The 51,291-nt window shown below is 73.2% G+C and carries 41 protein-coding genes, 1 tRNA gene and 1 pseudogene (1 of these 43 running past the window's edge); 16 read left to right on the forward strand and 27 right to left on the reverse strand.

Annotated elements, in window-relative coordinates; all coding sequences use genetic code 11:
• A protein-coding gene (locus tag IE313_RS16835) for a flavin-containing monooxygenase (protein WP_189932929.1) crosses the window boundary here: on the reverse strand, positions 1-897 show its 5' portion. The gene continues 624 nt to the left of window position 1, outside the view; only the first 897 of its 1,521 coding nucleotides appear in the window; its start codon is at positions 895-897; its stop codon lies beyond the left edge, outside the window.
• A 179-nt stretch (positions 898-1,076) separates the two neighbouring features.
• Between IE313_RS16835 and IE313_RS16840 the strand changes: the two genes are divergently transcribed.
• Positions 1,077-1,763 carry a MerR family transcriptional regulator gene (locus IE313_RS16840; RefSeq protein ID WP_189932931.1) on the forward strand — a complete coding sequence of 229 codons (687 nt, stop codon included), beginning with the start codon at positions 1,077-1,079 and terminating at the stop codon, positions 1,761-1,763.
• Here the strand turns inward: IE313_RS16840 and IE313_RS16845 are convergent.
• Both IE313_RS16845 and IE313_RS16850 read right to left on the reverse strand, forming a co-directional pair.
• Positions 1,760-2,341, reverse strand: a complete 582-nt coding sequence (locus IE313_RS16845; protein WP_189932933.1) for a GNAT family N-acetyltransferase — start codon at positions 2,339-2,341, stop codon at positions 1,760-1,762. The two genes, IE313_RS16840 and IE313_RS16845, sit on opposite strands and share 4 nt — an antisense overlap.
• A gap of 167 nt (positions 2,342-2,508) precedes the next feature.
• Positions 2,509-3,279: an ArsR/SmtB family transcription factor gene (locus IE313_RS16850; RefSeq protein ID WP_189932935.1), complete on the reverse strand. Its 771-nt coding sequence runs from the start codon at positions 3,277-3,279 to the stop codon at positions 2,509-2,511.
• A 523-nt stretch (positions 3,280-3,802) separates the two neighbouring features.
• On the opposite strand from IE313_RS16850, the gene IE313_RS16855 reads away from it, so the two are divergent.
• Positions 3,803-4,024, forward strand: coding sequence for an isocitrate lyase/phosphoenolpyruvate mutase family protein (locus tag IE313_RS16855; RefSeq protein ID WP_189932937.1), 222 nt, complete (start codon positions 3,803-3,805; stop codon positions 4,022-4,024).
• Positions 4,025-4,567: 543 nt separating this feature from the next.
• Here the strand turns inward: IE313_RS16855 and IE313_RS16860 are convergent.
• The 7 genes from IE313_RS16860 to galU form a co-directional block, all read right to left on the reverse strand.
• A tRNA-Ala gene (locus IE313_RS16860) sits at positions 4,568-4,641 on the reverse strand.
• Between the two features lie 200 nt (positions 4,642-4,841).
• The gene (gene sepX / locus IE313_RS16865) at positions 4,842-6,599 is read right to left on the reverse strand and encodes a divisome protein SepX/GlpR (protein WP_229924691.1); all 1,758 of its coding nucleotides are present in this window, start codon (positions 6,597-6,599) and stop codon (positions 4,842-4,844) included.
• Between the two features lie 387 nt (positions 6,600-6,986).
• Positions 6,987-7,622: a GNAT family N-acetyltransferase gene (locus IE313_RS16870; RefSeq protein ID WP_189933133.1), complete on the reverse strand. Its 636-nt coding sequence runs from the start codon at positions 7,620-7,622 to the stop codon at positions 6,987-6,989.
• Positions 7,619-8,254: a MogA/MoaB family molybdenum cofactor biosynthesis protein gene (locus tag IE313_RS16875; RefSeq protein ID WP_189932939.1), complete on the reverse strand. Its 636-nt coding sequence runs from the start codon at positions 8,252-8,254 to the stop codon at positions 7,619-7,621. Before IE313_RS16875 ends, IE313_RS16870 begins: the two co-directional genes overlap by 4 nt.
• Positions 8,251-8,691 (reverse strand): cyclic pyranopterin monophosphate synthase MoaC, encoded by a 441-nt coding sequence (gene moaC / locus IE313_RS16880; RefSeq protein WP_229924715.1) that lies wholly within the window; start codon positions 8,689-8,691, stop codon positions 8,251-8,253. Before moaC ends, IE313_RS16875 begins: the two co-directional genes overlap by 4 nt.
• 239 nt (positions 8,692-8,930) lie before the next feature.
• On the reverse strand, positions 8,931-10,277 hold the full coding sequence (gene glp, locus IE313_RS16885) for a molybdotransferase-like divisome protein Glp (protein WP_229924692.1): 1,347 nt from the start codon (positions 10,275-10,277) through the stop codon (positions 8,931-8,933).
• A gap of 5 nt (positions 10,278-10,282) precedes the next feature.
• A complete protein-coding gene (gene galU, locus IE313_RS16890) occupies positions 10,283-11,188 on the reverse strand; it encodes a UTP--glucose-1-phosphate uridylyltransferase GalU (RefSeq protein WP_189932943.1) in 906 nt (301 codons plus the stop codon).
• A 93-nt stretch (positions 11,189-11,281) separates the two neighbouring features.
• Between galU and IE313_RS16895 the strand changes: the two genes are divergently transcribed.
• Complete coding sequence (locus IE313_RS16895; RefSeq protein WP_189932944.1) at positions 11,282-11,905, forward strand: 5-formyltetrahydrofolate cyclo-ligase; 624 nt, start codon at positions 11,282-11,284, stop codon at positions 11,903-11,905.
• A gap of 163 nt (positions 11,906-12,068) precedes the next feature.
• On the opposite strand, the gene IE313_RS16900 is transcribed toward IE313_RS16895, so the two are convergent.
• On the reverse strand, positions 12,069-14,897 hold the full coding sequence (locus IE313_RS16900) for a penicillin acylase family protein (protein ID WP_189932946.1): 2,829 nt from the start codon (positions 14,895-14,897) through the stop codon (positions 12,069-12,071).
• A 372-nt stretch (positions 14,898-15,269) separates the two neighbouring features.
• Here IE313_RS16900 and IE313_RS16905 point away from each other — a divergent pair, with 372 nt between their 5' ends.
• The 5 genes from IE313_RS16905 to IE313_RS16925 all read left to right on the forward strand — a co-directional run bounded on the left by IE313_RS16905 (position 15,270) and on the right by IE313_RS16925 (position 20,482).
• Positions 15,270-16,793, forward strand: coding sequence for a potassium/proton antiporter (locus IE313_RS16905; protein ID WP_189933137.1), 1,524 nt, complete (start codon positions 15,270-15,272; stop codon positions 16,791-16,793).
• 248 nt (positions 16,794-17,041) lie between these two features.
• The gene (locus tag IE313_RS16910; protein WP_189932948.1) at positions 17,042-17,410 is read left to right on the forward strand and encodes an FmdB family zinc ribbon protein; all 369 of its coding nucleotides are present in this window, start codon (positions 17,042-17,044) and stop codon (positions 17,408-17,410) included.
• Between the two features lie 458 nt (positions 17,411-17,868).
• Positions 17,869-18,720 (forward strand): S-methyl-5'-thioadenosine phosphorylase, encoded by an 852-nt coding sequence (locus IE313_RS16915; protein ID WP_189932950.1) that lies wholly within the window; start codon positions 17,869-17,871, stop codon positions 18,718-18,720.
• 439 nt (positions 18,721-19,159) lie between these two features.
• Entirely contained in the window at positions 19,160-19,864 is a 705-nt protein-coding gene (locus tag IE313_RS16920) for a hypothetical protein (RefSeq protein ID WP_444546251.1), read from the forward strand.
• A 189-nt stretch (positions 19,865-20,053) separates the two neighbouring features.
• Positions 20,054-20,482, forward strand: coding sequence for a large conductance mechanosensitive channel protein MscL (locus IE313_RS16925; RefSeq protein ID WP_373317009.1), 429 nt, complete (start codon positions 20,054-20,056; stop codon positions 20,480-20,482).
• 226 nt (positions 20,483-20,708) lie between these two features.
• Here the strand turns inward: IE313_RS16925 and IE313_RS16930 are convergent, their stop codons facing one another.
• Positions 20,709-20,909, reverse strand: coding sequence for a hypothetical protein (locus tag IE313_RS16930; RefSeq protein ID WP_189932955.1), 201 nt, complete (start codon positions 20,907-20,909; stop codon positions 20,709-20,711).
• Positions 20,910-21,100: 191 nt separating this feature from the next.
• On the opposite strand from IE313_RS16930, the gene IE313_RS16935 reads away from it, so the two are divergent.
• The 3 genes from IE313_RS16935 to IE313_RS16945 all read left to right on the forward strand — a co-directional run bounded on the left by IE313_RS16935 (position 21,101) and on the right by IE313_RS16945 (position 24,997).
• Positions 21,101-22,324 (forward strand): low temperature requirement protein A, encoded by a 1,224-nt coding sequence (locus IE313_RS16935; RefSeq protein WP_189932957.1) that lies wholly within the window; start codon positions 21,101-21,103, stop codon positions 22,322-22,324.
• Positions 22,325-22,657: 333 nt separating this feature from the next.
• Positions 22,658-23,983, forward strand: a complete 1,326-nt coding sequence (locus IE313_RS16940) for a L,D-transpeptidase (protein ID WP_189932959.1) — start codon at positions 22,658-22,660, stop codon at positions 23,981-23,983.
• 222 nt (positions 23,984-24,205) lie between these two features.
• Positions 24,206-24,997: a DUF6227 family protein gene (locus tag IE313_RS16945; RefSeq protein ID WP_189932961.1), complete on the forward strand. Its 792-nt coding sequence runs from the start codon at positions 24,206-24,208 to the stop codon at positions 24,995-24,997.
• A 165-nt stretch (positions 24,998-25,162) separates the two neighbouring features.
• Here the strand turns inward: IE313_RS16945 and IE313_RS16950 are convergent, their stop codons facing one another.
• The 5 genes from IE313_RS16950 to IE313_RS16970 all read right to left on the reverse strand — a co-directional run bounded on the left by IE313_RS16950 (position 25,163) and on the right by IE313_RS16970 (position 31,437).
• A complete protein-coding gene (locus IE313_RS16950) occupies positions 25,163-25,540 on the reverse strand; it encodes a hypothetical protein (RefSeq protein WP_189933159.1) in 378 nt (125 codons plus the stop codon).
• A gap of 227 nt (positions 25,541-25,767) precedes the next feature.
• A complete protein-coding gene (locus tag IE313_RS16955; RefSeq protein ID WP_189932963.1) occupies positions 25,768-28,110 on the reverse strand; it encodes a PTS fructose transporter subunit IIABC in 2,343 nt (780 codons plus the stop codon).
• Between the two features lie 31 nt (positions 28,111-28,141).
• Positions 28,142-29,089 carry a 1-phosphofructokinase gene (gene pfkB / locus IE313_RS16960; protein WP_189932965.1) on the reverse strand — a complete coding sequence of 316 codons (948 nt, stop codon included), beginning with the start codon at positions 29,087-29,089 and terminating at the stop codon, positions 28,142-28,144.
• On the reverse strand, positions 29,086-29,886 hold the full coding sequence (locus tag IE313_RS16965) for a DeoR/GlpR family DNA-binding transcription regulator (RefSeq protein WP_189932967.1): 801 nt from the start codon (positions 29,884-29,886) through the stop codon (positions 29,086-29,088). Before IE313_RS16965 ends, pfkB begins: the two co-directional genes overlap by 4 nt.
• A gap of 543 nt (positions 29,887-30,429) precedes the next feature.
• Positions 30,430-31,437, reverse strand: a complete 1,008-nt coding sequence (locus IE313_RS16970; protein WP_189932969.1) for a sigma-70 family RNA polymerase sigma factor — start codon at positions 31,435-31,437, stop codon at positions 30,430-30,432.
• A gap of 211 nt (positions 31,438-31,648) precedes the next feature.
• Here IE313_RS16970 and IE313_RS16975 point away from each other — a divergent pair, with 211 nt between their 5' ends.
• A complete protein-coding gene (locus tag IE313_RS16975) occupies positions 31,649-32,170 on the forward strand; it encodes a GNAT family N-acetyltransferase (RefSeq protein WP_189932971.1) in 522 nt (173 codons plus the stop codon).
• 277 nt (positions 32,171-32,447) lie between these two features.
• Positions 32,448-33,047, forward strand: a complete 600-nt coding sequence (locus IE313_RS16980) for a MarR family winged helix-turn-helix transcriptional regulator (RefSeq protein ID WP_189932972.1) — start codon at positions 32,448-32,450, stop codon at positions 33,045-33,047.
• A gap of 156 nt (positions 33,048-33,203) precedes the next feature.
• Here IE313_RS16980 and IE313_RS16985 read toward each other — a convergent pair whose 3' ends face one another.
• Positions 33,204-34,784 (reverse strand): MFS transporter, encoded by a 1,581-nt coding sequence (locus tag IE313_RS16985; RefSeq protein ID WP_189932974.1) that lies wholly within the window; start codon positions 34,782-34,784, stop codon positions 33,204-33,206.
• A 394-nt stretch (positions 34,785-35,178) separates the two neighbouring features.
• Positions 35,179-35,838: a TetR/AcrR family transcriptional regulator gene (locus tag IE313_RS16990; RefSeq protein ID WP_373317006.1), complete on the reverse strand. Its 660-nt coding sequence runs from the start codon at positions 35,836-35,838 to the stop codon at positions 35,179-35,181.
• 282 nt (positions 35,839-36,120) lie between these two features.
• On the opposite strand from IE313_RS16990, the gene IE313_RS16995 reads away from it, so the two are divergent.
• Positions 36,121-37,401, forward strand: coding sequence for a M6 family metalloprotease domain-containing protein (locus IE313_RS16995; RefSeq protein WP_189932976.1), 1,281 nt, complete (start codon positions 36,121-36,123; stop codon positions 37,399-37,401).
• Between the two features lie 150 nt (positions 37,402-37,551).
• On the opposite strand, the gene IE313_RS17000 is transcribed toward IE313_RS16995, so the two are convergent.
• Positions 37,552-38,073, reverse strand: a complete 522-nt coding sequence (locus IE313_RS17000; RefSeq protein ID WP_189932978.1) for a DUF2267 domain-containing protein — start codon at positions 38,071-38,073, stop codon at positions 37,552-37,554.
• A gap of 386 nt (positions 38,074-38,459) precedes the next feature.
• Entirely contained in the window at positions 38,460-38,894 is a 435-nt protein-coding gene (locus IE313_RS17005) for an Hsp20/alpha crystallin family protein (RefSeq protein WP_189932980.1), read from the reverse strand.
• A 249-nt stretch (positions 38,895-39,143) separates the two neighbouring features.
• Between IE313_RS17005 and IE313_RS17010 the strand changes: the two genes are divergently transcribed.
• The gene (locus IE313_RS17010; RefSeq protein ID WP_229924695.1) at positions 39,144-39,992 is read left to right on the forward strand and encodes a type III effector protein; all 849 of its coding nucleotides are present in this window, start codon (positions 39,144-39,146) and stop codon (positions 39,990-39,992) included.
• A gap of 415 nt (positions 39,993-40,407) precedes the next feature.
• Positions 40,408-41,340 (forward strand): ketopantoate reductase family protein, encoded by a 933-nt coding sequence (locus tag IE313_RS17015; protein WP_189932982.1) that lies wholly within the window; start codon positions 40,408-40,410, stop codon positions 41,338-41,340.
• Between the two features lie 189 nt (positions 41,341-41,529).
• Here IE313_RS17015 and IE313_RS17020 read toward each other — a convergent pair.
• The 6 genes and pseudogenes from IE313_RS17020 to IE313_RS17045 form a co-directional block, all read right to left on the reverse strand.
• Positions 41,530-42,285: pseudogene (locus IE313_RS17020) on the reverse strand (enolase C-terminal domain-like protein); the annotation flags it as partial.
• A gap of 360 nt (positions 42,286-42,645) precedes the next feature.
• A complete protein-coding gene (locus IE313_RS17025; RefSeq protein ID WP_229924696.1) occupies positions 42,646-43,536 on the reverse strand; it encodes a trypsin-like serine protease in 891 nt (296 codons plus the stop codon).
• A gap of 107 nt (positions 43,537-43,643) precedes the next feature.
• Complete coding sequence (locus IE313_RS17030) at positions 43,644-44,747, reverse strand: LCP family protein (RefSeq protein ID WP_189932984.1); 1,104 nt, start codon at positions 44,745-44,747, stop codon at positions 43,644-43,646.
• 82 nt (positions 44,748-44,829) lie between these two features.
• Complete coding sequence (locus IE313_RS17035; protein WP_189932986.1) at positions 44,830-46,914, reverse strand: bifunctional polysaccharide deacetylase/glycosyltransferase family 2 protein; 2,085 nt, start codon at positions 46,912-46,914, stop codon at positions 44,830-44,832.
• Positions 46,915-47,469: 555 nt separating this feature from the next.
• Positions 47,470-48,186, reverse strand: a complete 717-nt coding sequence (locus IE313_RS17040) for a response regulator (RefSeq protein ID WP_189932988.1) — start codon at positions 48,184-48,186, stop codon at positions 47,470-47,472.
• Positions 48,183-51,291, reverse strand: a 3,109-nt coding sequence (locus IE313_RS17045; RefSeq protein WP_229924697.1) for an ATP-binding protein, incomplete at its 5' end; no start/stop codon positions are given. The genes IE313_RS17040 and IE313_RS17045, both read right to left, overlap by 4 nt.

Here is a 51,291-nt window from a genome sequence, read left to right on the forward strand (position 1 = left end):
GAGCGCCGGATAGTAGGTGCTGGAGAGCAGGATCCGCTTGCACCCGATGCGGTACGAGGGGGTGAGCCGCCTGCGCAACGCCGGGTCCTTGACGGCACGGGCCATGTTGCGCGCTGCGAGCCGCTCGACGAGGCCGAGCTCGTTCGGCCGCTTGGTGAACGCCTGCACCTGGAGCTCCCTGATGCCCCACAGCAGCCCGCGCCTGGCCTTCGCGGTCAGCGGCAGGTGCCGGTGCAGCCAGCGTTCGGCCGCGGTGATCGCCCGGTCGGTGCGCGGCAGGACCCAGGGCGGGGTGCGCTGGAAGAGCGTCAGCCGCGCCACGTCGGGCTGGACGGCCGGCACGATCTGGATCGCGGAGGCCCCGGTGCCGACCACGGCGACCCGCTTGCCGCGCAGGTCGTACCCGTGGTCCCAGCGCGCCGAGTGGAAGACGGCCCCGGGGAAGTCGTCCAGACCGGGCACCCGCGGGATCCTCGGTTCGGAGAGCGGCCCGGTGGCGGACACGACCACATCGGCGGTGAGGGCGGGGGCGCCGTTCACCTCCAGCTCCCAGCGCAGCCGCTCGCCGTCCCAGCGCATCCTGGTCACCTCGGAGCCGAGCCGCAGGTGCGGGCGTATCCGGAAGGCGTCGGCGACGTGCTCCAGATATCCGCGGATGTGCTCCTGCCCCGAGAAGGTGCGCGGCCAGTCGGGATGCGGGGCGAAGGAGAACGAGTAGAGGTGCGAGGGCACGTCGCAGGCGCATCCCGGATAGCTGTTGTCCCGCCAGGTGCCGCCGACCGCGTCGGCCCGCTCCAGCACCACGAAGTCGATGACGCCCTCGCGCCGCAGCCGCACGGCGGCCCCCAGCCCGCCGAAGCCCGACCCGATCACCGCCACCCGCACATGCCCGCCCATCCGGACCCTCCCACGACGCCGCCCAATCGCGCCAGTAACCACTGGCACAGTGGGAGCGTAGGGGAGGCCCGTACTGATGGGTAGGGGGTGCACACAGGAAAGTTACCGCCGGTACGGCACCTCGGGCCCCGGCCCCCGCGCCCCGTGCGGACGGCCCCGGACGCCGTAGGGTGACGACCGTGGCAGACGCGCACCCCGACCCGGCCCCGGCAGCAGGGAACCGCGAGTACCGGACCGAAGAGCTGGCCCGGGCCGCGGGCATCACGGTACGGACGCTCCGCTTCTACCGCGAACGCGGCCTGCTTCCCGCGCCGCGCCGCGAAGGCCGCCTCGCCTGGTACAACGACCACCACCTGGCCCGGCTGCGCACCGTCGCCGCCCTGCTGGACCGCGGCCACACGCTCACCGGCATAGCGGAACTGGCCGAGGCGTTCGACCACGGCCGCGGCGTCGGCGACCTGCTGGGCCTCGGCGCCCCCACCGAGGAGGATCCGGTCCGCCTGACCCCCGAGGAACTGGCCGACCGCTTCGCCGGGCAGGACACCGCGGAGAACCTGGCGACGGCCCTGGAGCTCGGCTACCTCGGCACCGACGGCGAGGAGGTCGTGCACGTCAGCCGGCGGCTGCTGGACGCGTCCTCGGCCCTGGTGCGCGAGGGCGTTCCGCTCGCCGCGGTGCTGGAGGCCGGCCGCCGGGTCCGCGCCCACACCGACGCGCTCGCGGAGCTGTTCACCGAGTTGATCGGGAAGCACGTCCCCGCCCAGGAGTTCCAGCGCCTGCGGCCGCTCGCGAGGACCGTCTTCGAGGCGGAGCTCTCCCTGGCCCTGGACCGCCGCTCGGCCGCACCGCCGCCCGAGTCCCGCTAGCCGTTCCCCAGGCCCTGCCCGCAGCGCCGCCCCTCAGCCCCGGCAGCCCCGGCGCGGCCCTCCGCGCTCCCGGTCCCGCTCCCCCGCACGGGCTCCGGCAGCAGGGCCTTGGCGTAGCAGCGGCTCAGCGGGTCGTGGCGGTAGTGGCCGAACTTGACGCACTCCTCGTAGCCGCTCGACACATACAGGCCGATGGCCTCGGGTTGCTTGATGCCGGTCTCCAGGACCATCCGCACCCGCCCCGCCGCACGGGCGTCGGCCTCCAGCGCGGCCAGCACCAGACGCGAGAGGCCCCTCCCCCGGGCCTCGGGCACGACGTACATCCGCTTGATCTCCGCGTCCCCGTCCACGTACCCCATCTCGTCCTCGTCCTGGGCGCGCCAGCCCCCGGTCGCCACCGGCACGCCCCGGTCGTCGTACCCGATCAGGTACAGCCCGCGCGGCGGCTCGAACATCGCCGTGTCCAACGGTGTGACGTCCCCGTCACCCTCTTCGTACCGCTCGGCGTACTCAAGCTGCACCCGGTCGTTGAGCTTGACGGCGTCGGGGTGAGCGAACGAGACACGGCAGATGTTCATGCACGGCAGACTAATTCAGACCGGCCGCGCCCCACCTCGGAATACCGGAGCGCCCCGGGTCCGTGAGGCCGCGGCCCGGGTGCCGCAATCCTCGGGGCCGCCCGCCTGCGACCCCCGGGGGCACGGCGCGCGTGCAACCCCCCGGGCCACGGCCCGCCTGCCGCCCCCTACAGCCGCACCCCGAACACCCGCGCGAACCCCCCGGCGCCCGCCTCGGTGACGTGTACGGCCCGGCTGTCCCCCGCCCGCCGTACCCACTCCAGCTCCAGCACCCGGTCGAGCAGCCCCCGCCCGACCGCCCCGGACAGGTGGTGGCGCTGCTCACTCCAGTCGACGCAGTACCGCATCACCCGCCGCCGCTCGGGGATCCGCACCCCGAACTCCGCCAGGAACGCCTTCCCGGAGGCGGTCAGGGCGTAGTCCACGTCCTTCCCGTAGCCCGTACGCGCGTCCGCCACGGCCGCCGCCGGATCATGGGTGCCGTCGCCACCGGCCACGTGCCCCCGCTCGATCATCGCCCTCATCAGCTCGACGCCGAGCCGCCCGGCGATGTGGTCGTAGCAGGTACGCGCCCGCCGCAGCGCCCGGGCCCGGCTGCTCTGCCGCAGCGACGTGACGGGCGCGGCCGGCGCCAGCCGCTGGAGCGCCTCGATCAGGTCGCCCACCGCGGGCCCGGCCAGCCGGTAGTACCGGTGCCGCCCGTGCGGCTCGACGGTCAGCAGCCCCGCGGTGGTCAGCTTGCCCAGGTGGCTGCTGGCCGTCGCCGCGCTGACCCCGGCCTCCGCCGCGAGCCTGCTCGCCGGAAGCGCCCGGCCGTCGTCCAGCGCCAACAGGATCCGGCACCGCCCGGGATCGGCCACCAGGGCACCGACGGCCGCGATGTCGCTGTCCCCACCGCCGGACACACCCTGCCCCGACACGTATGACGATCGCTCCATGCCCCTCACGCTAGTCCGGCCATGCTTCGACGCCGCTCGAAGCGAAGTCCGCCTCGCCGCCGGCCGGAGCGAGGACGGTCTCGCCTCGGGACGCGGCGAAGGCCGTTCGGCCGCGCGGCGAAGGCCGATTCACCGCCCGGACGCGGCGAAGGCCATCTCACCGCCGGAGGCGGAGGAGGCCATCCCGTCACCGGACCTGGCAAAGGCCGGTTCACCCGCCTGTCGGGGCGGGGCCGCTTCGACCGGGGTCGAACCGTCACGGCCCTAACGTGAGCCACGGCAGAACCCGTGCCCGACACGGGCGCACGTCACGAGGCATCCGCCCATGACGCAGGTTTAGGCACGGAGGCGCCCCACGACGGGCGCACCCCACGACAGGCGCACCCCACGACGAAAACGCCCAGCACGAGAGCACCCCGCCCACGGAACCGCCCAGAACAAAACGCCCACGCCGGCACCGCCCAGAACGAGAGCACCCGCGACGGAACCACCGCCGGCGGTCCCCACCGCAGAAAGCCGCCCCGTGACCGACTCCTTCAGTGACCTGCACCACAAGCCCACGCCGCTGGTCCTGCCCAACGCATGGGACGTCCCCTCCGCACTGGCCTTCCTGGCCGCCGGCTTCCCGGCCGTCGGCACCACCAGCTTCGGCATCGCCGCCGTTCTGGGCCGCCGCGACGCCGGACGCGCCACGGCGGAAGCCAACGAGGCTGCGGCAGGGCGAGGAGAAGTGAGCAGCCGGTGACCACCCCGGCCCCATCCCCTCTGGGCGACGGGGCCAGGCGGGGTTTCGAAGTAATGGCAGAGATGCGGCTGCCGAGCATGCGGCCGTGAACTTCTCCGAGCTGGTGAACGAGAACAAGCGGGCACTTGCCCGGCTGCGGGAGTCACCGAGACTGCTCGTGCACCGCAGAGACGGCGGGGATCTCGTCCTCACCACCGCGGCGCGGGCCGAGCAGGGCCAGGACCGCTGTGTCGGCAGCCACCCGAATGCCGACCGCTGCCGGCCGCGCCGGGAGCCGGGAGCCGGGAGCATGGAACTGCCGCTCGACATACCGCCGGACGCCTTCCCCGGGTCCGCTTCCTGCCCGGGCCCACCTCTCGACGGGCATCGTCCCCAGCGAGCCGATGGGCAGGGGCTGGGTGCCGACGACAGCCGACTCGGGTGCCGGCCACCACCGACTCGGGTGCCGACGACGGCCGAAACGACGAGATCCCGACCCGACGGTGACCGTCTGATCGGGATCTCGTGAACCGTTCCCCGGTTAACCGTGAACGGACTATTGCGTGGACCTGAGGGGATTTGAACCCCTGGCCCCCTCGATGCGAACGAGGTGCGCTACCGGACTGCGCCACAGGCCCTTGCAACGAGTGAAACTCTAGCATCCCGCCCGGTGTGCTCGGAAACGCGTTCCGGACCGCACGGGGGCTGATCAGCCTCGACACCGGGCGCCGGACGGCACCGGTGCGACGGGCCTTCGCCGCACCCATCGGCTCGCAGGGCCCCGACGGCCGCGTCGGCCCGGCGGCCCCGGCGGCGGTCCTTGCCGGGGCCCGGTCCCTCACTGGTTGGCCGCCCACGGCCGATCGCCGTCGGCGTACTGGTCGAAGAGCGGCGTACGCCCCCGCTCCCGGGCCCGCCGGGCCGACGCGGCCCTGCGGGCGTCGCTGCGTCCACCGCCGGGCTCGTCCTGCTCCTGGGCATCGAAGGAGGAGTCGTCGGAGGGACGGTCGGAGCGGGTGGAGGAGGAAGGCGCGGCGCCGTCCTCGCCTCGCCGGCCCCTTCTGCCCTGCCCACGCGCCGCCCCCGCGCCCCGCGCGCCACTCGTATCGCGCGCGCCCGCCGCACCGGAGGCGCCGGAGCCGGAGGCACCGCCCCGCGCGCTTCCGCGCCCGCGCCCTGCACCGCGCGCCGATGAGCCACCGGAGCCATCCGTACCCGTGTCCGTCCCGTCACGCGATCCCGCCGCCCCTCCCGCGGAGGCGTCCGCGGGCTGCGCACCCGCGGATGCCTCCGCGGGCGGCTCGGCAGGGGACGACCGCGCCGCGCTCCACGTGTCGGCCGCACCGCGGTCGGCATCGCCTCCGGCGCGTGGCGCGACGGGCGCGGTGACGTACGTCGGCAGCGGCACCGGAACGGGGTCCCAGCTCTCGCCGGGCGCCGGCCCGCGGCGCCGCTCACGCTGCTGGTCGACCCACTCGGCGTGGTCGGTCTGCTCCACGAGGGCTCGGCGGTCCGCGGCCAGCGCGGAGAGCGCCTGCGCCTCCGTGTCCATGCCGGGTTCCGGGCCGTCGTCGGTGTCCTCCGGAGCGTCGGAGTCCTCGACGGCGGCCTGCACGGCGGCACCGGGCCGCCTGCCCGGCTGCCGCTCGCGCAGCCGCTGCGCCGCGGCCTCGGCCCGGCGCCGGTCCATGGTGTAGGTGAAGCGACGCCGCTCCTGGCGGCGCAGATAGGCGATGTAGCCGCTCAGCAGCACGGCAGGCACACCGGGCACCCACAGCAGGGCGATCCCGCCCACCGCGGCGACCACGGCGCCCAGCGTGAAGGCGAGGAACAGAAGCACTGTGGTGCGCCGACGGCGCGCAAGCACCTTCGAGCGCCGAGCCCGTGCCGCGGCCTCCGCGGCAGCGGCAGGTCCTGCGGCACCCGTGGCGACGGCGGCACCCGTCCTGCGTGCGCCGGTGTGCCCTCTGCCCGACGGCCGACCCGCGCCCGCACCCGTCCCCGTAGCGGCCCCCGCACCTCTGCCCGCACCGGCCCCCGTACCGGGTCCGGTGTCCGCGACGGCACCGGCGGTCTGGCGGCCCTGCGCATCCGGCCCGGGCTCGTACCGAGCGGACACCGACGGGGCCGGGTGCTGGTGGGCGGCAGCGGCGCGGCGGGCGGGCGCGGACGGCGACCTGTCCTGGCGGCCTGCCGCGAAGCGGCCGCGCGAGCGGCTCTGCGGCTCGTGCCCTTCCGGTTCCCGCCCCCGACGCTCCTTGCTCTCCCGCGGCCCCTCGGCTGCGCCGGCCTCGCGGCCGCCGCGCTGCCGGCGCGGCTCCGTGCGGGTGGGTACGGCCAGGGCCCGGACGTCCACCGAGCCGGTGGGTCCGCTCCGGTCGCTCCGCGGCTCGTCCGCCGCTTCCGAGCGCGCCTGCAGGTCCTTGGCGTACCGGCGCTCCATGCCCGCCCGGCCGGACAGCAGCCGGATGGCGGTACTGAAGCGTTCCGTCGGACGGGCTTCGTTCAGCTCGTCCTGCCTACGGAGCCACATCGGCACCAAGTAGGCGGCCCAGGCCCCGACGATGACTGCGTAGATGAGGCCGCTGCTGCTCACGCCTCACACGGTAGAGGGGTTTGCATGAGGCCATCTGCCAATTCCCCCGGTGTGTCGCACGATCTGGCTGATATTCCGAACCTTTCTTGCGACTGGTGCGATCAGCCGACCGTTGGGAGACCGAATTCCGTTGGGGAAGCGATCGAAGTCGAGCGCTTTTTTCGAACATTTATTTTATTAGGAGGGGTCACCGAAGGGCGCCGGAGGCTTGGGCGTGTGATCCGAGGTGCGGAAGCGCGGAGGGTCGCACGGACTGTCACGCACGCCGGTCGCATCCCACACACCGGTCACATCCCGCGCATCGGTCGCACATCGCACCCCGCACACCGGCCGTCCGGCCGCACCACCGGGCCCCGGGGCCGGAAGCCGGAGCGCCGGCCGGCGCCGTCAGGCGGTGTTCCGGTCCGCATTCTCCGCGCGGACCCTGCGCCAGCGGGCGAGCAACCCCTCGGGGGCCTCCTCGGCGGTGAGCGCGAACACCAGATGGTCGCGCCACGCACCGTCGATGTGGAGGTAGCGCGGGCGGATCCCCTCCTCGCGGAATCCGAGTTTCTCCACGACCCGGCGGCTCGGCGCGTTCTCGGGCCGGATGCAGACCTCGATGCGGTGCAGCCCGACCGTACGGAAGCAGTGGTCCACCGCGAGGGCGACCGCGGTCGGCATCACACCGCGGCCCGCCACCGCCTGGTCGACCCAGTAGCCGATGTGGGCGGAGCACATGGAGCCCCAGGTGATGCCGGCGACGGTCAACTGGCCCGCCATGCGGCCCTGGTACTCGACGACGAACGGCAGCATCCGTCCCGCGTGCGCCTCGGCGCGCAGATGGCGGACCATCTGGCGGTAGGTGGGCCGCTGGGTCATCGGACCGGTCGGCGGTGGCGGCGGGATCGTCGCCTCCCACGGGCGCAGCCAGTCCCGGTTGCGGCGGTTCACCTCCCGCCAGACGCGCTGGTCACGCAGCCTTATGGGGCGGAGGGCGATGTCGCCGTCCACCAGTTCGACCGGCCAGGACGGGCTGTTCAGCGCGCACCCCCCGGGGGGACCTCCCAGGCTCCCCCGGCACCGGGGGAGGGTCTGGGGTGGTCGCCGCCGCGCAGTTGCTGCACGGCGTGCGGCAGGAGCGGCGCGAGGACGGCCAGGCCGTCGCGTACACCACCGGTGGACCCGGGCAGATTGACGATCAGCGTTCGGCCGGCGACTCCGGCGAGGCCCCGCGAGAGGGCCGCCGTCGCCACCTTCTCCCGTCCGAACGCCCGGATGGCCTCCGCGATGCCCGGCACCTCGTGGTCGACGACCGCGCGGGTCGCCTCCGGGGTCCGGTCGGTCGGGGAGATACCGGTGCCGCCGGTCGTCAGGATGACGTCGTACCCGGCCGCGACGCCCTCACGCAGCGCCCGCTCCACGGGATCGCCGTCCGGCACCACCCGGGGGCCGCCGACGGCGAAACCGAGCTCCCGGAGGCGTTCGGCGATCAGGGGGCCGCCGGTGTCCTCGTAGACGCCGGCCGCCGCGCGGTTCGAGGCGGTCACGACGAGGGCGCGCGCCGGGTCCCCGGGGGCGCCCTCGGCGTGCGCGGCATGCGGGACGTGCGGGGGGTCGTGGGGGTGCGGGGCGTCGTGGGGGTGCGAGGGGTCGCGGGGGTGCTGCTCGGTCATGCCTGTGCCTCCGGGCGCGTCCAGTGGCCCGACCTGCCGCCGGTCTTCTCCTCGACGCGCACGTCCGTGATCACGGCCGCCTTGTCGACGGCCTTCACCATGTCGACGACCGTGAGCGCGGCCACGGAGACCGCGGTGAGGGCCTCCATCTCGACGCCGGTGCGGTCCGTGGTCCTGACGGTCGCCAGGATCTCGACGGCGTCGTCCGCGACGGACAGCTCGACCGTCACGCCGGAGACGGCGAGGGGGTGGCACAACGGGATCAGATCAGGTGTGCGCTTGGCTCCCATGATGCCCGCGATCCGCGCCGTGGCCAACGCGTCACCCTTGGGCAGGCCGCCGTCGCGCAGCAGCTCGACGACCCGCGGGGACACCCGCACCCGGCCGCTCGCGCGCGCGGTGCGGGCGGTCACGTCCTTGCCCGAGACATCGACCATACGGGCGGCGCCCGACTCGTCGATGTGCGTCAGCCGGTCGTTGTCGTCCCGGCCGCTTGGAGGGGTTCCCGGCGCCGGCCGGTCCCCCTGGTCGTGCTCGCCCTCCCGGCCCTGCCGGGCGGGTCCGGGGGTCTCCCCCCGGGACATCGCGGTCATGTTCTGTGCGCTCCCGGTCCTGGCCCGTGCGGTGCCGCGCACGGGCCCTGTGTGCGCGACACGGTACCGCGCGGGTCCGGGCCTCAGCCGAGCAGGATCGTCTCCACCTTGGTCCCGGGCGCCACGGAGACCGTGTCCTCGGGAACGGCGATGAGGGCGTCGGCATGGGCGAGCGCCGCCACCAGGTGGGAGCCGGCGCCGCCGACGGGAGCCACCGTGCCCGTGTCGGGGTCGTACGCGCCCCGCAGGAACTGCCTGCGGCCGGCCGGCGAGGTGAGCGGCCGGTCGGCGCGGAGTGTGGCGCTGACGGTGGGCCGGTGCACGTCGGGAAGGCCCCTGAGGGCGCGGATCGCGGGCCGGACGAACAGCTCGAAGGAGACGTACGACGAGACCGGGTTCCCCGGGAGCGCGAGGAGCGGGGTGTGCTCGGGGCCGATGGTGCCGAAGCCCTGGGGCTTGCCGGGCTGCATGGCGAGCTTGCGGAACTCGATGCCGCTGCCCACGGCGGGATCGCCCGGGTCCGCGGGGTCGCCGATGGTGGACAGGGCCTCCTTGACGACGTCGTACGCGCCGACGCTGACGCCGCCGGTGGTCACCAGGAGGTCGGCGCGGATGAGCTGGTCCTCGATGGTGGCGCGCAGGGTGTCCGCGTCGTCGGAGACCGCGCCCACCCGGTAGGCGAGGGCACCCGCGTCGCGGGCGGCGGCGGTGAGGGAGAAGCTGTTGGAGTCGTAGATCTGGCCGGGCCGCAAGTCCGCGCCGGGCTGGACCAGTTCGCTGCCGGTGGACAGGATGACCACACGCGGGCGCGGGCGCACGCGTACCGCGCTGCGGCCGACGGCGGCGAGCAGGGAGATCTGCGGGGGGCCGAGGACCGTGCCGGCCTGGAGGGCGCGGTCGCCGGCGCGCACGTCACTGCCCTGGGCGCGCACATGGGCACCCTTGTCCGCCGGCCGGTACACCCGGACCTCGCCCGAGGCACCCTCCGGGGCCTGGCTGTGCGCCCGCATCCCGGAGACGGGGCCCCCGCCGAGGCCGCCGTCGGTCCATTCGACGGGCACCACCGCGTCCGCGCCGGGCGGCACGGGGGCGCCGGTCATGATGCGGGCCGCCTGCCCGGGGCCGACGGTGGGCTGCTGGGCCTGCCCCGCGGCGACGTCCCCGATGACGGTCAGTACGGCGGGGAACTCCTCACCGGCGCCCGAGACGTCCACGGTGCGGACCGCGTAGCCGTCCATGGAGCTGTTGTCGAAGGGCGGGAGGGAGAGCGGCACCGCGATGTCCTCGACGAGGACGCACCCCTGTGCATCCAGGAGGTGCAGCTCGATGGGGTCCAGCGGACGGACCGTGGCGAGGATGTCCTCCAGGTGCTCGGTCACCGACCAGACGTGGTCCTGACCTGCGGCATGCGGAATGGCGGTGCTGCTCAAAGTTGCTACATCTCCTCGGTGACGTAACGGCGGAGCCAGGTGCGGAAGTCCGGGCCCAGGTCTTCACGTTCGCACGCGAGTCTGACAATGGCACGCAGGTAGTCGCCACGGTCTCCGGTGTCGTACCGGCGTCCCTTGAAGACCACGCCGTGCACCGGGCCGCCCGCCTTCTCGTCCACGGCGAGCTGCTGGAGCGCGTCGGTGAGCTGGATCTCACCACCTCGGCCGGGTTCCGTCTGACGCAGTATGTCGAAGACGCCGGGGTCGAGGACATAGCGGCCGATGATGGCGAAGTTGCTGGGGGCGTCCGCGGTGTCCGGCTTCTCGACGAGGCCGGTGACCTTGACGACGTCGCCGTCGGTGGTCGGCTCCACCGCCGCGCAGCCGTACAGGTGGATCTGGGCGGGATCGACCTCCATGAGGGCGACGACGCTGCCGCCCTGCTGCTTCTGCACCTCGACCATCCGGGCGAGCAGCGGGTCGCGGGGATCGATCAGGTCGTCCCCGAGGAGGACGGCGAAGGGCTCCCTGCCGACGTGCGGGGCGGCGCACAGGACGGCGTGACCGAGGCCCCTGGGGTCGCCCTGGCGCACGTAGTGCATGGTGGCCAGGTCGCTGGACTCCTGGACCCTGGCGAGCCTGGCGCTGTCGCCCTTCTTGGAGAGAGCCTCTTCGAGCTCGTAGTTCCGGTCGAAGTGGTCCTCCAGGGGGCGCTTGTTGCGGCCCGTGACCATGAGGACGTCGTGGAGGCCCGCGGAGACGGCCTCCTCGACCACGTACTGGATCGCCGGCTTGTCGACGACGGGCAGCATCTCCTTGGGAGTGGCCTTCGTGGCCGGAAGGAAACGCGTACCGAGGCCCGCCGCGGGAATAACGGCCTTGCTGATGGGGGGGTGCGGAGACTCAGTCATGCGGCCACCATAACGGGTGACTATGCGAGGTAACTGAGCCTCTACATAATTCATCAGCATATGAGTGCATATAGAGAGGTTTGTGAGCGCCCGATGCGTCATCCCGGGAAGAAGTTCCCCGAGGGTTGCGATGCTGACAAGCGCGCCTTGCGGCAAGGGTTCCTGTCGGTGAGGGACAGGTTGACGGAGGATGACGTGCGGGGGGCGTCGCGGCTGCTGGCGCGGCGGGCCCTGGAACTGCCCGAGATGGCGCGGGCGCGGACGGTGGCGGCGTATGTCTCCGTGGGCCACGAGCCCGGCACCGGCGACCTGCTGGAGGCGCTCCACGCGCGCGGTGTGCGCGTTCTGCTGCCGGTGCTGCTGCCGGACAACGACCTGGACTGGGGCGTCTACGAGGGCCCGGAGTCGGTGGTGGGCGTGCCCCGCCCGGGGCGGCTGACGCTGCACGAGCCGCTTGGCGGGCCGCTGGGCCCCGACGCGGTGCTCGGGGCCGACGTCGTCCTGCTGCCCGGGCTCGCCGTCGACGCCCGGGGGACGCGCCTGGGCCGCGGTGGAGGCTCGTACGACCGCGTGCTGGCCCGTCTGGCGGCCGCGGACGCCGCTGCCGCCCTCGTGGTGCTGCTGTATGACGCGGAGGTCGTGGAGCGGCTGCCGGGACTGCCGCACGACCGTCCCGTGCAGGCGGTGGTGACGCCGTCGGGGACGCGGCGGTTCTGACGTCGGGGGCACCGCGGCGCCGCGGGGGCCGTGGCGCCGCGGGGCCGTGGCGCCGTGGGGGCCGTGGCGCCGCGGGCGGGCGGGCACGGTACGCCTGCGGGCCCGTCCCCCGGCACCGGCGGCGCAGCGCGGGGCGGGCCGTGCCCGCCCCGCGGCCGGCCTCTCAGGGCCGCAGCACCAGGGTGTCCTCGGTGCTCTTGTCGACCGCCTTCTCCGAGTAGGCCCAGCCGAGCAGTTCGCCGTTGACCCACTTGTCCGTCTGGTCGGTGTAATGGGCGTTGTAGGCGTGGCCCGAGGCACCCGTCAGATTGATCCACTTGGACTTGTCGAGGTCCTTGAGGTTGACCACCATCCGCATGGACGGCACCCAGATGACCCCGTAGCCCCCGGCGGCGTTCCAGCCGGTGGCGTCGACCGCGGCCTGGCCGCCGCCCAGGTTCCACGGGCCGCGGTTGAGGACGTACTGCAGGAAGCCGGGGCCCTCGGTGCCGAGGGTCTGGTTCTTCAGGGTCAGCCGGTGCAGACGGCCCCAGCTCCAGGTGTCGATGTCCTTGCCGAGCTTGGCGGTGAGCTCCCAGCGGGCGTCCTTCATGGCCCGTGCGAAGAGCTGGTCGCGGGTCTTGGTGGCGGGCTCCAGGCGGGTCTTGGGCGACTGCCACCAGGCGTTGTCCTGGTCGTTCACGATCCGGCGGACCACCTCGAACCAGCGGTCGCCGCCGTCCGGCTGCGCGGAGTCCGCGTCGCGCTCGCCGCACTCGGTCACCAGGTGCTGCTCCTCGTCCGCGGGGGCGGTCTTGTCGGCGGGCAGCACGTTCAGGCACTGGCCCTTGACCCGCAGTTCCTTGGGGAGCTTGTTCCCGAACGCCAGCTTGAGGATGTTGCGCCAGACGGCGTTGAAGTAGGCAGCCGCCGCCGAGTCCGGGTTCTGGGTGTAGTCCCAGCCCTCCAGGAGCTTCTGGGCCTGGCGGACGTACTTGTCCGAGACGTCGATCTTCAGCAGCTTGGGCGTCAGCAGCTTGGCGATTTCGCTGCTGTTGTCCATCTGCATCTGGCGCATGTCGTCCGGGGAGATCTTGCCGCCGTTCTTGATCTTCGACTGGATCAGGTCGGTGATCCGCTGGCTGCGGGTGCCGTACTCCCAGTCGGTGGTCAGGAGGTAGGGGTACTTGTCCTTGTCGACGACGGCCTGGTTGGCGGTGACGATGTAGCCGCGCTCCGGGTTGTACTCGTTGGGCAGCGCCGCCTGCTTGATGTACCTGCCGGTCCAGTGGAACTTCGGGTCCCAGCCGGGCGCGGGCAGCGAGCCGTCGTAGCCCTTGGGCCGCACGGGGATCCGCCCCGGGGCCTGGTAGCCGATGTTGCCCTTGGTGTCGGCGTAGACCAGGTTCTGGGACGGCACCTCCAGGTCGCCGGCCGCCTTGCGGAACTGCTGCCAGTCCTGCGCGCGGTCCAGCTCGAAGACCGCGTCCATGGACCTGCCGGGCGTCAGGGCGGTCCAGCGCAGCGCGACCCCGTAGCCGTCGCCGCGGTCCGGTGCCGCGGCGTCCACGGATGCCTTCCTGCCCACCTTGACCAGTTCCTCGTCGCGGTCGGAGAGCAGCGGGCCGTTGTTCGTCTCGCGGACCGTGATCGTCTTGGGCTTGCCCCCCGCGACCTCGATGGTCTCCTTGCGTGAGGTGAACGGCAGCACCTGGCCGCCGTACTGGTAGCCGTTGCCGGAGAGCTTCTCCAGGTAGAGGTCGGTCACGTCGGCGCCCAGGTTGGTCATGCCCCAGGCGATGTCCTGGTTGTGGCCGATGACCACTCCGGGCATCCCGGCGAAGGTGTAGCCGGAGACGTCGTAGTGGCACCCGGCGGACAGGGCGCGGCAGTGCAGGCCCATCTGGTACCAGACGGAGGGCAGCTCGGGCGCCAGGTGCGGGTCGTTCGCCAGCAGCGGCTTGCCCGTGATGGTGTGCGCGCCGGAGACGACCCAGGAGTTGGACCCGATGCCGCTGCCGCTCGGCCCGAAGACGGACGGGATGCCGTCGAGCACGTCCGAGACGGCCGACAACTGGTTCTGCAGCCCGCCGGGAGCGGCCGCGTCGTCCGCGAGCCCGGTGCCCGCCGCGTTGCCCGCCGCCCCCCCGGTCGCAGGCGGCTGCGACCCGCCGGTGCCAGTCTGCGTGCCGGTGCCCGTCTGGGCGCCCGCGGTGCCCGTCCGGGTGCCGTCGTACGTGTCCGTGACGGCGTTGTAGGAACCCTCCTGGACGATGGGCTTGTGCAGGTCGTAGGGGTACTCCGGGTAGAGGTCCTTGATCTGCGCCGCGCTCAGCCGGCTCGTCATCAAGGAGCGGTCGATCTCGTCCTGCATGTTGCCGCGCAGGTCCCAGGCCATCGCCTTCAGCCACGAGACGGAGTCGACCGGGGTCCACTTCTGCGGCTTGTAGTCGTTGGTGAAGCCCAGGGCGGCGTACTCGACGGAGATGTCGGCGGCGTCGCGGCCGGCCAGGTACGCATTGACACCCCTGGAGTACGCCTGGAGGTACTTCTTCGTGTCGGGCGAGAGCTTGGAGTCGTACTCCTGCTGCGCCACCCGGTACCAGCCGAGCGTGCGCAGGTACTCGTCGGTCTTGATCTGGCTCTTGCCGAACATCTCGGAGAGCCGCCCGGAGGTCGTATGACGGCGGACGTCCATCTCCCAGAACCGGTCCTGGGCCTGCACATAGCCCTGCGCCATGAACAGGTCCCGGTCGGAGGAGGCGTAGATCTGCGGGATGCCGTGGGCGTCGCGCTTCACGTCGACGGGGCCCGCCAGACCCTGGAGCCGGACCGATCCCTTGGTCTGCGGGAAGGAGGCGCGCACCGTGCTGACGCTCCAGTACGCGCCGTAGCCGACGCCCGCGACGATGGCCAGGACCAGGAGGAGCACGAGGAGACGCGCACGGCGCCCCTTCTGCCGGCCGGACTTGCCGGACTTTCGACCGGAAGAAGCGGTGGTGGTGGAGGGCATCGCTGTCCTTGCAGTCCTTCGCGATGGGCAGGGCGGAGTGGGCGGTCGGGAAACGTGCGGTCTGTGGACGTACGGGCAGAAGTGCGGGCGGCCGTGCGGCCGGTGGCGCGCGAGCGCTGGAGCAACCATAGGCGCAGGACCTGTGGGCCCCGGACGCGGCCATGGCTCTGGAGGCGCCCTCCCGGCCACGCCGCCGACTCCCCGCGACCCCTGCGTGCGTCGCCGACTGCCGGGAACGCGTCAAGAAACCGTTAACGATTAGGTAAGGTAACGAAGTACTTGGTGTGCCCGGCCCGGGCGCCCGGACGCGCGGACGGCGGCACGCCCGCGCACGAGGCCGGCACTCGGGTCCAGAAGGGGAAGGAACGGCCGCTGACTGTCCACGACCTCAACCAGCTCCTGCTCGTGTGCTCGCTCGTGCTGCTCGTCGCGGTGGCAGCGGTCCGCCTCTCGTCCCGCAGCGGGCTGCCCAGCCTGCTCGTCTACCTCGGCATCGGCATCGCCATGGGCCAGGACGGCATCGGCAACATCGCCTTCGACAACGCCGAGTTGACGCAGATGGTCGGCTACGCCGCCCTGGTGGTGATCCTCGCCGAAGGCGGCCTGGGCACCAAGTGGAAGGAGATCAAGCCGGTCCTGCCCGCCGCGGTCGCGCTCTCCCTGGTCGGCGTCGCGGTGAGTGTGGGAGTGACGGCGGCCGCCGGGTACTACCTGGTCGGGCTGGAATGGCGGCAGTCCCTGATCATCGGCGCGGTGGTCTCGTCGACCGACGCCGCGGCCGTCTTCTCGGTGCTGCGCAAGGTGCCGCTGCCGGCCCGCATCACGGGCGTCCTGGAGGCCGAGTCCGGCTTCAACGACGCCCCCGTGGTGATCCTCGTGGTGGCCTTCTCCGCATCGGGCCCCGTCGAGCACTGGTACACGCTCCTGGGGAACATCGCCATGGAGCTGGCGATCGGCGCCGCGGTCGGGACCGCCATCGCCCTCATGGGCGCCTACGGCCTGCGCCGTGTGGCACTGCCCGCCTCCGGCCTCTATCCGATCGCGGTACTCGCCATCGCGGTGACCGCGTACGCCGCCGGCGCGCTGGCGCACGGCAGCGGCTTCCTGGCCGTGTACCTCGCCTCGGTCCTGCTGGGCAACGCGCGGCTGCCGCACTGGCCCGCCACCCGCGGCTTCGCCGAGGGACTCGGCTGGATCGCCCAGATCGGCATGTTCGTCCTGCTCGGCCTGCTGGCCACCCCGCACGACCTGGTGCACGACATCCTGCCCGCGCTCGTCGTCGGCCTGGTGCTGACGGTGGTGGCCCGGCCCGTCGGGGTCGTGCTCAGCCTGCTGCCGTTCCGTGTGACGTGGCCGGAGAAGGCTCTGCTGTCCTGGGCCGGGCTGCGCGGCGCCGTGCCGATCATCCTGGCCACCATCCCCATGGTGACCGGCGTCCAGGACAGCCGCCGGATCTTCAACATGGTCTTCGTCCTGGTCGTGGTCTACACCCTCATCCAGGGCCCCACCCTGCCGTGGCTGGCCAGGAAGCTGCACCTGGGCGACCTGGAGGGGGCCGCGGACCTGGGCATCGAGTCGGCACCCCTGGAGCGGCTGCGCGGTCACCTCCTGTCGGTGTCCATTCCCACCGGCTCCCGGATGAACGGCGTCGAGATCAACGAGCTGCGGCTGCCCCCCGGCTCCGCCGTCACCCTGGTGGTGCGCGACGGCACCTCGTTCGTTCCCCTGCCCACCACCCTGCTGCGGCAGGGCGACGAACTCCTGGTGGTGGCCACGGACCCGGTGCGGGACGCCGCGGAACGCCGCCTGCGCGCGGTCGCCCAGGGCGGCAAGCTGGCCGGATGGCTGGGCAGCGGCGGGCAGCAGCGGGGCCGCGGGGGGCCTGCGCGGCGGTGAGCCGGCGGCGGGCCGCGGTGCCAGGCGGGCGCGGCGACCTGCGCGGGTCAGGGGCGGGCGGCCTTCGGGAGCGGCACGCCGCGCGTGGCGGCACACGTGACGGCGCGGTGGCGGCACACGTGACGGCGCGGTGGCGGCACGCGTGGCGTGGGTCACCGCGGTCCGGCGGCAGTGGACTCCGATCGCGGAATACGTCACTATGGACCGTCGTTAGCACTCAACGAGTGAGAGTGCCAGGAGGAAGACTAGTGCCGACCTATCAGTACCAGTGCACCGAGTGCGGCGAGGGCCTTGAGGCGGTCCAGAAGTTCACCGACGACGCTCTGACCGAGTGCCCCAACTGCGGTGGGCGCCTGAAGAAGGTGTTCTCCGCCGTCGGCATCGTCTTCAAGGGGTCGGGCTTCTACCGCAACGACAGCCGCAGCTCGTCGAGTGGGTCGTCGTCCTCGAAGGCGTCCGGATCCAAGTCCTCCGGCTCCGCGGACTCCGGCTCGTCCTCGTCCGGTTCCAAGGACTCGGGCTCCAAGGACTCCGGTTCGAAGGACTCGGGCTCCAAGGGCTCCGGCTCCTCCACGTCCTCCAGCACCAGCTCGTCGAGCAGCTCCTCAGCGGCGTAGCACTCCCCGCCCGTACCGCTCCGCTCGGCACACCGTCCGCTCGGCATGCGGTGCGGGCCATTGCCCTGCGTCGTCCGGCCATCCGCTGCGCGTACGTCGTTCCGGCCGCCCGCTCCGGCCCGCTCACCCGTGCGCGAGGCATGTTGAGGCATGTTTCCGTGCGGTTCCGGTGCGCAGGGGCAGCTCCTCGGTGCCCTGCGTGCACAGGGGCCGCAGGGCTCCCTACGCGCGTGGGCCCCTTTCCCGTATGCGGTGCCGGGTGCGCTGCGGCAGGTGGGCGGTGCCGGGTCGCGAGCTGTCCTGGGGGCGGCTCCCCCACCCGTTCCCGTCCGGCGCACGGTCCCGAACCCCCCGCCACCTGGTCTTCTGTGGGCGGTCGACGCCCTCCGCCCCTCACCGAGCCTGCCAATTCCACGGCGGGGCCTCGGGCGCCATCGGCTCCGGATACTGTGCTGAGCATGGCTAACAAGGCGAACGCGACCCAGCCCGAGATCGGTGTCATCGGCGGCTCGGGCTTCTACTCCTTCCTCGACGACGTCACCGAGGTCCAGGTGGACACCCCGTACGGGGCGCCGAGCGACTCCCTCTTCCTGGGCGAGGTAGCGGGCCGGCGGGTGGCCTTCCTCCCCCGTCACGGCCGCGGCCACCACCTGCCCCCGCACCGGATCAACTACCGCGCGAACCTGTGGGCGCTGCGCTCCGTGGGCGTGCGCCAGGTGCTCGGCCCCTGCGCGGTGGGCGGCCTGCGGTCCGAGTACGGGCCGGGCACGCTCCTCGTTCCCGACCAGCTTGTGGACCGCACGAAGAGCCGTGCGAACACCTTTTACGACGGTGTGCCGCTGGCGGACGGGACGACTCCGAACGTGGTCCACGTGTCCCTCGCCGACCCGTACTGCTCGACGGGGCGCCGGATCGCCGTGAAGGCTGCCCGCGGCCGGGACTGGGAGCCGGTCGACGGCGGCACCCTCGTGGTCATCGAGGGCCCGCGCTTCTCGACCCGCGCCGAGTCCCGGTGGCATGCCGCCCAGGGGTGGTCCGTGGTGGGCATGACGGGTCATCCCGAGGCCGCGCTCGCCCGTGAGCTGGAGCTCTGCTACACCTCGATGACGCTGGTCACCGACCTGGACGCGGGCGCGGAGGCCGGCGAGGGCGTCTCGCACGAGGAGGTCCTGGAGGTGTTCGCCGCCAATGTGGACCGGCTGCGGTCGGTCCTGTTCGACGTGGTGGCCGAGCTGCCCGCCGAGGCGGACCGCGACTGCCTGTGCGGCAGTGCGCTGAACGGTTCGGACACCGGCATCCGGCTGCCGTGAGGCCATGAGCCCGTGAGGTGGGGCCTGCCTCGCGGACATCGTCCGTGAGGCGACTCCTCTTCCGTGCGGCGAGGCACCGTCCCTGAAGCGGGGGGTGCCGTCCCGTGTGCAGGGGGCGCCATTTTTCCTGAGCAGGGGTGCCGTCCCGTGTGCAGGGGTGTCACTCCCTGGGCAGGCGGTGCTCTGCCGTGGCGCGGGCGCCGGCCGTGGAGCAGAGGGCGCCATCCGTGAGATGGGACGCCATCCGTGGGGTGGGAGCGTCATCGTGAGGCGGGGCGTTGCGGGCCTGGGCCGGATTCCCGGGCTCTGCCGCGGAATCCCACCTTCGGGTGGCGAGGTTCTCCACAACCCGTGAGTTGTCCACGGGGCTCAGCGGGACCGGGCGGACCACCGCATCGTGGGAGGGCATCGTTGGACTCTCACGCAGGCGGTGGCCGTCATGTCGCACTACCCCTCGTCCTCACACCCCTCGTACCCCTCGCACCCCTCGCACCCCTCGCACCCCTCGTCCTCCGTGGCCGGCCCTCGGACCGGCCCGCACGCCCCCGCGGCGGCCCCGCCGCTGCCGCAACCCACCGCGTCGGCCTTCCCGCACCCCCGCCCACCTCTTCCCGCGGGCCCGCGGGGGAGCGCCCGCGGTGGGGACGCGCCACCCACATGTGAGGTACCGCACTTCTCCCCGGTGCGGGTGCGGGAGGGCCATCCCCGGCTCCGCCGGCTGATCCGGCACCGCAGGCGTGCGGTGGCCGCCGGCCTGGCGATGACCGCCGCCGCCCTCGTCGCGGCCGGCGCAGCCGACACCGGCCGGGCAAGGGCGCAGGCCGAGGGCCGCACGGCCGCCCCGCACAGGGCGAGCCCCGCTCCCGAGCTGGTGACCGCCCCGGTACGCATCGCCGACGCGGCCGCGGTCCGGCTGCTGCACCCCGGCGATCACGTGGACGTCATCGCGGCCGACGCACCGGGCGCGGGCGGCACCGGGCAGCCGCAGGTGGTGGCGGAGGGAGCCCGCGTCGTGGAGCTGCCCCGGACCGACACCGGCAGCGCGGTGGACGGAGCGCTGGTCGTGCTCTCCGTGCCCCGGCCGACCGCAGCCCGGCTGGCAGGGGCCGGCGCGCGCTCCCGGCTGGCGGTGACGCTGTGCTGACGCCCCGGGCCCGGGCACGGGAAGTTTCCGTGTCAAGTCCCACAAAGGAGTCAGGGACATGGACAGGCCGCCCGCGCACTGCCGTAGGTTGCGGAGCTGATTACTCCACAAGCTACCCATGTGAAGAAAGGCCTCTCGGTGAGCGTGAACCAGGAGCCCGGCGTCTGGCAGGGCTTCAAGTCCTTCCTCATGCGCGGAAACGTCGTCGATCTGGCGGTTGCGGTGGTCATCGGCACCGCATTCACCAATATCGTCAATTCCGTGGTGAAAGGCGTGATCAACCCCGTCGTCGGAGCCTTCGGCACCAAGGACCTCGACAAGTACAGCTCGTGCCTCAAGGGCTCCTGCCAGTACGACCTCAAGACGGGCACGGTGGTCAAGGGCGTCCCGATCATGTGGGGCACCGTGCTCAGCTCCACCCTGAGCTTTCTGATCACCGCGGCCGTCGTCTACTTCCTGATGGTGCTGCCGATGGCCAAGTTCCTCGCCCGGCAGGCGGCACGGAAGGCCGCCAAGGAAGGCACGAAGGGCGTCGTGGAGGTCTCCGAGCTGGAGGTCCTCATGCAGATCCGCGACGAGCTGGTCTCCCAGCGGGGCGGACCCGTCGTCGGCCGTTAGCGGCCCTGGGCCGCCTCGCGGCGGTCGCCCTCCGCTCAGTGGCGGCAGCGCTCTCCCGGCCCCCGGCCGTGCCGTCGGTCCGCCGCCGTGAGCCGATCGCCGGGTCCGGGCCCAGCCCCGGTCGCCGCACGCCGGCGCCCCGGCACCGGTGGCCGGGTCGGCGGGGGCCGGGGCGGCTGAGGCCGAGTCGGCCGGGACCAGGGCGGCCTGGCGGCTGCGGTGGGGCTCAGAGGTGGTGGGGCGGCTTCTCGTCGAGGAAGCGCGCGAGGTCCGCCGCGCTGTCACCGCCTGGGGAGGGCCGCTCGCCCCACCCCTGGTCGGAGTCGTCCGAGGCCCGCTGCGACAGCGGATCGTCGAAGACGATCGCGTCCTTCGGTGCGGGCGCGGCCTTCGGTTCACGCGACGCGGGGCCGGGAGCGGTGGTCATGGCACCAGCGTACGACGCGCCCCCGCCGCCCGCCGCGCACGGCCTGCCGAGCGGCCGCAGCCTACCCGGCGCGCGGCCCCGGCGGTCCTGCCCCGGAGCCCCCTCGCCATCCGGTGCCCCGCGCGGCAGCCCGCCGCTCGACACGGCGCCGCGGACAAGACCGGGCGGGCCGGGTCTGCTGCGCTGGGAGCATGACGTCCGGTTCCGACCCTGCCTCCGGTGCCTCCGGAAGCCTTCCTCCCCAGCTCCGGCCGGTGCGCAGGATCTCCGCTCGGCGCCGCGACGAGTCGCACCGGGTCGCCTCACCGCTGGAGCTCTTCTTCGACCTCTGCTTCGTGGTGGCCATCGCCCAGGCGGGCGGCCAGGTGGTGCGCGTGATCGCGGACGGCCGCGCCGGCGAGGGCCTGCTCGACTACGCGATGATCTTCTTCTCCATCTGGTGGGCCTGGATGCAGTTCTCCTGGTTCGCCTCGGCGTACGACAACGACGACGTCCTCTACCGGCTTGCGACCCTCGTCCAGATCGCCGGGGTGCTGGTGCTCGCGGCGGGTGTCTCGCGGGTCTTCGCGGAGCACGATTTCCTGGCCGTCCGGCTCGGCTACGCGGTCATGCGGCTCGCCCTCACCGCCCAGTGGCTGCGGGTGGCCGGTGCGACGACGGGCACCGAGCGCGGCATGGCCCTGCGGTACGCGGGCGGGGTGCTGCTCTGTCAGGCGGGTTGGCTGGGGGTGCTGGTGTCGCCGGGACCGGTCAGGCCCTGGGTGTTCCTGGCGATGGCGATCGCCGAGATCTGCGTGTCCCCGTACGCGGAGCGGCGCGTGAAGTCCTCCTGGCACCCGCACCACATCTCGGAGCGGTACGGGCTGTTCACGATCATCGTCCTGAGCGAGTCCGTCGCCGCGGCCACCGCCGCCGTGAAGTCCGGCATCGAGGAGAACGACGCGCTCGCCGAGTTGCTGCCGTACGCGGCGGGCGGACTGCTGCTGGTGTTCGCCGCGTGGTGGATCTGTTTCGCCGTCCCCATCCACGGCCACCTGCGGTCACGGCGCCAGGCGTTCGTCTGGGGCTACGGCCACTACGTGATCTTCGCCTCGGCGGCGGCGCTCGGTGCCGGCATCGAGATCGCTGTACGGAAGGAGGTGGGCCACGCCGACCTCTCCCGGCTCGCGGCGAACGCGACGGTGACGGTGCCCATGGCCGTGTACCTGGTCACGGTATGGGCGCTGCACTCCCGCTTCTTCACGGCGGGGGTCATACGGCAACTGGTGCTGCCGGGCTCCGCCGGGGCGATCCTGGCGTGCACGTTCGCCGGGCACTGGTCGATCCTCGCGGCGGGACTCGTGGCAGCGCTCACCGTGGCCACGGGCACGGCCCTCACCGTGCGGACGGCGGCCCGCGAGGCCCGGACGGCATAAGAGCCCGAGGGTGACGGCGGATCCCCGTGTTCCGCAGGCGCCGTGCCGGAGCAGGACGCCGGTCAGGCGGCGCCGGACGGGCACCCGCAAGGGAGTGCCGGGAGGCCGGGCAGCCGTACCGGCCCGGTGACTCCCCCACCGCGCCGCGAGCCGCACCGGGCCCGGTGGCGGGCGTTTCGACACCGGGCTCCGAAGGGCTCGGCACCGGTTGTGGACAGCCGGAGGGGCCAGGGAAACGGAGGGAACCGTTCCCATCGGGCCGCCCTCTCTACACACACCGGAGCAGATCACCTGGAACGCCCAGGTCGCGAAGATCGCGCTCATCACGAAAACATGGAGCAGCTCGTGACAACGCAGGACATGGTGGGACAGAAAGCGGTGGCGCGGGAGACCGCCGTACGGGGCGCCCACCCGGTGGGGCCGTTCCGCAGGCGCGCCACACGGCGTGCCCTGCTGGCGTGTGCCGTGCTGGCGGTCGGTGCGCTGACCCTGTCCGCCTGCGGCGGCGACGCCGAGGCGGACAACGGCAAGGGCAGCGGCAAGGGCGCTTCGAGCGGCAAGGGCTCGGACTCGGGCCGCATCTCCACCGCGGAGATCGCCATCTCGGCGAAGGACGGCTCCACCAACGCCTCCATCAACGCCACCGATGTGAAGGTCAGCGGCGGCAAGCTGACCAAGGTCACCATGACCGAGGCGGTAACCGGCAGGTCCGTGCCCGGGTCGCTGTCCGAGGACGGCTCGGTCTGGAAGCCCGAGGACCAGTTGGAGCGCGCGACCCAGTACCGCATATCCGCCACGGCCAAGGACGCCAAGGGCCGCACCTCGGCCGCCAACTCGCAGTTCACCACGGTCTCGCCCAGCCACAGCTTCATCGGCACCTACACCCCGGACGGCGGCACCACGGTCGGCGTCGGGATGCCGGTCTCGTTCACCTTCGACAAGGTGATCACGGACAAGAAGGCCGTGCAGTCCGGTATCCAGGTGACGTCGAGCAGCGGGCAGGAGGTGGTCGGCCACTGGTTCGGCGCCAACCGGCTGGACTTCCGGCCCCAGTCGTACTGGAAGGCCGGTTCCACGGTCACCATGAAGCTCCATCTGGACGGCGTGGAGGGCGCGGACGGCGTGTACGGCGTGCAGGACAAGACCGTGACGTTCACCATCGGCCGCTCGCAGGTCTCCACGGTGGACGTGCACACCCAGACGATGACGGTGGTCAGGGACGGCAAGACCCTCAAGACCATCCCGATCTCGTCGGGCAGCCCGCAGCACACCACCTACAACGGCCAGATGGTGATCTCGCAGAAGTTCGTCCAGACCCGGATGCTGGGCTCCACGGTCGGCTTCGGCGGGGAGTACGACATCCCGGACGTGCCGCACGCGATGCGCCTGACCAACTCCGGCACCTTCATCCACGGCAACTACTGGTACCCGCGCGGCAACCCGCCCTTCGGCCGGCAGGGAACCAGCCACGGGTGCGTGGGTCTTCAGGACGCCCAGGGCGCCCAGGCCGCCACGCAGGGCAAGTGGTTCTACGACCACTCGCTGGTCGGGGACGTCGTGACGGTGCGGAACTCACCGGACAAGACCGTCGCGCCCGACAACGGGCTCAATGGCTGGAACATGTCGTGGAGCGCGTGGAAAGCCGGCAGCGCACTCTGAGGCGGGTCACGCTTGAGGGCGAACACGGCGCGGGTGGACGGGCACGGTGTGCCCGTCCACCCGCGCCGCCCAGGCATATGCGCGTGAACTGGCTTTCTGCGGGGACCAGATGAGGAACTTCTCGCGCAGACCGTACGTTTTCCTGGTTCCTGGACATGATGGCCCGGGAAGGGGCTACGGTATGCACTCACGAGGTGACATGTAGCGACGCCGGGAGAAACCTTGAGCGTTCCGTACGAAACAGCGTGCGAACCAGCCGAGTCGCCCGAGACTCCGGAGGAGCATCTCGCGCGGCTCCTCGGCCGTGCCCTCAACTCCTTCGAGCTGTCCGACGAGGTCCTGGAGCGCCTCGACACCGCCCTGGCCTACGACGGCTCGCTGCACTCCGCGCACCACAGCGCCGGCCTGCACCGCATCACCTACCGGCACACCTGGCTGCTCGCCGACGGCAGCGCGGTCACCCTCTGGGAGCTGGTCCACAACACCGGCCCGACCTCCGCGCCGGGCGCTCCCGAGGCACCCCGTACCGAGCAGCCCGGACGGCACGAGCAGCACGAGCTCTACACCGACGAGGAAGAAATGCGCGCCGCCGTGGCACGGCTGCCGCTCCCGGTGGACGAACCGGTGGGCCTCGACCTGCCCGTCACCATGCCGTCCCCGCCGGTTCCGCTCCCGCGCCACGCGTACGTCCAGGACAACTCCGCGGACCACGCCCGCCGTCTGCTGCGGCGCGCGGAGAACGCCGACCGGCCGGGCCTGGACACGTTACGCCTGCTGGGCACCGCCTTCGCGCATCAGATCACGCAGGCGTTCGGCCGCCCCTCACCGGCCGGTGAGGCCCGGCTGGGCTACGCACTCTACGAGCACGCCTTCCTGCTCGCGGACGGCAGGGAGATCAGCCTCTGGGAGGTCGAGCACACGGCCACCCCCGACGGCCGGCACATGTGCGAGGTCTACACCAGCGAGAGCGCGGCCCGCGGGGCCATGGCGCAGCGAGCCTCCCGCACCACCTGACCGCACCCACCTGACGCATCGTCCGCAGACACCATCCGACCCGACCGTCACTCCGACCCCGGCCCGACCCCTGCCTTGGCCCCGGGCCCGGTCCCGTGCGCCGCACCGCCCCGGCGAACCGCGCCGCCGCACCGCCTCAGCGGCGGCCCTCGCCGCACTGCCAGTTCAGCGGCGGCCCTCGCTGAACTGCCGCACCAGGCCGGCGAACGCCGCCCGTTCCGCGGGGGTCAGGTCGACGGACTCCGTCGGCGGCACCACCTGGCGGGGCATCGCATCCAGGGCCCGGGCCCGCTGCCATCCGGCCGGGCCGGGCCGGCCGCGGCCGCTCTCCTCCCGCCGGGCCGCACCGCGCGGGCCCCGGGACGGCAGGTGCCCCTCCCGCACACGGGCGCCTCCCGCCTGTCGGTCCCGGCGGGACGGGCGCGACGGACGTACCCTGGATGTCGTCCGCACCAGATGGGCGAGCGCGGTCAGGCCGCGCGGCACCGCGGTGCGCACGACGGTCACTGCGACGGTCGCCACAGTCAGAACAGCTACGCCCATGCGTCGAATTGTCGAGACGTGTTCGGACATATCACCCAGTAGACCTTATGGCGCTGAAGACTGATAGGCGATTATGAGACAGAACGGCCCGAAGCTATGGACCCGGCGGATCGGCCGGGGTCCGAAGGCGTCGTGGCCGCCGTGCCCGCCGGGTCCGAGCGCCCTGCCGCCCCGGTGGGGCTGCCCGTCCCGGTGACCCCGCCCGTCCCCGGTGCGCTCATCCGCCTTCACCCACGGCGGCCGCCCCCCACCGCTTCCGTCCCCACCGCCTCCGTCCCCACGGCTTCCGCACGCACGGCTTCCGCCCCCGCCTCCTCGGCCGCCGCCCGTGCCGCCTTGGCGCCCTTCAGCGCCACCACCAGTACCGTCGAGACGAGGACACCCGCGGCTGTCGCGACCAGGTACAGCAGTGGCCTGCCGATCAGCGGCACCACGAAGATGCCGCCGTGCGGGGCCCGGAGCGTGCAGCCGAAGGCCATCGACAGGGCACCCGTGACCGCGCCGCCGGCCATAGACGAGGGGATGACGCGCAGCGGGTCGGCCGCGGCGAACGGGATGGCGCCCTCCGTGATGAAGGAGGCGCCGAGCAGCCACGCCGCCTTGCCGTTCTCCCGCTCGGTGGGTGTGAACAGCCGGCCGCGCACCACGGTCGCGAGCGCCATGGCCAGCGGGGGGACCATGCCGGCCGCCATCACCGCGGCCATCACCTTGAGGCTGCCGGTGGTCGGGGCGGCGAGGCCCCCGACCGCGAAGGTGTACGCGACCTTGTTAAGCGGGCCGCCGAGGTCGAAGCACATCATGAGGCCGAGGACCACACCGAGGATGACCGCGTTGGTGCCGGACAGGCCCTTCAGCCAGTCGGTGAGGGCGCTCTGCAGGGACGCGATGGGCTTGCCTATCACCAGGAACATCAGGAAGCCCACGACGATCGACGAGACCAGCGGCAGGACGACCACGGGCATGATGCCGCGCAGTGGCGCGGGTATCCGCAGCCGGCCGAGTCCCAGCACCACCGCACCGGCGATCAGACCCGCGGCGAGGCCACCGAGGAAACCGGCGTTGATGGTGACCGCGACGGAGCCGCCGACGAACCCGGGAACGAGTCCCGGCCTGTCCGCCATCCCGTAGGCGATGTAGCCGGCGAGCACCGGGATGAGGAAGCCGAAGGCCAGACCGCCGACCTGGAAGAGCAGCGCGGCCCAGCTTCCGTGGTCGGTCCAGGCGAAGTGCTCGGCGACGGAGGGGGCCTTGTCGATGCGGTAGCCGCCGATCGCGAAGCCGAGTGCGATCAGCAGGCCGCCCGCCGCCACGAAGGGCACCATGTAACTCACGCCCGACATCAGCCAGGTGCGCAGCTTCGTCGCGTAACCGTCGCCGTGGGAGCCGGTGTTCCCGACGGGGGTGCGCGCCCCGGACACCGCCGGTGCGCCCCCGGGCGCCCCGGCCCCGCCCTCGGCACCGGCGCTCCCGCTCCCGGGCACCGCCGCGCCATCGGCTGCCGCCCCGACGCCGCGGGCGGCGAGGGCGCGGGCCTCGGCTATGAGGTCGGCAGGGCGGCTGATGCCGGCCTTCACCCCCACGTCGACGGTGGGCTTGCCCGCGAACCGCTCCCTCTCGCGCACCGGGACGTCATGAGTGAAGATCACCGCGTCGGCGGCGGCGATCACGGCCGGGTCGAGCCGGGTGAAGCCCGCCGAGCCCTGCGCCTCGACGACCAGTTCCACGCCCGCCGCCCGCCCGGCGTTCTCCAGGGCCTCCGCGGCCATGTACGTGTGTGCGATTCCGGTGGGGCAGGAGGCCACGGCGACGATGCGCAGCGGTTGTGCGGGAACGGCGCCCGCCGTACCGGGGCCGGACTCCGCGCCGGTGCCGGACTCCGTACCGGTGCCGGACTCCGTACCGGTGCCCGACTCCGTACCGGTGCCCGACTCCGTACCGGTGCCCGACTTTTCCGGGGCGCCGGCCGCCGCGGGTCCCGCCGCCTCCTCGTGTCCGTCCTCTTCCTGTGCCGCGGCCTGTACTGCCGCCTGCGCCGGGTCCTGTACCGGTTCCTGCACCGGCTGCTGTACCGGTTCCTGCGCCGTTTCCCGTGCCGCCGGCGCCGCGGTGTCCGCGCCACCGGCCGGGACCGCGGTGCCGCCGATCAGGGCCGCGGCCCCCGCGGGGTCCTCGACCGAGCGGAGTGCCGCGGTGAAGTCGGCGTCCAGGAGGCGGCGCGCCAGGGCGGAGAGCATCGTCAGATGGGCGTCGTCCGCGCCCGCGGGTGCGGCGATCAGGAAGATCAGGTCGGCGGGGCCGTCCGAGGCGCCGAAGTCGACGCCGCGGGCGCTGCGGCCGAACGCGAGCGTGGGCTCCGTGACGTGGGCGCTGCGGCAGTGCGGAATGCCGATGCCGCCTTCCAGGCCGGTGGGCAGCCGCGCCTCACGCGCGGCGACATCGGCCAGGAAGCCGTCGAGGTCGGTCACCCGCCCGAGCGCCGCCATCCGTTCGGCGAGAGCGCGCGCCGCGGTCTCCTTGGTGTCGGCGGACAGGTCGAGGTCGACCAGGTCCGCGGTGATCGTGCCGCTCATCGCGGGCTCCTTTGCACGCGTACGGAAGGGATCATGGCCTCGGGCCGCCGAGGCGGCGGTCCACGGGCACGTCCGCGGTGACCGTCACCGCGGACGGGACGAGGTCGGACGGGGTGGGCATGGCGCTGCCGGGCAGCCGCACGGCAGCGGCGCCGTGCGCGGTGGACGAGGCGAGCGCGCGGGGCCCCGTGCCGCCCGCGATCAGGAACCCGGCGAGCGAGGCGTCCCCGGCGCCCACGTCGCTGCGTACGGCACCGGCGGGCGCGGTGCCGTACCAGGCACCGGAGGCGTCGACGAGGAGCTGGCCGTCGGCGCCCAGGCTCGCCAGCACGGACCCGGCCCCGAGGCCGCGCAGTTCCTCCGCGGCCCCGAGCGCGTCGCCGAGGGTGGCGAGCGGGCGTCGCACGGCGGCGGACAGCTCGGTGAGGTTGGGCTTGACGACGTCGGGCCCCTCGCGCAGCGCCGCCAGCAGGGCGGGGCCGGAGGTGTCCAGCGCGATCCCGGCCCCGACCGCGTGGGCGCGGGCCACCAGGTGCGCGTACCAGTTCGGGCCGAGGCCGCGCGGCAGACTGCCGCAGCAGGCGATCCAATCGGCGCCCGCGGACCGCTCGCCGACCGCGGCGAGCAGCGCCTCGGCCTCCTCCCCGGTGATCTCGGGACCCGGCGCGTTGATCTTGGTGAGGGTGCCGTCGGGTTCGGCGAGGGCGATGTTGGACCTGGTCAGACCGGTGACGGGGACCGGGACGGCCTCGATGCCCTGACCGGCGAGGAGATCGGCGACGAGCGCGCCGGGGGCCCCACCGAGCGGCAGGACGGCGACGGTGCGGTGCCCGGCCGCGGCCACCGCGCGGGAGACGTTCACGCCCTTGCCGCCCGGATCCATGCGCTCGCCCGTCGCCCGCACCACCTCGCCGCGGTCCAGCGACGGCACCTCGTACGTGCGGTCCAGGGACGGGTTGGGGGTGACGGTGAGGATCACGCGGATGCCCCTGCCGGGTCGGGGCGGCCGTCCACCGGGACACGCAGGACCCGGGTGCCCGCGCGTTCGACGGCGGCGGCGTCCTCGGGGGCCAGGCCGGCGTCGGTGATGAGCAGGTCGACGTCGGCCAGGTCGGCGAAGCGGGCGAAGTGCTCCTGGCCGTGCTTGGCCGAGTCGGCGAGGAGGACGACGCGGCGGGCGGCGGCGACCGCCGCCCGTTTCACCGCGGCCTCGGCCAGGTCGGGCGTGGTCAGGCCGCCTTGCGCGGAGAAGCCGTTGGCGGCCAGGAAGAGGACGTCGGCGCGGATCTCGGCGTAGGCCCGCAGCGCCCAGGCGTCGACGGCGGCGCGGGTGCGGTGGCGTACCCGGCCGCCGACGAGGTGGAGCTGGACACCGGGATGGTCGGCGAGCCGGGCCGCGGTGGGCAGGCTGTGGGTGACGACGGTCAGCGTCGACTCCACGGGCAGCTCGGCGGCCAGCCGGGCGACGGTCGTGCCCGCGTCCAGGATGACGCTGCCCTCGGCGGGCAGTTCGGCGCGGGCGGCACGGGCGATGCGGTCCTTCTGGTCGGCGGCGGTGCCTTCGCGCTCGGCGAGGTCCGGTTCGAAGTCGAGGCGTCCCGCGGGGATGGCTCCCCCGTGCACGCGTCGGAGCAGGCCCGCGCGGTCGAGGGTCTTCAGATCGCGGCGGATCGTCTCCGCGGTGACCTGGAAGGTGTCGCTGAGCGACAGCACGTCGACCCGGCCGCTGTCACGGGCGAGCCTGAGGATCTCCTGTTGCCGCTCCTGGGCGTACATGGCGGGTGCTGTTCCCTCCGGTATCCGGTGTGCGTGGGCTCCTCCGGTGCTTGCCGGGCCCTTCGTCCCGCTTCTTCTGACTGCTCCGCGCTTCTTCCCACTGCTCCGCGCCTTTTCCCGCTGCTTCCCACTGCTCCGCGCTGCTTCTCCGTGCTCGCCGTAAGCACTCGCCGTAAGCAGTGGGGCTTTCTGTTCTTCGTGTCCGAAGCCGTGGGTTTCGGGGGAGCGTACGGCGCAACGGAGGGAAAGTAAATGCGTTCGGGCACGGTACGGAAGCAAACGGGCATTCCCGGGGGACCGATCCGGTCCGTACGGGCACAGGGGCGCCAAGCCGGCCGGGCCCGGCGCACCAGTCCCGGCACGGGCGGACACCAGCACGGGCGGACACCCCGGCGCAGGCCGACACCCCGGTGCAGGCGGACGGCCGCGGGTCCGGACATGAGCGAGCCCCGACGCCGGGGGGAGGGCGCCGGGGCTCGCGGGGGGCATGAGCCCCCCGGGAGGCGCTGCGGTGACGGGGGAATCTCCGCAGCGCCGGTCTTGTCACGCTGCCGCGTCGAACCCGGTGTCCCGGGCCAGCTTCTTCAGCTCCAGCAGCGCGTGCTTCTCTATCTGGCGGATGCGCTCACGGGTCAGGCCGTGCTCCTTGCCGACCTCGGTGAGGGTGCGCTCGCGGCCGTCCTCGATGCCGTACCGCATCTTGATGATGGAGGCGGTGCGGTCGTCGAGCCGGCTGATCAGGTCGTCCAGCTCCTCGCTGCGCAGCAGCGTCAGCACGGACTGCTCCGGCGAGACGGCCGAGGTGTCCTCCAGCAGGTCGCCGAACTGGGTCTCGCCCTCGTCGTCCACCGACATGTTCAGCGAGACGGGGTCGCGGGCCCAGTCGAGGACGTCGGTCACGCGCTCCGGGCTGGTGCCCAGCTCGCCCGCGACCTCCTGGGGCTCCGGATCGCGGCCGTGCTCGCGGTTGAACTCGCGCTGCACACGGCGGATCCGGCCCAGCTCCTCCACCAGGTGGACGGGGAGGCGGATGGTGCGGGACTGGTCGGCTATCGAGCGGGTGATCGCCTGGCGGATCCACCAGGTGGCGTAGGTGGAGAACTTGAAGCCCTTGCGGTAGTCGAACTTCTCCACCGCGCGGACCAGCCCTGCGTTCCCCTCCTGGATGAGGTCGAGCAGCGGCAGGCCGCTGCGCGGGTAGCGGCGCGCGACGGCGACGACGAGACGCAGGTTGGAACGGATGAAGATGTCCTTGGCCCGCTCGGCCTCGGCCATCAGCGCCCGGAGCTCCTCACGGGTGGCACCGGCCTTGTCGGCCGCCTTGCTCTCCACCTCCCCGTCGAGGACCTGCCGGGCGTACACACCCGCCTCGATGATCTGCGACAGCTCGACTTCCTTGGCGGCGTCGAGCAGCGGCGTGCGCGCGATCTCATCGAGGTACATGCCGACCAGGTCGCGGTCGGCGACCTCGCCGCCTACGGCGCGAACACTGCTTGCCGTCTCGGTCGCACCGGAGGCGGACTGTCGACGGGCGACGGCACGGGTTGCCATGCGTGCTCCCTTACGGTGGTCAGGTCGGTGATCAGCGGTTGTCAGCGGTTGTCAGTAGGCTCTGGTACTCAGCGGTTGCGTGTGGTGCCTGACACCGCCCGGGTGCCCTGCATCCGAAGGAAACAACGACTGGAATCCGGACAGAATTCCCAACCCGACCGTCAAATTTTCTGATCATGCAGTATCCTGCACGTCGACACGGGAAGAACACATGGCTGCCCAACCCTCGGAAGTGCAGGTCAGGCCCGGTACCGAGGCCGACCTGGGCGCACTCACGGACATCTACAACCACTACGTCCGCGACACGGCCATCACCTTCGACATCTCGGTCCTCACCCCCGATGAACGGCGCCCGTGGCTGCTCTCCCACCCTCAAGACGGCCCCCACCGGCTGTTGGTTGCTCAGGACCGGGTATCCGGCACGATCCTCGGATACGCCACGTCCGGGCCGTTCCGTGCGAAGCCCGCCTATGCCACCTCCGTCGAGGTGAGCGTCTACCTCGCACCCGACGCGGTCGGCCGCGGTACCGGCACGCTCCTCTACAAGCACCTCTTCGAGGCCCTCGCCGAGGAGGACGTGCACCGCGCCTACGCCGGCATCGCCCAGCCCAACGTCCCCTCCACCCGGCTCCACGAGCACTTCGGCTTCCGGCACCTCGGCACGTACCGGGAGGTGGGCAGGAAGTTCGGCAGGTACTGGGACGTGGCCTGGTACGAGAAGCCGCTGCCGTAGACCGCCCGGGCCCGCACCCCCTCCCGGACCCGCACACCGGCCTGGCCCCGGCCCGCGCACCCGCCCCGGATCCGCCACACCGCACCACCGCACCACCGCACCACCGCACCACCGCACCACCGCACCACCGCACCAGGCGTCACACACCACCTCGGGTGTCCCGCACGTCTCGTTGTCCGGTACACCGGGTGCTATCTACACAAAGTCGCCACGAGAGGGTCCGGTCGTATATGCAGGCTTGTTACATATGGCGCCATGCGGTCCCTACAGTGGTGACATGACAACGGCTCCCGCTTCATGCGCGGTTCCCGCGGCCTCCGCTTCCTGCGACACCCCCGGACCGCAGGCCGAACGGAGGCGGGCGTCCGAGGCGGCCGAGGCGTCCGTCCGGCGGGAGCCGCGCTGGCTCGACGACGAGCAGCAGCGCATCTGGCGCTCCTTCATGAACGCCACCATGCTGCTGGACGACCACCTGGACCGCCAGCTCCAGCGTGACGCGGCCATGCCGCACCTCTACTACGGCCTGCTGGTGCAGCTCTCCGACGCACCGAGGCGCCGGCTGCGGATGACCGAGCTGGCCAGGCAGGCCAAGATCACCAGGTCCCGGCTCTCGCACGCCATCGCCCGCCTGGAGAAGCACGGATGGGTGCGCCGCGAGGACTGCCCGTCGGACAAGCGCGGGCAGTTCGCGGTCCTCACGGACGAGGGCTCCGCGGTACTCGGCCGCGCCGCTCCCGGCCATGTGGAGGCGGTCCGCCAGGCGCTCTTCGACCGGCTCACCCGGGAGCAGCAGCGGACGCTCGGGGAGATCATGGGAGTGATAGCCGAGGGCCTCCAGCCCCGGGAGGCCGGTGCGGACCTGCCCTGGCTCCGTTAGCCGGAGCAGCCTCCCGCCGCCCGCGGGCGGCGCATCCACCGCTCCGGCCGCAAGGCGTACGCACGGGTTCCCCGCACCCCTTGCGGAGCGCGGGGAACCCGTGCGGAGGACCGGCGGCAGGTCGGCGGCGGGATCCGCCGCGGGACCGTGCCACCCTCAGTGCGCGATGACCGGCACCTGCACCTCGTCCGCAGCCTCCCGGCCCGCGGACCCGTAGCGCGTGGCGCCCCCGGTGGAGCCGGCGGCCGTCGGCGCGCCGGTGCCAGGGCGCCCGGTGGTGACGAAGGTCAGCGCGATGAGCGCGGCGAGCAGCAGGATGCCGGTGGCGACCCAGATGGCGCTGGTGTAGCCGTGCACCATGCCCTGGAGCTGGACCAACTGCCGGGCCGGCCCGGTGGTGGCGCCCGCCGCGTGGCCCGCGAGGTACGAGCCGGTCGCGGAGGCGGCGATGGTGTTCAGCAGGGCCGTGCCGATGGCGCCGCCGACCTGCTGGGAGGTGTTCACCATCGCGGAGGCCACACCCGCGTCGCGGGGCTCGACACCGTGCGTGGCCAGGGACATGGCCGGCATGAAGGCCGTGCCCATGCCCAGGCCGAGCAGCAGCATCGCCGGCAGCAGCAGCCCCGCGTACGAGGTGTCGACGGCCAGTTGGGTGAGCAGCAGCATGCCGAGCGCGGCGGCCAGGAAGCCCGGGCCCATCAGCAGCCGCGGCGCGACGCGGGTCATCAGCCGGGCGCCGATCTGCGTGGAGCCGGTGATCATGCCGGCGATCATCGGCAGGAAGGCGAAGCCCGTCTCGACCGGCGAGTAGCCCTTCACGACCTGGAGGTAGTAGGTCAGGAACAGGAACAGCCCGAACATCCCGATGATCGCGAGGCCCAGCGAGAGGTACACGCCGGCGCGGTTGCGGTCGGCGACCACGCGCAGCGGCAGCAGCGGCGCCCTGACCTTGGACTCGGTGAGGCCGAAGGCGACGAGCAGCACGGCCGACGCGACGAACAGGCCGAGGGTGACCGGGTCGGTCCAGCCGCTGGACTCGGCGTGCGTGAAGCCGTACACCAGGGACACGAGGCCGAGGGTGGCCATGATCACGCCGGGGATGTCCAGCGGGGAGCGGTTGCGGCCGCCGGCGGGCTCGCGGATCACCAGGAAGGCGCCCGCGGCGGCCACGATGGCGAACGGGACGTTCACGAAGAAGGTCCAGCGCCAGTCCAGGTACTCCGTGAGGAAGCCGCCGAGGATCAGGCCCACGGCACCGCCGCCGCCGGCGATCGCCCCGTAGATGCCGAACGCCTTGGCACGTTCCTTGGCGTCGGTGAACATCACCGCGAGCAGGGACAGCGCGGCGGGTGCGAGCAGTGCGCCGAACGCGCCCTGGAGCGCACGCGCGCTGAGCATCATCACCTCGTTCTGCGCCGCGCCGCCCACCGCGGAGGCCAGGGCGAAGCCGCCGAGGCCGGTGACGAAGGCCCGCTTGCGCCCCCACAGGTCGGCGATGCGCCCGCCGAACAGCAGCAGGCCGCCGAAGGCGAGGGCGTAGGCGGTGATGACCCACTGCCGGTTGCCGTCGGATATGCCCAGGTCGTGCTGGGCGGACGGCAGCGCGATGTTCACGATCGTCGCGTCGAGGACGACCATCAACTGGGCGAGGGCGATGAAGAAGAGGGCGCGCCAACGCCGGTTGTCGGCGTCCGGCCGCTGGGCGTGTCGTCCCTTGGAGAGGGCGGTTTCGGACATGAAGGTACCCGTTTCGATAGTGCGCAAGATCGTGACGTCTGCGTGGTGATGAGGGAGACGAACGAAGAGGAAGAAAGAAGGAGGGAGAAGGACAGGGAGGAGGGGCGGGAGAGGGAGAGGAGACGAGGAAAGCGACGAATGAGACTCGGCCGGGGCCGTGCAACTCATCGCTGATGCGTCTGATGTGACTTATGTAACTGATCTGACTGATGGACCCGGCGGGCCGTGGCTGTCGCCGGGCCGGTGCCGGGAGGGTCCGGGCGCCGCACTGCGCCGGGACCATGTGTGACGCGGCCGTGGCTGGCCGGTTCTTTTCGGTGATGCCCCTGGCTGCCTTCGGCAGGGGCCCCCGGCCCCGGGCGTGGCCGGCCGGGGTCGGGACGTCGGTGCTGGGTCAGGCCCGTTGCCGCAGGTCCTCCAGGGTGGCGGCCGTGCCGGGCAGGACGGATCCGGCGGGCGACATCAGGCCGTCGAGGAAAAGCTGCAGATGGCGGTGTACGTAGCGGTCGATGCCCGAACAGGCGGTGCCGGGCAGCGGTCGGGTGAGCTGGGAGAGGGCGATCATCAGATCGCCGACGCCGATGTCGGCACGCAGCCGCCCTGCGGTGCGCGCCCTCTCCAGGAGCGCATCGAGCACGGCTTCGAGGCGGAGCCTTACCGCGATGAGGTCCGGGTGGTCCTTGTCGAAGCCGGCGGTGAGCAGCGGGCACAGCGCGCCGATCCGCTCGTCGGCGGCGGCGTGCACGAACCGCCGCAGCTCGGCGGACGGGTCGCCGCCCGCCGTGTCCGCCGCGGCGACGGCCCGCTCGGCCAGGTCCGTGACCCGGTCGAGCACCGAGACGACCACCTGCCGCATCAGTACGTCGCGGTCGGCGAAGTGGCGGTAGACCGTGGCGTTGCCGACGGCGGCCCTGCGGGCGATCTCGTCGAGCGGCACCTGGGCGCCGTGCTCGACGAACATCTCACGGGCGGCGGCGATGATCCGCTCCCGGTTGCGCAGGGCGTCGGCGCGCATCCGGGGCGCCCGGCTCTGCACACTGGCGGCGGTCGTCACGGCCTGCTCCTTCACTGCGGTGGTTCTGCCGGCCCGTTCCCCCGGCTGCTCTCCGAGGGAACGTCCCCGTTCCGTATGGACACACGGTCAAACGGGGAGAAGGTCCCCGGATATTTCCCGACATTCCTGTGACCTGCGTCACGCACCAGGACGTCTGCGGAAATTCCATGGAAACCCACGATCGGTCGCACCCAGCGAGCGGACCCGGGGCCACCGGCACAGGGTGATCGCACAGGGTGCAGCCAGGCGGTCCGGCTGCCGCGGGCGGAGCGGAGGTCACGCATGCAGCCGACCGGCCGTCTCATACGGGGCCCCCGCCGTACGGTGCCGCTCACCGCGCTGACCACGCTCGCCCTTGCGGTGACGGTCTCGTCGAGCACCGCACCGCGGTCCGGCGGCCCCGGCACCGCCGCGGGCCCGATCGCCCCGCCGCGCACCGCGGCGCTCGGCCCCTGCATGATCAGCGGCTCGCTGGGCGTGCAGATGTCCGAGGGTGTGCCCACGGCGCCGGGCTACGCGCACTCCACCGGTACCGTGCACGCCCTGAACCTGATGATCGACTTCCCGGACACACCGGGCCAGGGCAGTGCACTGGAGCGCCTCGACGAGTTCTTCCCGCAGACCCGCAACTGGTTCCGCGCCGCCTCCTACGGCCGCCTGGACTACCTGCCGCGCGCCCCCGTACGGCACTGGCTGCGGATGCCCAGGACCTTCAAGGCGTACGGCATCGAGCGCGGCGCCCCCTTCGAGCCGGGCTACCGCAAGCTGGTCGACGACATCATCGCCAAGGTGGACCCGGTCGTGGACTTCCGCGACTACGACCTGCTCAACGTTCTGATGACGCCGAACGCGGGTCCCTCGGCGCTGAACACCGTGCTGTCGGTGACCTTCGCCGGCAACCACGACGCGCCCATGGCGGACGGGGTGCCCGTCTCCAACGTCTCGTTCGTCTACAGCCGCCAGGACGACGGCTCCGGCTCCTACGCCCGCACCGGCTACCGGGTGCTGCCGCACGAGAACGGCCACATCTTCGGCCTGCCCGACCTCTACACCCGCCAGGGCGGGGGCTCGGTGGGCCACTGGGACATCATGAGCGAGGACTGGGGTGCCAACAACGACCTGCTCGCCTGGCACAAGTGGAAGCTCGGCTGGCTCGACGACGACCAGGTGGACTGCGCCCCTGCGGCCGGCGCGAGCGAGCACGTGCTGACGCCGCTGGCCGGCCGGGGCGGCACCAAACTGGTCTTCGTCCCGCTCGGCGCCACCACGGGCCTCGCGGCCGAGGTCCGCACGCGCGCGGGCAACGACGAGGCCGTCTGCCGGCCCGGGGTGCTCGTCTACCGCGTCGACGCGGACGTGGACACCGGCGAGGGGCCCGTCACCGTGTACGACGCCACCCGGCACAGCGGCGGCTGCACGCGCAGCCCCAATGTGCACGCGGAGCTGTCCGACGCCACCTTCACGCCCGGCCACACCTTCCGCGACCGTGCCTCCGGCGTACGGATCACGGTGCTCTCGGTGGACGCGCGCGGCGCGTACCGGGTGCGGATCAGCAGGCGGTGACGGAGACGGCGCCGGTTCCACTCCCGCGCGGCCCCGGCCCGGCCGCGCCCGGTGGCGCAGCCCGGTCCGGGGCGGCCGGACGGCGGCGTCCGGCAGGACGCGGCAGCGCGCGTACGGGTCGCCGCGCGTACGGGTCGCCGTCCGCGGTGGTCACGCTCCGTGCGCCCCGGCGGCCACCGGGGTCCGCCGGCCGGCCCCGACGGCGTACGCCTCGCGCGGCGCTCCCGCGGGGCGCGGCAGTACCGCCTTCGCCGGAGCCGCGGTGTGCTCCGCTGCTGCGCGTGCCGCGTTGAGGTCCGCCACACCGAAGAGGAGTGCGTAACCGCGGGGCAGGCAGGCCAGGATCCGGCGGGTCAGCGCCTCCCCCGCCTGCTCGGCGAGGACCGTGAGGACCGTTCCGGTGGCCCAGCGCGCGGCGGGCTGGGGGAGGTTGAGGCGGGTGGCGACCGCCGCCACGAATCCGGGCGCGGTGAGCGGCTGGGTGAGCGGGATCTGACCGGCGAACAGCTCCGCGGCACCGGTCGGCAGCAACCGCGCCAGTTCGCAGCGCTCCTCGCCTATGACGTGACCGCCGAGGACGGCCAGCACGGCGTTCAGGACGCGCTCCGCCTCCTCGTCGCCGCCGAATCCGCCCGAGGTCCGTATGCGCTGCACGAGTGCGCGCCGGCTCATGGTCAGCCGTCCTTCCTGTGCTGTTCTGGTGCGTGCCTGTTCTGGTGCGGTCGTGTCCGGTCCGGTCCGGTGCGCGTTCCGGCCCGGTGGGTGCCTTGTCCGGCCCGGTCCGGTCCGGTGGGTGGTCCGGTGCGCGTTCCAGCCCGGTGGGTGCCTTGTCCGGCCCGGTCCGGTCCGGTGGGTGGTCCGGTCCGGTGGGTGGTCCGGTGCGCCCGTGTCCTCGCCGCGGAGCGGGCCGCGGCCAGGGGGCCGCCCGGTGTGCGTGCGATGGCCGTGCGGTGTGCGCTGTGCGCGGAGTGGCGTGCGGAGGGCGGGCCCGGCGGGGGCCCGGGGCCGCCCTCCGCGGTGTGGGCGGGGCCGGTGCGGGGAGCGCGCCCCCTGCGGACTCAGCCGCTGATCTGCCGGGGTGCGCCCGCCGCGTTCACGGCGATCTTGCGGGGCTTGGCACGCTCGGCGATCGGGATGCGCACGGTGAGGACACCGGCGTCGTAGTCGGCGCTGATCCGCTCGGCGTCCAGGGTGTCGGAGAGCACGAGCTGGCGGGAGAACACGCCGAGCGGCCGCTCCGACAGCTCCATCCGCGTGCCCTCGGCCCGCGCGGCCGGACGGCGCTCGGCCCGGACCGTCAGCATGTTCCGCTCGACGTCGATGTCGATGGCGTCCGGGGAGACACCCGGGAGGTCGAGGGCGATCACATACGCGTCACCCTCGCGGTACGCGTCCATCGGCATCGGCGACGGCCTCGACCACGTGCCCGACGTGCCCAGTAGCTGCTGGCTGAGCCGGTCGAACTCACGGAAGGGATCGGTACGCATCAACATCGTGGCAACACCTCCGAGTTGGTTCTGTTCTGCCAATGCGTCCACCTGGCTCCTGTTGTAGCATGTCATCGGAACGACGACAAGTTCTGACGTCATCACGACGACGACGTGCCGCGCCGGCATCGCCGATACCGCCGGCGCCCCGGGTCCACCGGCACCGACGGCCCCCGGCGGCGCCGCCGATCACTCCGCGAGGACCCGCAGCACCAGCCGTCCGTCCGGCGCACCCCACGGAAGGAGCCGCTCACGATGCCGCACGACGACCGGCCGCCCCGCACCGCGCCACCGGCGCCGAACCCGCCCGGGACCGGGCCGCTCCCCGGGCACCGGCCCCGGCACCGGGCCGGGGCGCCCGCAGCGGACCAGGCCGGGCCATCCCCCACTCCGCCGCCCGCCCAGCCGCCCGCACCCGCCTCCTTCCTGGCCGCCGCCTCCGCGCTCGCCGCCATCGACGAGGCCGTGCGCGCGGCGGGCCCCGCGGAGGGCGGCGGCGCGGCGAGCGGCGGCACCGGGCCGGGGAGCGCGGCGGCCGCGGGCCCCGGGGCCGGGGACGGCACCACGGCGGCCACCCCGGAACAGGCCCTGGCCGCGCTCGTCCTGCTGCGCGAGGTGCGCCACCGGCTCGCGGGCTGGGAGCCGGGCCTGATCGAGGCGGCGCGCACGGCGGGCGCCAGTTGGGCCGACCTCGCCCGCCCCCTCGGCGTCACCAGCCGCCAGGCCGCCGAGCGGCGCTACCTGCGGCTGCGCCCCGGTGACGAGGGCACGACCGGCGAGGAGCGGGTGAAGGCCACCCGCGACCGCCGCGCCGCCGACCGCACGGTCACCGCCTGGTCCCGGGCCAACGCCGCCGACCTCCGCCAGCTCGCCGGCCAGATCACCGCCCTCACCGACCTGCCCGCAGAAGCCGGCTCCCCCGTCGCCGACCTCGCCCGCGCGCTCGCCGACAGCGACCCGGCCGCCCTCGTCACCCCGCTGGCCGACACGCTCCCGCACCTGAGGCACGCCCATCCCGAACTGGCCGCCCGCGTCGGCTCCCTGACCGACCGGACCAGGCAACTCCGCCGCCGGAGCGACGACCTGCGCCGCGGCGGGAGCTGACACGCACCGCGCCCGGCCCCCGGCACACGCCGCACGCGGCCCCGAGCACACGGCCCCGAGCACACTCCGCACACGCCCCCCGGCCGGGCTCCCACCGGGCCGGGGGGAGCCCGGCCGGCTCCGGCGGAGTGGTCGTGCGCCACCGCCGCGGGGGGCGTGCGCCACCGCCGCGGTGAGGTTGTCCGGCCGCGACCGGGCCGCGGACCGGCGGGCGGCGCGCCCCGCCGACGGGGAGCGCGTCCCGCCGGCGAGCAGGTGCGCCCCCTGCCGTGGGCGGCGGTGGGACGGCAGCCGTCGTGCGGCTCCCGTTCCCGTCGGATACCTTCGCGGCAGGGCCACCGGGCGGCGGGTGCCGGCCGGTGCCGCCCGCTCGCCCCGGCCGCGGCAGGGGCGCCCCTGCCAGGGAGACGACGACATGAAGATCCTCATCGCGGGCGCCGGCGCCGTCGGCGGTGTGGTGGGCGCGGCGCTGCTCGGCGGCGGGCGCGAGGTCACGTTCCTCGTCAGGCCCGCCAGGGCGGAGCGGCTGCGGGAGCGCGGGCTGCGGGTCGCCACCGGCGAGGACACGCAGGTGCTGCGGCCCGATGCGGTCACCGCCGACCGGCTGGAGGGGCCCTACGACCTGGTGCTGCTCGCGGTGAAGGCCGCCGCGCTCGCGCAGGTGACGGACGACCTGGCGCCGGCCGTCGGACCCGGCACCGCGATCGTGCCGTTCCTCAACGGCATGGCGCACATGGACGCGCTGACCGGCCGGTTCGGGACCGCGGTGCTCGGCGGCACCCTCAAGGTCGCGGCGCAGCTCGGCGACGACGGCACCGTGGTGCTGATGGCGCCCGGCATCCGGATCGAGGTGGGCGAGCTGGACGGTGCGGACACCCCGCGGCTGGGCACGGTGGTGGCGGCGCTGGACGTGCCCGGCATCGAGGTGCACGGCCGCAGCGACATCGTCGACGCGATGTGGGCCAAGTGGGTGTTCATCGCCGCCGTCGGCGCCGTCACCTCCCTGATGCGGGCCCCGGTCGGGGACGTGGTCGCGGTGCCCGGGGGCACCCGCTTCGCCGAGGCGGTTCTCGACGAGATCGCCGGGGTCGCCCGGGCCTCGGGCCACCGGGTCGCCGCCGCGGACCTCGCCGCGACCGGGGCCGTGCTGACCGCACCCGGGTCACCGACCACCTCGTCACTGGCCCGCGACCTCGTCGCGGGGCGGCCCACGGAGGTCGACAGCGTGCTCGGCGACCTCTGCGACCGCGCCCGCGACCTGGGCGCCCCCGTCCCGCTGACCGAGGCCGCGACACTGGCACTGCGCGTGCACGACCAGCGCGTCGCGGGCCCGGGACAGCCCGCCTGAACAGGCCCGCGCCCGCGACGTGCACCGCCGGGGGCACCGGGACGACGGGCAGCCGGGCCCGCGTGAGCCGGGACGGAAGCCCACGCGAGCCGGGATTGCGACGGGGGCCGGGCCCCGGCAGCCCCTGGTGCGGGCCCTACTCGTACACCGCCGCCCCCGTCTCACTCGCCGGATCCACTCCCAGTCCAGCACCACACCGAGCCCCGGGCCCTGCGGCACGTGGACGCGTCCCTCGGCGTCGACGGAGGTGAGGTCGTCGGTGTAGCCGTCCGCGTAGGCGTGGTAGTGCCTGCTCTTCGGGTCGAGCCTCGGACGGACGAGGGCGAGTTCGTAGTAGTTGGTGTTGCGGATGGCGGCCATGCAGTGCCGCTGCGCCGGGCCCGCGGCATGGATCTCCACGTCCAGGCCGAGGCCCTCCGCCGCGTGCGCGATCTTCATGACGCCCGTGATGCCGCCGTCGTAGTCCGGGTCGGCCCGGACGAAGTCGGTGCCCTCGGCGAGGATCTGGTCCACGTGCGCCTCCAGGCCGCGCACGTGCTCGCCGAGCAGCAGCGGGGTCCTGATCAGTTGGCGCAGCTTGCGGTGCGCGAAGGACGAGGCGCCGCCGTCGCGGTACGGGTCCTCGTACCAGAAGTAGCCCGCCTCGTCGCAGGCCCTGCCGACCTTGAGCGCATCGGCGAAGGTCTCGTACTCGCAGGCCGGGTCGATCATCAGGTCCATGTCGGGGCCGACCGCGGCCCGGGTCGCGAGCACCGCCGCCACCTCCCGCCGGATCGGCCCGCCGCCCCAGCCGTGGATCTTGAAGCCGGGATAGCCCAGCTCCTTGCAGCGCACCGCGAAGTCCGCGAACGCCCCGGGGCTGTCCAGGCCGCCGTGCTCGTCGCCGAAATGCGTGGAGGCGTACGCGGGCAGGGCGGTGCGGTAGGTGCCGAGCAGTTCGTGCACCGGGGCCCCGGACGGCGCGGGCCGGGGTCGCGGGACGGCGTGGCGCGGGACGGCCCGGGCGCACAGGCTCGGGACGGCCCGGGCGCGGGTGCGTGCCCGTGGGCGCGGGTGCGCAGGCGCGGGCGGCGTCGGCTGGAGTGCGCGGGGCCGGGTGGCCGCGGGTGCGTGCCCGTGGGCGGGGCCGGGTCCCGTCCAGCGGGCCGGCGCGGGCCGTGGCCGAGCGCGGGCCGTGGCCGGCGCGGGGACCCGCCCCGTGGTCGGGTCCCCGCGCTCGGCTGCGTGCCGCCCTGTGCGCCTCCGCCCCTGGCCCGACCGGGGCGGCTCCGGCCGGGTCGGGTGTCCGCGGGGGCGCCGGGGTCGCTAGGGCAGCGTGACGAACGGCGACAGGAAGGCGCGCGCCTCGGCCGTGTCGAGGCGGTAGGCGACATTGGTGGCGTAGCAGGGGGTGTCACCGGTGATGGTGGTCGCCACCAGGGTCCGCACCCCGTCGAGTACGGCGAAGTTCGGGCCGCCGGAATCGCCGTAGCAGGCACCGCCGTTGCCCTGCGGAGCGGTCATGGCGAGCCGCACCCACGCGCCGTTCAGCGCGTCGAAGGTCTCGGGGGCCTTCATCCGGACGCCGCCGCCCGGGTGGCTCTGGCCGCCGGTTCCGCGCTCCGCCTCCTGGGTGCCGTATCCGGCGACGGTGAAGTCGGCGCCGTTCAGTCCCTGCGGTCCGAGCGCGTCGAGGCGTCCCGCGGTCGGGAGGGCGGCCGGGGTGAAGGACCAGCGGTCGTGCACCGCCTTCGCCGGGAGCTCGATCACGGCCATGTCGTGCGGGTCCGAACTGGGCCCGGGGTAGGAGGGATCGGTGTGTGCCCGGCCCTCGACGCCGACCTGCGCCGCGATGGCCGCGGGGTCGCCCGGGTGCGCGGCCGCGGCGGTGTCGAGCGCGCCCTGCACGTCCTGGTCGAGGGAGACGTAGAACGCCACGCCCGCCGGCCAGTCGCTGGTGCAGTGCGCGGCGGTGAGGAAGGTGTCCGCGTCGACCATCGTGCCGGAGCAGACCCAGTCCACCCGGTCCGCGGTGCTCGGATCGCCGTCGTCGTCCCAGGTGGCGAGGAGCGCGCCGACCTCCGTGCGCTCGGGGGCCGGTTCGGCGTTGTACGAGTTGATGGCGGCGGCCGGGAAGGGCGACGCCAGCATCAGGGCGGCCGCGGCGAAGGCGGCGGCCGTGCCGGCGAGGGTGGTGCGCAGATGTCGGATCCGCACGGTGGACTCCTGAGGAGGTCGGTGTCGGTAATCTGTTCGGGACGTGGAGCGTCCACAGCAGACAGCGCGCGCCGGCCCCGAACCATCACGCCCGTCGCCGACCGCCCCTACCCGGCGTGCACCGTCCGGTCCTCGCGCAGGTCCTCGAAGAGCCGTTTCGCCCGGGCCGCGTTCCACTGGACCGCACTACCCTTCGGAGTGCTGAGGCCGAGGTCGGACACCGGGACGTCGAGCCGCCGTCCGCCACCTGCCGCCTCGTTCCGCATCGCGCGGAACAGCGCGGCCAGCGTCCACGGGGTGGTGTCCTTGTCCACGACCAGGGTGTGCAGCCCGGACCGCACCGTCGGGTACGCCTTGAACGGGTCGAGCGCGACACCGGGCGCGGCCGCCCTGTGGGCGAGCGCCGACAGGAACTTCTGCTGGTTCATGGTGCGTCCGAGGTCGCCCCTGGCCTCCTGGTGGCGCTGGCGGACGAACGCCAGCGCCGTCCGGCCGTCCAGGACGTGGCAGCCCTTCGTCAGGGCCAGGCCGGAGTTCTTGTCCCTGATGTCCCGGTCCAGGCACATCCGCACCCCGCCGACGGCGTTCACGACGTCCACGAACCCCGAGAAGCCGATCTCCGCGTAGTGGTCGATGTGCAGGCCGGTGTTGTACTCCACGGTCCGCACCAGCAGGTCGGGGCCGCCCAGCGCGTACGAGGCGTTCAGCTTGTCCTTCGCGGCCGGGACGTGCTCGCCGGTCTCGGGGCGGACGTGGGCGGGGACGGTCAGCCACGAGTCGCGCGGCAGGCTGACCGTCGTGGTGCCGTGCGCGCCGGTGTGCAGCAGGATCATCGAGTCGGTGCGGCCGCCGTCGGCCGAGCCCGTGTGCAGCTCCCTCTTCGCCCGGCCGGTGAGGCCCTGCCGGCTGTCGGAGCCCACGATGAGGTAGTTGGTGCCCTTGCCGCGCGGCGGCCGGTCCGGCACCTTGCCCAGGTCCACCGTGCGGTTGAGCTGGGTGCCCGCCCACACGTAGGACGCCACGGAGGCGGTGACCAGCAGGACGAGCACGAGGACCAGCGCCCGGGCGATCCTGCGGCCGCGGCTCGCCGGGGTCCTGGGCGGCCTGCCCCGCGGCCGCCCCGCGACCTGGTGCGGCGCGGCCACCGGGCCGTCTGCCGGGTCCGAGCCGGACCATCCGCCCTGCCGATCACGCATCGGCACCTCGTGCATGTTCACCGTTCCCTCTCGCAGACATCTCCCGGCGCCGCGGCACCGGCCGCCGCCGCGCCCACCGCCGCAGCCCGTGCCCCGGTCACCGGGACGACAGCTCCCGCACCCCCGGCTCGCCTTGCTCCAGCCGCTCCCCCGCCGTGCCCGAGCGCTTCGTGCGGTGCCACGTCAGCCGGGCGCCGAGCAGCGCCGCCACCAGGGACTGGATGACCACCAGGTACATCAGTTGCCGGTAGACGAGGAGCTGGAAGGGCATCGACCACAGCGCCCGCACCCGTTCACCGTCCAGCCGCAGCGCGTACCCGGCGCAGACGAGCTGGACGGCGAGGAAGCCGAACCACACCCCGGCCGCCTGCACCGGATCGAGGAAGAGCGCCCCGTACAGGGCGAAGAGGTCGACGACGGGCGCCAGCAGCGGCAGCGCGACCTGGAAGAGGGCGAGGTAGCTCAGCCCGCGGCGGCCGAACCGCCCGCCGGGGCCCAGTTCGAGCACGGCGCGGCGGTGCTTCCACATGGACTGGAGCGTGCCGAAGCACCAGCGGTAGCGCTGCCGCCACAACTGGCGCAGCGAACCCGGGACCTCCGTCCAGGCGATCGCGGACTCCTCGTAGACAACCCGCCAGCCGGCCCGCCACAGCGCCATGGTGAGGTCGGTGTCCTCGGCGAGGGTGTCCCCGCTCACCCCGCCGACGCCCATCAGCGCGTCCCGGCGGAACGCGCCGATGGCCCCGGGGACCGTCGGCATGCACTCCAGGACCTCGAACATCCTGCGGTCCAGGTTGAACCCGAAGACGTACTCCAGGTGCTGCCAGCGCCCCAGCAGGCCGCGCCGGTTGCCGACCTTGGTGTTGCCGCTGACCGCGCCGACCGCCGGGTGGGCCAGCGGCTGGACGAGCCGGTGGACGGTGTCGGGCTCGAAGACGGTGTCCGCGTCGACCATGACCACGATCTCGTGCGCGGCCAGGCTCAGACCGGTGTTGAGGGCGGCCGCCTTGCCCGCGTTGGGCTGCCTGACCACCATCAGCCGCGGGTCGTCGATCCAGGTGGCCAGGTCCGCCGTCCGGTCGGTCGACCCGTCGTCGATCACTATGACCTGGAGGTCGTAATGGGTGGAGGCGAGCAGCGAGCGGACGGTGGACTCGATGCCGGCCTCCTCGTTGTAGGCGGGCACCAGGACCGTCACCGGGTCGGTGACCTCCCGCAGCCACGGCGCCCCGGGGCGGAACCGCTCCAGCCGTCTGACATGCAGCCGGGCGAAGAGGACGAGCAGCACAAGCCGCAGCACCCCGAGCCCGCCCGCGACGCCCAGGACCCAGGTCATGCCCTTCGCGAACGCGTGCCCGACGGCCTGGGCCCGGATCAGTACGGTGCCCTCGCCGCGCTCCAGCCGCGAGGCGGCCGTGTCGCCGCGGTGCAGGGCGAGGCCGTTCGTCACGGTGGTGAAGGAGTCGACGTTCCGGTCGTCCAGCAGCCGCTGTGCCTCCCGGTAGGCGGTGGGCGTCTGGCTGTACTGGCGGATCACGCCCTGGGAGGGCTTGCGGTACCACTGGTCCGCGGCGACCAGCAGGTAGCCCTCGTCGGCCGCCCGGTGCGCCGCCGGCCACTCGGTGCCGCACAGCGTGTCCACGGCCGTGGTCTGCGGCATCCGCAGCAGCGTGGTGTGCAGGTCCGCGGCGCCCGCCAGGGCCCGTTGCGTCAGCGACAGCTCCAGCCGGGTGCGGGCGGCCGAGGCCGCGCCGAGGTCGGCCCCGGTGTAGGTGTTCGATCCGATCTCGTGGCCCTCCGCGGCGATCCGCCGCACCAGGTCGGGGTACCGGGCCGCCTGGGCGCCGGAGAGGAAGAAGGTGGCGTGCGCGTGGTGGGCGCGCAGCAGGTCGAGCAGGCGCGGTGTCCACACCGGGTCGGGCCCCCCGTCGAAGGTGAGGGCGACGGTACGGGCGGGCATCGCGTACGACGTCACATCCGAGCCCTTGATGCGCAGCACCGGGCCGCCGTGCGCCACGGCCCGGGGCACGGGCTCGGTGCAGTCGCTCCGCGCCCCGGCCGCGGCGCCCTCGTGCTCGGTCCAGCCCTCGAAGAGCAGGGCGCCGAACATCAGGGGCAGGACGAGGACCAGCAGCAGCCAGTGCGCTCGCGGATCGCGTGCTTGTGCGTGCCGGCCCGCCATCAGCGGGCGTGCCCCCGCGCTCCTCGCGGGCCTCGCGATGGCGGCGGAGGCACGGGGGTGCGGGAGAAGGCCCGCGCCCGGCGGCTCCGTCCGGCGGTGGCCCCGGGGCCGGCCGGCGCCGTGTTCCGCGGTGCCGCACCCCGCGGCGCCGCTTCTCGCAGCGCCGCACCCCGCAGCGCCATGCCCCGCAGTACCGCGTCTCTTCGGGTGGTGCCGCCGGGCACCGCCGTGACCGCAGGTCTGTCGCGGGCCGGGTCCCCGGCACCGCTCCACCGCTCGCCGTCGGTCCTGCCGGGGTCGTCGACTCCCGATAGGTCAAAGCATGCTTTCTGCGGATTTCTCATCCCAACGGCCTCACACATGCTGGGCGAGTGTAGTCATCCGCCGTATCGGCGGTATGTCCCCGCCCCAGTCTGCGCCGACCGGTAGGAGAAACGTCACACCAACGACGGCGGGCCTGCCCGGAGCCCCTGCCCGCAGGGCCGCGACGGCCTCCCGCATACCGGCGGCGTGCCCGCGGCCGGGGCCCGACCCCGCGGGATCCGCTCGGCGGCATCAGCCCCCGGCGCCCCCACGGCCCCCGCCCCCGTTCCCGCCTTCGCGCTCGCCTTCGCCCTCACCCTCGCCCGGCGGCGGCCCGGCGCGGCCCTGGCGAAGATCGCGCACGGCGTTCTCCAGCTCGGTGATCCGGTCGGCCAGTGCCGGTGTCGTCGGGCCGTCGCTCTCGCGGAGCAGCGACTCGATCTGCATGAGCCGCCAGGTGATCTCGGTGAGCCGTTCCGCCTGGCCCGTGCCCTCTGACTGGTCCGTGATCAGCAGCCGGCGGAGCTGCTCGGTCTGCACGGCGAGCTGGCGGTTCTTGCGGTGCAGCTCCAGGAAGACGTTGACCTTGGTGCGCAGCACCCAGGGGTCGATGGGCTTGGCCAGGAAGTCGGCGGCGCCCACGGCGTACCCGCGGTAGGCGTAGTCGGGGTCGACGTCGGTGCCGGTGAGCAGGATGATCGGCACGTCCTTGGTCTGGTCGAGCCGCTTGATGTTCCCGGCGGTCTCGAAGCCGTCCATGCCCGGCATCAGGATGTCGAGCAGCACGACGGCGAACTGCTGCCGCAGCATCGCCTTCAGCGCCTCCTCACCGGAGCGCGCGAACACCACCCGCTGGCCGAGCGGTCCGAGTACCGCCGCCAGCGCCACCAGGTTCTCCTCCATGTCGTCGACGATGAGGATGCTCGACCTGTCCGGTGTGGGTGCGGCAGGGGGTGCGGGTGTGGTCATGGGGCGTTTCCTGGTGGTGCGTGTGTGTCGTCATCCTCCGGCGACCGCCCCGCGGCGGCCCCGGGGGGCGCGGACCGCTCGTGCGCGGTGTGCCGGTCCGGCCCTCGGCCGCCGGCGTCCGCGCCGACCCGCCGATCAGGTCCACGAGCGGTGTCCGGGCCGGGAGCCGCGCCCCCGCCGGTGTCCCCGACGGGCTGCTGGTCCCCTTCCGGGCGGGGACCTCGATCGGCCTCCCGGTCCGCCCGCCGGGCCGGCTCCTGCCCGCCGTCGCCCGCGGCGGCCCCGGCCCGGGCCCGGGCCCCGGTCTCCGTGGCGTCCCGCGAGTCGAGCTGCTCGAAGATGGCGGACAGCAACTGGTCGACGTTCACCGGCTTCGGCACGTATCCGTCCGCGCCGGCCTCGATGGCCTTCTCCCGGTCGCCCGGCATGGCCTTGGCGGTGAGCGCGATGACCGGCAGGTCGGCCAGGCGCGGGGTGCCCCGGATGGTGCGGATCGCCTCGTAGCCGTCGATCTCCGGCATCATGATGTCCATCAGCACCAGCGAGATCTCCGGCGAGCGGTCCAGCACCTCGAAGCCCTCCCGGCCGTTCTCGGCGTACTTCACCGAGATACCGACCCGGCCGAGCATGTGCGTGAGGGCGAAGACGTTGCGGATGTCGTCGTCGACGATGAGGATGTGCCGCCCGGTGAGGACCCGGCCCGGCCGGCCGCTCAGCCACTGCTTGAGCCGGGTCGTCTCCGGCCAGGTGTCCTCGCGCTCGCGTTCGTCGCTGGTGCGGGGCAGCGACGGGACATGGGCACCCGGCGGCGTCACGTCGCTCACCGGCTGCTCGGTCCCGGCCGCGTCCCGGCCCCGGTGCCCGTGCTCCGGAAGCACCGGCGGGGTCCCCGCGGAGGCGAGGACGTCGTCCACCCGGCCCACGCCGCTGGGGGCCCGGGCCGTGCGGGCGCCGTCCGAAAGCTCGACCGCCGCACCGGGCTCCGCCGCCGCACCGGGCTCCGCGTCCGTCCGCACCCGCGGCACCTTCTCCACGTACCGCTCCGGGCCGCCGAGCTGCGGGGTCGCGCTGCCCGACGCGGCCGCCAGCGACCTGCTGGGCAGCCGGGCCGGCACGTAGAGGGTGAAGCGCGAGCCGACGCCCTCCTCGCTCTCGGCGTCGATCCGGCCGCCGAGCAGTCCGGCGATCTCCCTGCTGATCGACAGGCCGAGTCCGGTGCCGCCGTACTTGCGGTTGGTGGTGCCCTCGGACTGCTGGAACGCCTCGAACACCACCGACAGCTTCTCGGGCGGGATGCCGATGCCGGTGTCCTTCACGGAGAAGGCGAGGACGGACTCGGCCTCCCGCAGCGTCTCCTCCTCGAAGCGGTCCGGCGCCACTCCCTCCACGCGCAGCTCGATGCCTCCGGAGTTGGTGAACTTCACCGCGTTGGACAGCAGGTTGCGCAGCACCTGCTGGAGGCGCTGCTCGTCGGAGTACAGCTCGCGCGGCACGTTCTCGCCGACGGCGATGTCGAAGCCGAGGCCGCGGTCGATGGTGAGCGGCCGGAAGGTGGCGTGCACGTAGTCGAGCAGCTTGGTCAGCGGCAGTTCCTTGGGGCGGACGTCCATCCGGCCGGCCTCGACCTTCGACAGGTCCAGGATGTCGTTGATCAGTTGCAGCAGGTCGGAGCCGGCGCGGTGGATGGTGCTCGCGAAGTCGACCTCCTGGTCGGAGAGCCGGTTGTCAGGGTTGTCGGCGAGCAGCCTGGCCAGGATGAGCAGCGAGTTGAGCGGGGTGCGCAGCTCGTGCGACATATTGGCGAGGAACTCCGACTTGTACTGCGAGGAGGTGGCGAGCAGGGCGGCCTTCTCCTCCAGCTCGGCGTTGGAGCGCTGGAGCTCGTCGGAGCGCTTGCGCAGCTCGGAGGTGAGGCGCTGGGACTCCGACAGGAGCGCCTCCGTACGGGCGTTGGCGAGGATGGTGTTGAACGAGACGCCGATGGTGTGCGCGAACTGGTCGACGAAGGTGAGCTGGATCTCGTTGAAGGTGCTGAACGAGGCGAGCTCGATGACGCCCAGCATCCGGTCCTCGAAGAGGATCGGCAGGATGAGGATGCTCGACGCCGGTGAGGCGCCGAGGCCCGAGCGCACGGTCACGTAGTCCGGCGGGGCGTCGTCGATGAGGATGCGCTTCTTCTCCCGCACCACCTGGGCTATCAGGCCGCGCAGCGGCGAGTCCGCCCGCAGGTCCTCGCGGCCGCGCCCGCCGATGCCGTAGTCGGCGATGAGTTCCAGGCCCTCGCGGGGCTCGCTCGCGGAGTCGACCAGGAAGAAGACCTCGGAGTGCGCGTTCACCAGCGGGGCCAGCTCACGCAGGATCAGGTCGGCGACCTCCACCAGGTCCCGGTGCCCCTGCATCAGGCCCGCGATACGGGTCAGGTTGGACTCCAGCCAGTCCTTGGTGCGGGTGGTCTCCCGCAGGTTGGACACCATGAGGTTGACGTTGTCCTTGAGGTCGGCGACCTCGCCCTGCGCCTCCACCGTGACGGAGCGGGACATGTCGCCCTTGGCCACGGCGCTGGCGACCTCGCCGATCGCGCGGACCTGCGTGGTGAGGTTCAGTGCCAGTTCGTTGACGCCGGTGGTCAGCCGCATCCAGTTGCCGGAGACGCCCTCGACCCGGGCCTGGCCGCCGAGCCGTCCCTCGCTGCCCACCTCGCGTGCCACCCGCGTGACCTCGGAGGAGAAGGACCCCAGCGTGTCCACCATGGTGTTGAGGGTGGTCTTGAGCTCCAGGATCTCGCCCCGGGCGTCCACGTCGATCTTCTTCGACAGATCACCGTTCGCCACCGCCGTGGCGACCTGGGCGATGTTGCGCACCTGCGACGTCAGGTTCGACGCCATGAAGTTCACATTGTCCGTGAGGTCCTTCCACACCCCCGAGACATCCCGCACCTGGGCCCGGCCGCCCAGATCGCCCTCGGTGCCGACCTCGCGGGACACCCGCGTCACCTCGTCGGCGAACGCCGACAACTGGTCCACCATCGTGTTGAGGGTGGTCTTGAGCTCCAGGATCTCGCCCCGGGCGTCCACGTCGATCTTCTTCGACAGATCACCGTTCGCC

It is taken from the genome of Streptomyces sulfonofaciens (assembly GCF_014656295.1).
Classification (GTDB): domain Bacteria; phylum Actinomycetota; class Actinomycetes; order Streptomycetales; family Streptomycetaceae; genus Streptomyces; species Streptomyces sulfonofaciens.

Coding starts and splice junctions, on each gene's coding strand:
- IE313_RS16950 (WP_189933159.1), bottom strand. CDS start 25,540: ATGGGCGTAGCTGTTCTGACTGTGGCGACCGTCGCAGTGACCGTCGTG.
- galU (WP_189932943.1), bottom strand. CDS start 11,188: ATGACTGAGTCTCCGCACCCCCCCATCAGCAAGGCCGTTATTCCCGCG.
- IE313_RS17005 (WP_189932980.1), bottom strand. CDS start 38,894: ATGTTGATGCGTACCGATCCCTTCCGTGAGTTCGACCGGCTCAGCCAG.
- IE313_RS16895 (WP_189932944.1), top strand. CDS start 11,282: ATGCGTCATCCCGGGAAGAAGTTCCCCGAGGGTTGCGATGCTGACAAG.
- IE313_RS16925 (WP_373317009.1), top strand. CDS start 20,054: ATGCGCGGAAACGTCGTCGATCTGGCGGTTGCGGTGGTCATCGGCACC.
- IE313_RS16970 (WP_189932969.1), bottom strand. CDS start 31,437: ATGGCAACCCGTGCCGTCGCCCGTCGACAGTCCGCCTCCGGTGCGACC.
- IE313_RS16940 (WP_189932959.1), top strand. CDS start 22,658: ATGGAGCAGCTCGTGACAACGCAGGACATGGTGGGACAGAAAGCGGTG.
- IE313_RS17000 (WP_189932978.1), bottom strand. CDS start 38,073: ATGAGCCGGCGCGCACTCGTGCAGCGCATACGGACCTCGGGCGGATTC.
- IE313_RS16975 (WP_189932971.1), top strand. CDS start 31,649: ATGGCTGCCCAACCCTCGGAAGTGCAGGTCAGGCCCGGTACCGAGGCC.
- IE313_RS16980 (WP_189932972.1), top strand. CDS start 32,448: ATGACAACGGCTCCCGCTTCATGCGCGGTTCCCGCGGCCTCCGCTTCC.
- IE313_RS16955 (WP_189932963.1), bottom strand. CDS start 28,110: ATGAGCGGCACGATCACCGCGGACCTGGTCGACCTCGACCTGTCCGCC.
- IE313_RS16850 (WP_189932935.1), bottom strand. CDS start 3,279: ATGGAGCGATCGTCATACGTGTCGGGGCAGGGTGTGTCCGGCGGTGGG.
- IE313_RS17015 (WP_189932982.1), top strand. CDS start 40,408: ATGAAGATCCTCATCGCGGGCGCCGGCGCCGTCGGCGGTGTGGTGGGC.
- IE313_RS17035 (WP_189932986.1), bottom strand. CDS start 46,914: ATGGCGGGCCGGCACGCACAAGCACGCGATCCGCGAGCGCACTGGCTG.
- IE313_RS16915 (WP_189932950.1), top strand. CDS start 17,869: ATGGCTAACAAGGCGAACGCGACCCAGCCCGAGATCGGTGTCATCGGC.
- IE313_RS16900 (WP_189932946.1), bottom strand. CDS start 14,897: ATGCCCTCCACCACCACCGCTTCTTCCGGTCGAAAGTCCGGCAAGTCC.
- IE313_RS16920 (WP_444546251.1), top strand. CDS start 19,160: ATGTCGCACTACCCCTCGTCCTCACACCCCTCGTACCCCTCGCACCCC.
- IE313_RS17030 (WP_189932984.1), bottom strand. CDS start 44,747: ATGCACGAGGTGCCGATGCGTGATCGGCAGGGCGGATGGTCCGGCTCG.
- IE313_RS16930 (WP_189932955.1), bottom strand. CDS start 20,909: ATGACCACCGCTCCCGGCCCCGCGTCGCGTGAACCGAAGGCCGCGCCC.
- IE313_RS17010 (WP_229924695.1), top strand. CDS start 39,144: ATGCCGCACGACGACCGGCCGCCCCGCACCGCGCCACCGGCGCCGAAC.
- IE313_RS16985 (WP_189932974.1), bottom strand. CDS start 34,784: ATGTCCGAAACCGCCCTCTCCAAGGGACGACACGCCCAGCGGCCGGAC.
- IE313_RS16965 (WP_189932967.1), bottom strand. CDS start 29,886: ATGTACGCCCAGGAGCGGCAACAGGAGATCCTCAGGCTCGCCCGTGAC.
- IE313_RS17040 (WP_189932988.1), bottom strand. CDS start 48,186: ATGACCACACCCGCACCCCCTGCCGCACCCACACCGGACAGGTCGAGC.
- moaC (WP_229924715.1), bottom strand. CDS start 8,691: ATGGTCGATGTCTCGGGCAAGGACGTGACCGCCCGCACCGCGCGCGCG.
- IE313_RS16995 (WP_189932976.1), top strand. CDS start 36,121: ATGCAGCCGACCGGCCGTCTCATACGGGGCCCCCGCCGTACGGTGCCG.
- IE313_RS16935 (WP_189932957.1), top strand. CDS start 21,101: ATGACGTCCGGTTCCGACCCTGCCTCCGGTGCCTCCGGAAGCCTTCCT.
- IE313_RS16845 (WP_189932933.1), bottom strand. CDS start 2,341: ATGAACATCTGCCGTGTCTCGTTCGCTCACCCCGACGCCGTCAAGCTC.
- IE313_RS16875 (WP_189932939.1), bottom strand. CDS start 8,254: ATGACCGAGCAGCACCCCCGCGACCCCTCGCACCCCCACGACGCCCCG.